Genomic DNA, 57671 nt, shown 5'->3' with positions numbered 1-57671 from the left:
GCAGCCTATTTTTGCCAATACCGCGCACGTCGAGGACGTGATCGCCGTCGCCGCAACCGAACAGCGAGAGCTACGGCATCTGGTACTGATCTGCAGCGCGGTCAACGCCATCGATCACAGCGCCATGGAGAGTCTCCAACAGCTCGCCGAGAGCCTAAAGGAGGCAGGCATTATCTTACATTTAGCCGAGGTGAAAGGACCGGTAATGGATCGGTTACGGCAGAGCGACCTGCTCAAGCACCTGGCGCCAGGGCAAATCTTCCTTAGTACCGAGGAAGCGGTGGAAACGCTCGCGGGCAAAACGTTACTCTAGCCAATACCCGAGAGGGTATATACGCTATTTGCTAGTAGGGCCCGCACCCGTACAGGCAAAGCCCCGATGATCTTTCGCCAGCTATTGGCTAGAAAGCCCGCCACCTACCGTTACCTGACGAAAACATCGATTGGACCGGCGCGGCGACAACGACAAAGGTTAACGATTCAATACAACAACGATGGAGTCCACGGCTATGCAAGGCTTTCCCCACCAATACCAAGCACGCGCCCTCGCTCGTCTCGATGGAAGCGTTCCCGTCGAATCGACCGACCTCGACACGCTGGAGACGACAGCACCGCCGGAATTCGACGGTCCGGCAGGCTACTGGTCACCCGAAACCATGCTCACCGGCGCCGTCGCCAGCTGTTTTGTACTATCCTTTCGCGCGGTCGCGCAGGCGTCGAAATTTCACTGGGAGCAGCTGACGGTGGAGGTCGAAGCCGTGCTTGACCAGGTCGACAAAGTCACCCGCTTCACGCACTTCACGGTCAAACCCTGCCTGACCGTCGCCGACGGCACCGACACCGAGCGGGCCAAAGTGCTGCTCGAAAAAGCCGAGCGTGTCTGCTTGGTCAATAATTCCCTATCGGCCGAGATCACGCTCGTGCCGAACGTTGTTATTGCCTGACGCTCGGCAGACCGCAGCGCCAACCGGCTCCGCTCAGGGGCGAATGCTTACCGACAGCCCCTGAGCAAGTCCGACATTCCATCCTAACGGTACGGCGTCGTACGCCTCATTAAACTCCACACCCGGTTAGCGTCCCTCTTGAGGCCGTACACGCAAACCGTTCGGCTACAGACGAACGATCCCAACCCTCTTAGCCAAGGCGGTATAGGCTCGCACCTTCAAGGCGGTACGCGGGTCCGGCTCGCGCCGCGCTGGACGCTTCGTGACAAAAGCTGATCACGGTGCGCTCAGCCAACCAGGGCTGCAAGCGTTCACGCACCCGCTCCGCAGTTGCAGCGTCTAGGCCGCTGAAAGGCTCGTCCAGCAGCACAATATCCGGGCTGCTTATCAGTAGGCGCGCCAACGCAAGCCGTCTCGCCTGGCCGCCCGAGAGACGCGAACCGGCCTCGCCGGTCCACTCCTGCAAACCTCGCGGCAGAGCGGCGACGAAGTCCGCCAGATCGACCATCTCCAGCGCCTGCCAGAGCACGGCCTCCTCCCCCCCGGCGCTCCCAAGCGCAGGTTATCGGCAAGGGTATCGGCGAACAGCTCGCTGTATTGCGCCAAATACCCGATACGCGCATAACGCTCCGCCTCGGCCAAGACGGAGACCTCCACCCCACCCAGCAGCACCCGTCCCTGCTGCGGCCGGCGCAGCCCTGCCAGCAGCTCGGCCAGCGTCGATTTACCACTACCGGAAGCGCCGGTGATAATCGCCGCCTCGCCGGCCGTCACTTCCAAATCTATCGCGCTGAGCACCGGCTCGGCATAGCGATGATGACGAAAGCTCGCCTGTTGCAGACAAAGCGTATTATCGGCCGGCGCCTGCCGACTTCCCACCGCTATCGGCTCGTCGCCCAACTCCAGCAGGCGACTAGCGGCGGCACGGGTTCGGCCAAGATGCTGCCAAGCTTGGGGCAGCGGTGCCACCGCCTCGGCGGCGGCCAGGGCTGCCAGCGCCAACAACACCAATACCGGGCCGGAGACGGCTTCTTGCTGATACAAGCCAATTCCCAACACCAGCGCGACCAGCAGCGCCAGATGACCAGCTAGTCCCACCGCGGCCTCGCCCACGGCCGTTAGCCGACCGGCAGCGCGACGGGCGTTGGTAAGAGCCGACTCCTCGGCGGCCAGTTTAGCCCCGTGGCGGTCGACAGCAGCATAGGCGCGTAGCTCGGCCAAGCCATCGACGGTTTCGGTGGCTGCCGCACGCAGCTTAGGCAAATAACGGCCTTCTCGCTCACCGAACGGCCGGCCCAGCCGCATGGCCGCTGCCGGCACCAAAATGCCGGCAGCGGCCAGGGTCGCACACACCGCGATCGCCACACTCGGTGCAAATGCGGCCAGAAACAGCGCCGTCAGGGCCAGTGTCGCCACCGCCGCAAGCGAGGGGCCGATCACTCGCAGATAGAGATTATCGAGGGCGTCGATATCGGCGGTAATGCGGTTCAGCAAGTCGCTGCTGCGCAATCTCCCAAGTTCGGCCAACGGTAATACCGACAGCCGCCGGAACAGCCAACCGCGCAGGTCCGCAAGCAGGCGTAACACCGCATCGTGATTGACCAAGCGCTCGAAGTAGCGGCTTATCGCGCGCCCCAATGCAAAAAGCGAATACCGGCACTGGGGGTGAAGATATCCAAAGCCGCGCCGGTCAGCCCGGCGAGTGCGGTAGCCGTGATAAACCAGCCTGACAGGCCCAGCAAACCGATGCCCATTGCCAACGTGACAAGTAACAGCAAGGTACCCAGCAGCAGCTGATAGCGTCGCCGCAGCAACTGGCGCAGAAACGGTCGCAACTCCTTCATGCCGAAACCTCCGCCACCGCGCCGTCGACCACTCTCACCACCCGATCGGCCCAGTCCTGCACGGCCGTATCGTGAGTAGCGACGAGCACCGTACGGCGACCGTCGGCAAGACGCGCCAGCGCCTGCAACAGTCGATCCGCCGAAGCGCGATCCAGCCCCTCGGTGGGCTCGTCGAGTAGCAGCACCGGTGCTCCCGAGAGCAGAGCCCGTGCCAATGCGAGCCGTCTTGCCTGCCCGCCGGAGAGGCCGAAGCCGCGCTCACCCAATGGCGTTTCCAACCCTTGCGGCAAGGAGGCCAATAATGGCCCCAGGTCTGCCGCCTCGACCGCGGCGCGCAAGCGCGCCTCGCTCGCCTGTGGGTCAGCCAACCGCAGGTTGTCGGCCAATGTGCCGTAGAACAGCCACGGCCGCTGCCCACCCAAGCCACCGCACCCTCGGCGGCCGGCGGCGCGTCACCGATCAGTATCTGCCCGCTGGCAGGAAGTAGGAAACCGGCGGCCAGATGCAACAGCGTAGATTTACCTACCCCGCTCGCGCCGGCAATGGCAACGCGCTCGCCGGGTGCCACCGTCAGATTTACCCCTTGCAACACCGGCCGAGTGCGGGCGGCAAAGGCAAACGCGACCTCTTGATAGTGCAGCGCCACCGGTTGGGGCAGTGGCAGGTCGTCCCGATCGCGCGCCGCCGATGCCGCCTGCCGAGCGGCCACCAACGGCGGCGCCGGCTGATTGAGCAGATCGATAATCTCCTCGGCGGCGCCGACGGCGTCGGCGCGGTCGTGATAATGCAACGCCAATCGCCGCAGCGGTAGGAAAACCTCGGGCGCGAGCAGCAACACGAACAGACCGCTGAACAGGGTCAACTCCTGACCGGGACCGAAGTCGAACAAGCCGAGCAACGACATGCCAACGTAAACCGCTACCACCGCGATGGAGATAGCGGCGATCAGGTCCATCACGGTCGACGAGAGAAAAGCCACTCGTAGTACTTTGAGCGTACTCTGCCGATAGGCATCGGCGGCGGCCTCGACATCTGCGGCGGCACGCTCGCCGGCGCGTAGCAGGCGGAGGGTGATAATGCCGCGCAGGCGATCCAGGTAATGAGCGCTGATCCGTGCCAGCAAACGCTGCTGGCGCCGCGCCAGACGCTCGGCTCCCATCCCGATCAATGCCATGAACAGCGGCACCAGGGGCGCGGCGAACAACAGCAGCAGGCCCGCCAACCAATCCACGTAGGCGGCAGCAGCGATAATCAGTAGCGGCACCAGCACCGCTACCAGTGCCTGCGGTAAAAAGCGGGCGTAATAAGCTTCCAACGCCTCGACCTGCTCGACGTAGGTGCTGGCCACGGCGCCGCTGTGCCGCCTTCCAAGCCGTGCCGGCCCCAGCGCGATAAGCTGACGATAAAGCGCCTGGCGCACACCCGCCACCACACCCGCTCCCGCTTCGGTGCCGGCAACACCGGCAGCCCACGTGCAAAGGGCGCGGCCGGCAAACACTGCTAACAGCACAATCAGCGGTAAGCCAAGCTCGCCCACACTACTACCGTCGATGGCGGCCTGGACAACCCAGGCGATCAGAGCCGCCTGCGCGATCACCAACACGCCGTCGAACACGCCAGCGCCGACGGCAACCGCCAACGCCCCTTTAACCTCGGTCGCCCGCGCCGCCAACCAACGGTTGACGGGCGGACGGGTTGCTTCAGCCTTGTCTATCACGATCCCTCAGTGGTAGGCGGCCCCGGCCTTGACTTTGCCACGGAACACCCAGTAGGTCCACGCCGTGTAGCCGAGCACGATCGGCAACGCGAAGAGCACGCCGAACAACGGATATCTCTCTTTTCGTTGCTGCACAGACCGCCACAGCAGTGCCGCAGAAGCTAACCCCAACAGCGGCAACGGCCAAAGCATAGGCATAATGAACTTGAGGGAGGCTAGCGTTCTAGCAGGCGACTACAGCACAAGCTCGGCGAGGCGTTCGTCCATCCGGCGAAAGTCCGCCTCTTCGACCAGCGGCATCAAGGAATCCGGCCTGCTTCCATAGCTGGCCAAGATGTAGCGACGGAAGGAAGCGGAACATTTAATGCGGGTAGCTTGGCTCCGCCCGCGCCCCTAAAGCGTACGGCGGCGCGATGAGATTGCCCTGGACGTGGTCTACCCCAAGTGTCTGCAACTCGCGTAGATCTTCGCGCTCCCGCGGCCACTTGGCGACGGTCTGCGCCGAAGCCGCGTGGCCGACGGTTACGATCGACTGGATTAAGGCGCGCGCGATCGCATCTTCGATAAACTGTTCGATCAAATGGCTGCGGATCTTGATAAAATCCGGTTGCAACTGGCTCAGTTGCTGCATCATGGGCAGGCCGTCGGCAAAATCGTCCAGCGATATCCCGCACCCCAACCCTTTCACCTCCTGAGCGAACGCCACCGCTTCCGGAAAACTGTTCAAAGCCGCCGTTTCGCCGATCTCCAATACCAACCGCGCCGGATCCACCGCTTGCCGGTGTAAGCGGTCGGCCACAACGCTCGGCAGAACACCCTCTCGCAAACTCGCCTCGGATACATTGACGAAGTAGACGGTATTTGCCGCCTCCGCTGCCATATGGTCGATAGCGTGCGTAACCACCCAGTGATCGAGGCTGGGTCCGAGCCGAAAGCGCTCGGCCGCCGGCATGAAACGCGTCGCCGGTAACAACCCCTCCACCGCGGCGAAGCGCAGCAGCAACTCGAAATGCGGTTGGTATGGTTGCTCTCCCAGGTGAGCGATAGGTTGCTGAAACAAACGCAGACCTTCCTCGCGCGCTAGAGCCTCGATCAAGCGCCGCTGCCACGGGTCGCTGACGGCGGCATCGGCGGCCACATCGCGCTCATAGATTTTTATCCGACCACGGCCGGCGGCTTTGGCCGCATACAAGGCGCGGTCGGCCTGCTGAACCACCTCGGGCACGCTCGGACTGGCGCCATCGACGGCGACGATGCCCACACTGGCGCCGACTCGGTAGGTGCGCCCCTGCCAATACAGACTGTGGTTTTTCACAACCTCCAACAGCTCTGCCGCTAACCCAACCCCCTGCTTTAACGAGCAGTGCTCGAACACGCAGGCAAATTCGTCCCCGCCCAGGCGGGCCAGAGTATCTCGCTGACGAACGTGACGGCTGAGCTGACGGCCGAGCTGGCGCAGCAGCTCGTCGCCCGCAGCATGACCACCGGTATCATTCACCGGTTTGAAGCCGTCAAGATCGATCAAACACAACACATGTTGCTGCCCGTCTATCTGCTCTAGTAGCCGACCTAGACGGTGTTCGAACTCGGCACGGTTGACCAACCCGGTTAACGCATCGTGTCGCGCCTGATGCGATAAGCGCCGAGCCTGCGCGCGCTCCTCGGTGACATCTCGCAGGCCGATCACGTGTCCGGCCGCCTGACCGCTTGCATCGCGGACAACAGCCGCGGTAATCGCGACCGTCAATTCGCCTCCGGCACGCAGCCGGAGCCGACAGCAGTAGGCACCCTCCTCTTCTTCGGCGAACGCGGCAAGCTCGTCCAAGCCGAACGACCGCTCCTCCTCTTCGTGCAAAAAGGTCAGACATGCCTGTAGCGGCTCGCCCTGCATACCGCCCTGGGCGCAGTTAAGCAGACGCTCGGCGGCAGGATTGACGTAATCCACCCTACCGTCGGCGCCCAGCGTAATAACGGCATCCCCGATCGCCTGCAAAGTAACTTCCGCCCGCCGTTTTTCCCGAAACAGGGCGTCTTCTACCTGCCTGCGGTACGCAAGGTCGCGCTGTAGCCGCTGATTCAACTGATTGAGCGCCGCCGTCCGCTCGTCGACCAACTCCTCTAAGCGTTCGCGATGCGCCTGCAACTCCGCCTGCACCGCGTGACTCTCGGTGATGTCGGTAAGAATCCCCTGGACGAAAGCATGCCCTTCCGCCCGCACCAAACGGGCCTGCGCTCGCAACCAAACCTCATTCCCGTCCGGTCGGACGAACGGAAATTCCTCGTCCAGCGGTTCGCCGTGATCTCGGGTGGCCACCCAGGCATGCCGCACCTGTGCTCGGTGCGAGGCAGGCACTCTTTTCCAGAACAGCTCCGGTTGGCGCCGCCAAGCCTCAGGGTCGATACCAAGCTCGCGAATTTGGGGGCTGGTAAAATAGGCTCGCCGGGGCCGCGCAGGGTCATGGTGAAAGTAATCGCCGGGATCTGCTCGATCAGGCTGCGGTAACGACTCTCCGCCGCCCTCAGCTCGGCCTCGGCTCGCCGCGCCTCCTGGCGCAGCCGCTCGCCGCTGCGCACCCGACGCACGACCGCCGGCATCATGTCGCGGTAATGTCCCTCGACATCCTTGATTAGGTAATCGCGGGCACCTAGGCGCATAGCCTTTACGGCCGTCGCGACGTCGTCCTGCCCCGTGAGCATCACAACCGGTACCGGCTCGTCGGTCCCTACGTTTTCCAGTCGCCCCAAAAGCTCCAGACCATTGACGTCGGGTAGCCACAAATCGAGCAGCACACAGTCGAAACGCGACTCGGCCAGTCGCTGCAGGGCTTCTTCCCCAGTCTCCGCTTCGATAATCTCGTAGTGAATGTCGTCACCCGCCCGGGTAAGCCCGCGGCGGACAATTCGCCGGTCCACCGCATCGTCATCCACCAGCAGAATGCGCATCTTGGAATTCGACAAAGTCTCTTCCCGCGATCTCCAACCAGATTCGAACTCAGCTTCGCCGAGGCCCTTCCTCCCGCATTCCGGCACCTCGGCTAGCCAAGCGAGGTAACAGTTATTTGTCTGAGGCCCCCATCTCGTTGAACCAAGTACACTCCGTTGCAGGCCTATACCGGCGGCGAGGCACTCAAGCTCCAGTAGGCGTCGATCACCCGCATGATCTCGACAAACTGCCGGTAGTCCACCGGCTTGACCATGTAGCCGGCGATGCTGAAATCAAAACTGCGGCATTTGTCCTGTTCTTCCCGCGAAGTGGTAAGTACCACCACCGGAATCCGCTTAAGCAGCGGCTGCTCCTTGATGCGCTGCAAAAACTCGATGCCGTTCATCACCGGCATGTTCAGATCGAGCAGGATGATGCAGGGGCGATCGTTAGCGGAGTCGCTTAGAAAGCCCAGCGCTTCCTCACCGTTATCGAAGTGCACCAACGGGTTTTTTACGCCCACCTCTTTGAGGGCACGACGCACGGTCATGGCATCGACCTGGTCGTCCTCCACCAACAGAATAGGGCAATCGCTTCGCTTCATAGTTCGGACTCTCGCGCTTGCTTGGGCCAGGTGAAGTAAAAGGTAGCGCCTTCCCCAAGCGTGGACTTCAGCCATACGCGGCCGCCATAGAGTTCGACGATCTTTTTTACCAGGGAAAGACCAATACCGGTGCTCTCCGTCCGGTCCCTCGGCGCCAAGGTTTGAAACAGCTGAAAGATCCGCTCGCGATGCTGCTGCCCGATACCGGGCCCGTTATCGGCAACGCTAAAACGCCACATCGCGCCCTCATCGGCACAGCCGACATGCACCCTACCCTGGGGCTTGTCCATATAACGGATGGCATTGCTCAGCAGGTTCTGAAACACCTGATGGATGCGAGCAGGCTCGCCCCACACCGTAGGCAAGGGATCTACTTGCACTTGGATATGCGGCGGCGGCTGTAGCAAGTCGAGGATGTCGTCCAGCACCTCATTGAGTTCCACTCGGGCCTGATCTTCGCTCATTCGGCCAATTCGGGAGTACTGTAGGATGCCGTCGATCAGACGATCCATCCGCCGGACGCGCCCGATCAGCAGCTGCATCTGCTCGCGGCCTTCGTCGTCGAACTTGTCAGCGTAGTCCGTGCGGATCCAGTCGGCTAATGAGCCGATGGCACGCAGCGGAGCCTTTAGATCGTGGGAGGCGACGTAAGCAAAGTTGGAGAGATTCTCGTTGGCCGCCTCCAGTTCCCGCATCAGCTTGAGTCGGCGCCGCTCGGCTAGCTTCCGCTCGCTGATGTCGCGGACGATACCGCTAAAGCGTCGATCGCCATCGGCACGGAACTCGGCGACCGATAGCTCCGCAGCGAACACCTCTCCGCTCTTGCGCTGCGCCTGCACCTCCCGGCCGCTCCGATAATGCGCTTCTCGTCAGTGCGCAGATAATGGTCCATATATTCGTCATGCCGCTCGAAATCCAACGACGGCATAAGCATCGACACGTTACGGCCGATCACCTCCTGCTGGGCATAGCCGAAGACACGCTCTGCCGCCCGATTGAAACTCTCCATAATGCCGCGCTTGTCGATCACGATGATGGGGTCGACCGCAGTATCCACGACCGCCTTGAGACGAGCCTGACTGGCTTCCAAGGCAGCCGTCGACTGGCGTAACTTCTGTAGTGCGCGCCGGATCAACAGCATAAGAATAATGAACAGCAGCACGATAAAAGCCAGACTGACCAGGAGGCTGGCGGTCACCGCGCGGCTGCCGGCCTCGGTTGCCACCGCACTGTCCTCAAGCAACCGCTGGCGCACCCTGATCGCGCGCTCGGCCTGTTCGCGCAGCGCTTGCATCTGCGGCTGCCCCACTCCGGCGCTAAGCAGCTCCTGGGCCGCTGCCAACCCTTCGTCTGCGTAAGCCGCCAGCGCTTGGTCGAGCAGCTCTAAACGCTCCTCCGCCAACTCCGCCACCGGATCGAATTCCGGCGCCTGTCTGGCCGCCGCCTGACGCAATTCGGCGACCGCCATCTGCGCAAGCTCGACCGCCGTGTTCCGCTCGTCAAGCATCGCCTCGTCCCCCGTCAGCAAGTAGCCGCGCTGGGCGGACTCCGCCTGATAAGTGGCAAGAGAGACGCGTTCCACCGCCGCTAATAGCTCGGCATCGGCTACCGCGCTACGCGAGGCACCAACCAAACCGCTGGTTGTCAGGTAGACGGCACCGACCGCTCCCACTAACCCGCCAACGGCAGCGATAAAGCCAGCGAGAATCTGTTTTTCCAGTCGCGACAAACGCCCCATCGCTCGCTCGTTCTCCTCGGACATCGAGAGCTAGTCGCACACTGGGCCACACGCATAGCGACTACCTTGGCGGAGGTAATCGCCCTCCTGCTTGAGGCCAGCATTTATGGGTAGTGGGATCTTTGCTAGTGGAATGGAAGGGAGAGGGCGCACGGAACGGCGGCACACACAGAACGCCGGCTCCGCCCTCCTCTTTCAAGGTACGCCGGAACCGGCTTCGCTTCAAACCTCGATCTCAGGTAAACGCGCAGGCGAGGCTACCGGATTAGCAACAGGCGCAGCCCCGTGCCACGGCAATACCTCGTCCGCCGAGTAGAACACTCCATTTGGCGACCCAGGCAAGCTATCTTCTCGATAACCGAGTTCGCTCAGGAAATGGCGCGTCTGCGAAGAGCTGACTTCGACGATCAACAGCGGCCGGTCGCGCTCCAGCAGCCGGCGCATTCCGCGTAGCACCGAATAGTCGTGACCCTCAACGTCTAGCTTCACCAAGCGCACTCGCTGGGCCAGCGCCAAGCTATCTACCGGCAAACAGGTAACCTGAAACTCCGGAATGTCGCCTTCAAGGTGCGCGGTATAGTAGTTCTTCAAACCGCTCGCGCTATCCGGCACGGCCATACCATGTAGGGCCGGGCGGTCGGAAGCCGCCACGTTCAACAGCGTAACATTGGTACAAGCCGCACGCTGCACGTTCGCGCTCAGCAGGCTAAAGGTAGCCGGCACCGGCTCTAGAGCGAATACCCGCCCGGTAGGCCCCACTAGGCTGGCACAGCGCAAGGTGTACATCCCAATGTTGCTGCCAATATCCAACACCCAGTCGCCGGGACGTAATAAGGCGTCTAGCCATGCGAACTCGGGCTCGTCCGTGACGAAGATGTTCCGGTCGATCTGGCGGCCGCAGCGGTAGACCTGCAGCCGCTGCTGCCAGCGGCTAGGTAAACGGGCGGCGAAGCGTTTTGCATAGAATCTGCCTGTACTTCCCATCAAAAGCGATCCTCCTAGGTGTGGAACACGTCGTTGTTGTAAGCGCCTACAGCGCCTTGCACGTACGACATAGACAGCGAGGCATTAGCAAGAAGCGGGCCGGCATCAGTGCGCAGCCAATTAAAGAGCCCCGGCGGATTCCACCGGACCCAACAACACCGCACAGCGCTCAGCAGCAGCGCGGGGTAAGTCGGCATTTCTACATGCAGGGCAATAAAGCAGAACATCAAGATCTTCTACTTTATTAATAAAGAAGAGGGAGCGGCTTAATCGCGCCGGTTTTTTGCGTTTCGCGCCCGGAAGGATTTGAAGGCCAAGTCGATAAGGCTTGGTCGACAACCGCTTCCAGGACATCGCGACTGCAGCCGGCCTTGGCCTGTACGGCCATGCCATGGAGAACGGCCATCACATAGGCGGCAAGCGCAGCGCTGTTGGCCGAATCTGGCAGATCCCCCTCCTCTTTGGCTCGTTCGAGCCGGTCGCGGAGCATGGCCTCTCCGCGAGCACGCGCGTCGATCAAGGCCTGGCGAATAGGCTCGGCATCGTCAGAGCCCGCTAGGGCACCATGGATGCCAAGGCACCCCGGGCGGTCGGGGTGGCGGGTATGCAGCTCTGCCGCCCCACGAAAGATCTGCTCCACCACCTCTCGTGAGGTCGGCTGCTCCAGCGCCGTCGGGAAATAGTCCAGGTAGTGTGAGTAGTAGCGTTCAAGCGCTTGGCGAAACAGCGCCTCTTTGTTGCCGAACGCCGAGTAGAGCCCGGGGCGTTCGACCCCCGTGGCCTGCGTCAGGTCAGTGTAGGAAGTCCCCTCGTAACCCTTGCGCCAGAACACACAGAGTGCAGCGTCCAAAGCCTGCTCCACATCGAATTCGCGCTGACGTCCCATCGGATTGCCTCCTCTTTTCCATACCGGTCGATACTAAATTTCTTGACGCCCCCAGTCCAGTTCAGTACCGTGCGTTACAGTAACGGTCGTTACTGTTCCTGATTCCCTTTGCACGGAATCGTTCCTCCATGTTGAGAGAGGTAGTTATGCAGAAGGAGTTGATAGGTAAGGTTGCTCTCGTCACCGGCGGATCGCGCGGGCTTGGAGCAGCCATTGCGGAAGCGCTTGCCGAAAACGGGGCTGATGTTGCGATCAGCTATGTGGCATCTAGAGAAAAGGCTGAGGCAGTCGTCGAGAAACTAAGGGCCAAGGGCGCTCGTGCCATCGCGATCAGAAGCGACCAGGCCGACCTTTCAGCCGCCAGGCCTCTGATCGAGTCGGTGATGGCCGAGTTCGGCAGGCTCGACATACTCGTCAATAACGCAGCCATCGCGGTTCAGGGCAAGCTCGTCGACGATTATGAACTCAACGCCGACGAGCTCGACCATCAATGGCACGTCAACGTGCTCGGCGCTGTGGCAACCACGCGGGCCGCCGCACGCAGACTCTCGGACGGTGGACGCATCATCTTCATCGGCTCGGGTATTGCCAGCCGTGTCGCCATCCCCGGCGTGGCGGACTACGCGGGCACCAAGGCCGCCATCGCGGGCTATGCGAAAGGTGTCGGGCGTGATCTCGGCCCCCGCAATATCACGGTCAATATCGTGCAGCCGGGCATCATGCCGACGGACATGGCGGCGGAGGTAGCGCACAACGTACCGGAAACGATGATGGATCTGCATGCCATCCGGCGGATCGCTACCCTCGAGGAGGTGGCGGCGACGGTCTGTTTCCTCGCGGGGCCGAACGCGAGTTACCTCAGCGGCACCGTGCTGGACGTAGCCGGTGGGTACCAGATCTGAGGCTCAAGAATTGGAGCGATGAAGTTTCACCCAAGCACACGATAGAGGAAAGGAAATGACTAAGACGTTTGGTGCAAAGACGACCGCCCAAGAGGTGCTTGGCGGTATCGATCTCACGGGAAAGCGGTTTCTCATAACGGGCGTATCGTCGGGCATCGGGCTCGAAACGGCCCGTGCGCTGGTCGCCAAGGGCGCCAGTGTTGTCGGTACGGTGAGAGACGTTCCTCGTGCCGAAGCGGCCACGGCATCGGTGCGGGACGCAGCGGCGCAAGGCGGGGGCAACCTGAATCTGATCGGGTTGGATCTGGCATCCCTGCAGAGCGTTCGGGCTTGCGCGGACAGGCTACTGGCTGGCGGAGAGCCGTTCGATGCCATCATCGCCAACGCTGGAGTGATGGCTACTCCGTTCCGACACACGGTGGATGGCTTCGAAAACCAGCTAGCCACCAACCACCTCGGTCACTTTGCCTTGCTCACCAGGATCGAGCCGCTGCTCGCCGATAACGGACGTGCGGTGGTTCTCTCATCCCAGGCGCACCGTGCCGCCGATGTCGACCTGGATGATCCCAACTTCAAGCGACAAGCGTACGACCCCTTTGTCGCCTATGGCAGATCGAAAACAGCCAATGCTCTGTTCGCCGTCGAGTTCGACAGGCGATATCGCGATCGCGGTATCCGCGCCGCCTCGGTGATGCCCGGTAACAGCATGACAGATCTTGCCCGTCATTTTTCACCGGAGGAGTTGCAGGGCCTGTTCGAGACGGTGGGCAAAGCACGCACTGAAGCGGGGCTTCCCCCCACAGAGCTGAAACAGGTCTCGCAGGCAGCCGCCACGTCGGTCTGGGCCGCCGTCGTGGCGGACAAGGACGCAATTGGCGGGCGCTATCTTGAAGATTGCGCGATAGCGCCAATCGACGATACACCCAACCCGTTTGCCGAGGGCGTTAGATCGTATGCACTCGATGCCGACAAGGCCAGACAGCTATGGGCGAAAAGCGAGGAGTGGATAGCGCCGCGTAGCTCAGCAGGTAGGAACGGTCATCAAAACCGAGAGCCGGCACCACCCGCCGGTTCTCGGTGTCTTGTGCTCGCTTCGAGCAGGTTCGCTGCGGTGATGTCGTCGGCGTGGATGTTGGTGCCGCGGGCGAAGAGCGCCAGCTTAATGTGCGTCACCATGGGCTGACCGGTGTTGTTGGTGATTACGACGGTGCGATCATGAGAGCTTCAGTGTGGCAGCGGCGAAAGCCGCATATTCAGTTTCGGTAGTCCTCGCTGCCGCTTTCGGCACGAAGGCTTCAGCAACGTTTCCAGTTTACCGAAGACATGTCTCCGATGGTTTCTTGACCTGTCAACAGCTGTGCGGTGACCATGTCCATACTGCTGATGCTAACGCACCTCACCCACCTCTACCGCAATTCCATCGTGTTGCACTTCGTCGTTGAATCCGGGGTTCATAAAAGACACCCCGTATTGACGGCTTGTTTTCTCTCTCTCCCCGGGCGAGCTGTGATACAGCCGCGACAGCCAGGGTCTACACTCCTGGAGAGTGGCGGCGAGTCCAGGCTGCCGAGTCTTGGCTTCGCTACTCAAGAAGCTTTGTCAGCTTCCAGGTATCGAGAAATGCTGTGACCTCTGTGATCTCTCCCTCTTCCATGACCATATGCCACGCATAGTTATTGTCATAGCGGTTTCCATCTAGCGTAGTGGCGCTTCCATCCCAAAACACTACTACGATGTTTTCTTCCGCAATGATCTTTCGTACATAGGGCGTGATTGGCGTGGCCAAGCGAGCGTTAATTGGTTTGATAGAGTGATCGATCAACTCTTGCCTGGAGCGATAGGTCTCCGAAATCGGGCTGGAGCCAATGATCGTCCACTTGGCATTCTCTGATAATAGGTCGAAAAATCCCCTGCCCCCTGCTGCCAGTTATCGAAGGCCTGTTCAATGAGTGCTTTATTGAAGACCTCTTGTGAACCGGCGCCGTGATATTTCTCAGCGTGCACAAAAGGATTCAAGGACATGAGAATAAGAGGTGCACCGATTGTTAGAACGTAGTTTTTTTAATGTTCAATATGCAACCCCTGCGGCTATGTGTGTGAAGGTTTTTTAATCCTGCGAATACTACTCTTTCCGCCGTAGCACCATACCAGCGTGGTAGAGCACGCCATCGATGAACTCACCGTCAGCGGTGAAACCGGTGTCGTCCCAGTATTCGATGTAATTGCCGGTCACACGGTAGCGGCCCTGGTAGGCACTCTCGCGCTCGCCGCGGGCTTCGTCGTAGCGATTGTTAGGCAGCAGTTCGTGGCGAATGTAACCATCGTCGGTGACCCACATCCCGACATAAGGGTGGTCTGCCATGGGGAGATCTCCTTGTAAGTTTTCCGCCTGTACGCCGCCGTGCATCAAGACAGTGGTAAGAACGACGTACAGTAGCGCTCTCGGTTGAAGGCCGTGTCTGGTGGACATCATCAATTACTCGACAACGCTTGAGCGTCGCTCCGAGAACAGCTCGGAAAGCGCTTGCGAGGCGGCAATGGCACGCGGAAACCCGGCTGGTACGGTGATCATGTAAACGATCTCCTTCAACTCCTCTTCCGTAACGCCGACATTGAGCGCGTAGCCGGCATGAACGCGCATGAGGCCGGTTTCACCCAGGGCCGCCATAGCGGCGACAGCTGCCAGCTGTCGCGTGCGATTGTCGAGCACATCCCGCCCCCAGACGTCGCCCAAGGCATAGGCCTCCGTCGCTTCGGCGAGGAAGGGAAACTCCTCGCGCATGGCCTCGAGGTTCGGCTGCGCTTCGCCGTTGTTGAGATGACGGATCATCTCGGCGCCTCGTGCGCTGCGCGCTTCGGTCGTTGTCGCCTGCACCGTGAAGGGCAGGAGCGCGGAGGCAATGAGGGCGCCCCCGGTGAGCACGGATTTGCGCCGTGTGGAAAATGAGAGCATTGGAGTTTTCCTCGAAGCGGCTGGGCTCATGCCGGGCTTGCGGTGGGACGAACCACGATATCGCTGGTGTCCACCTCGTCGGGCTGGGCGATGACGTGAGCGATGGCTGCGGCGATCGCGTCGGGCTTGAGGGCGATCTGGCGGAAACTCTTCATCGCCTCGGCGGCGCCGGCATCGGTGATGGTGTCGGCCAGCTCCGACTCCACCACGCCGGGATAGACGCAGGTGACGCGCAGCTTGTCGTTCTCTTGGCGCAGCCCGTCGGAAATGGCCCGCACGGCGAACTTGGTCGCACAGTAGACGGCGCCGGTGGGCACCACGTAGAGCCCGCCGATGGAGGAGATGTTGATCACCTGCCCGCCGCCCTGGGCCTGCATGGTGGGCAGTACGGCGGCGATTCCGTGCAGCACGCCGCGAATGTTGACGTCGATCATGCGATCCCACTCCTCGACCTTGAGCGAGGCCAGGGGCGAGAGCGGCATGACGCCGGCATTGTTGATGATCACGTCGATGCGACCATGCATCTCCAGCGCGGCATCGGCGAAGGCTTGCACGTCTTCGCGCTGGGTGACGTCCAGCAAACGATACTCCACGTTGCCGCCTTCGGCACGCATGGCCTGGGCCAGCGCTCCCAGGCGCTCAGTACGGCGTGCGCCGATGACCAGCCGATGGCCTTGTTTGGCCAGCAACCGCGCGGTGGCCTCGCCAATGCCGCTGCTGGCGCCGGTGAGAAGAATGACTTTGCTCATCAGAATAACTCCGTATGGGTGGCTTGGGATGACTCTCTCGCGGGGCTCGGATAATCGATCCACGAGCAAGAGCGTCGTTGTTGTGGTAAGCCTACGGAGGCGCACTGCAAGCCGACAGAGCCATTTCTATTGCAACATTGCCTAATCCTATTGACGAGGTGCTTTTAAGGTGTCTTTTGCGAGAAAAATTTGCCTAAATGCCTAAGTGAGGCGAAAAGCGAGGACTACCACGTGGTGACACGACCTACTTTCGATTCCCAAGAGCGAATGATCGAACTGCTGTATCGGCTAGCGCCGCAAGAGGGGTATACCCAGTCGCTGCTGAACGAGGTGCGCTTCATGCGCTCGGACCGCCCGCTGAAGCTCACCCCGGTGTTGTACGAGCCGAGCATCGTGATCGTGTGCCAAGGGCGCAAACGAGGTTACCTGGGCGATGAAGTGTATCTCTACGATGCCCTGCACTATCTCGTGCTGTCGGTGCCGCTGCCCTTTACCTCGGATACCGAGGCTAGTCCCGAGGAGCCGCTGCTGGCCATTTCAATTCGGCTGAACATGTCCGTGGTGGCGGAGCTGGCCTTCATGTTGGACCAGCCGGACGCATGCTCGGCGGCACCGCCGCGGGGCATGCTCTCCACGCCGCTCGATGCGCCGATGTCAGATGCCACGCTCAGGCTGCTCGAGGCACTTGGCTCGCCAACGGAGGCACAGGTGCTGGCGCCCAGTATCGTGCGGGAGATCTGCTACCGGGTGCTGGTCGGTGAGCAGGGCGGCAGCGTGCGCGCGGCGCTGGCCCAGCAGGGCCAGTTCGGCAGAATCGCCAAGGCGTTGCACCGCATCCACGAGGATTACGCCGAGCCGTTGGAGGTGGGGTACCTGGCCAGCGAAGTCGGCATGAGCACAGCGGTCTTTCATGTGCACTTCAAGGCGGTGACGCAAACCACCCCTCTGCAGTACATCAAATCGACGCGACTGCATCAGGCGCGAATGCTGATGATCCGGGATGGCTTGCCTGCAGCGGCGGCGGCCGCTCGGGTGGGCTACGAGAGCCCTTCGCAGTTCAGCCGTGAGTTCAAGCGCTTCTTCGGCCGGCCGCCCGGCGAGGAGGTGCGTGAGATGAAAGCCTTGCTGACGCTGTTACCCCCTGAACGGGTGGCAGGCCTGGCAGTGCCGCATTGAGAGTTGTCACGTGGGGTAGGACGCCACACAGGCGGGAGTCCTGCCTGTTTGATCGACTCCGGCGACGTAGCGGGTTATTGCAGATCGCCAGGCGTTGGCTGGCCGCCGGGGTGCCGCAGGAGACGCGCCAGGTGTTGCTCGGGCACACTAACCGGGACATCAACGGCGCCCTACTCGCCTGGGAAGCTTCAGGAGCTTGTGGACGCGGTGGACAGACTGACGGAAGCGACGACGAGGAAGGTCACGTTACTGCGGGTGGTAGGAGAACTCCCGCAAAATTCCCGCAAGGCTGCGGGAAATAAAACAGCCGGCTAGAGCAGTCACTCTAACCGGCTGTTTTTTACTTTCTTAAATGCCGCGCAGGGAAGAATTACCGACCTGCGGTCGGCCCTACGGGCCGGCTCCGCTATGCTCCGCCGTTCGGCACGACTACGTCGCGCCCGTCGAACCCACTTGTTCATTGGAGGTTCGAACCCTTCCGGGCGCGAAACGCAAAAAAAAACCGATGCATTTGCATCGGTTTTCTTAAATGGCGCGCCCGGAAGGATTCGAACCTCCGACCGCCTGGTTCGTAGCCAGGTACTCTATCCAGCTGAGCTACGGGCGCGTTGTTGGGTGCGAATTATGTCGATTATTAGCGTCTTCGTCAATCCCTAATAACCAACTAAATTATTTGGCGGAGAGAGAGGGATTCGAACCCTCGATGGGCGTTTTATACCCATACTCCCTTAGCAGGGGAGCGCCTTCAGCCACTCGGCCATCTCTCCGTATAGTTGTTGGCAAGAGCTTTTAGCTGCTCACCAACAACGGGCGCCTAGGATACGGTAAAACATCGCCTTCGTAAAGGCCGTGTTTATTCCGTTGTGGAAGTATCGCGATTAGCTGCTTCCGCTCCACCCTCACGCTCTCTTTGAATGCGCTCGTAGATTTCTTCCCGATGCACGGAAACATTCTTCGGCGCATTAACCCCTATACGTACTTGGTTGCCTTTGACGCCTAGCACGGTGACCGTTACTTCGTCACCAATCATCAGCGTCTCGCCAACCCGTCTCGTGAGAATCAGCATCTCCCTCTCCTCATTACTCCTGCCAGCCCGGGAACCCCCACACCAGCCAAGACAACCGGCTTATCGTCCGAGGTAGCGCGCAGACGGGCCGCCACTATTCCTCTCTCGGCGCGAAAGCGCTTCGGTCGCATTTTAACAACTGTGCTTATACGTGCTCTGACCCGACCTATGTATAACCAAACCGATGCCGTATTCGACATATACAAGTACCCGTATTCCTAAATCGGCATAACCGGTCCATGTAATCGCTTGGCTAGAACAAGTCGCCAGAGCCCCGGACACTGCCTCAGCTGCCTTCTACTGTCGCAGTACCGTTTTCGTCATCGAGATCGAAAGCGGTATGCAGTGCACGCACGCCTAATTCTAAGTACTTTTCGTCCACCACAACCGAGATCTTTATCTCAGAGGTGGAAATCATTTGGATATTTATCCCCTCGTCGGCCAGGGAGCGGAACATAAGAGAGGCTACGCCGGCGTGCGAGCGCATACCGACACCCACTAAGGAGAGCTTGATGATCTTGGTATCACCATATACTTCCCGGGCACCCATGTCTTTTGCGGTCCTTTCCAGAATTTCCAGCGCCCGATCGTAGTCGTTACGATGTACGGTAAAAGTAAAATCGGTCAGGCCGTCATTACTAATGTTCTGAACGATCATATCGACTTCGATATTCGCTTCGGAAATCGGGCCGAGAATACTCCAAGCGATACCGGGCTTATCCGGGCAACCGAGCACGGTCAATTTAGCTTCGTCGCGGCTGAATGCAATGCCGGATATGAGCGGTTCTTCCATATCGTCGTCCTCAAAGGTAATCAGGGTGCCGGGGCCTTCTTTGAAGCTGGAGAGTACCCGCAGCGGCACCTTATATTTGCCGGCGAATTCCACCGCCCTAATCTGCAACACCTTAGAGCCCAAGCTGGCCATCTCGAGCATTTCCTCGAAGGTGATGCGTTCAAGACGCCGCGCTTTGCTCACGACCCGCGGATCGGTGGTATATACGCCATCGACGTCGGTAAAAATCTGGCACTCATCCGCGCCCAGGGCAGCCGCCAAGGCGACAGCCGTCGTATCCGAGCCACCGCGCCCCAGCGTGGTAATCGCGCCGGTCTCGTCGACCCCTTGGAAGCCGGCAACCACCACTACCCGCCCCTGCTTGAGATCGTTGCCGATCACTTCGGCGTCGATATCCTGAATTCGCGCTTTACTGTGCGCGCTATCGGTCAGAATTCGCACCTGAGCGCCGGTATAACAGCGAGCCGGACAACCCAACTGCTCCAACGCCATGGTAAGCAGCGCGATGGTAACCTGCTCGCCGGTGGATAGAAGAACGTCCAACTCGCGCGCCGGCGTTTTCGGATTCACATCCTTTGCCAAGCCGATCAAACGGTTGGTCTCGCCGCTCATAGCAGAGACGACGACCACGACGTCGTTACCGGCTTCACGGCTGGCGCAAACCTTGGACGCTACGTTCTTGATACGTTCCGTAGTGCCAACGGAGGTACCGCCATATTTCTGTACGATTAGAGCCATAAATTTTGCACTTGCCTGAAACGGGCCATATTAAACAATAAATAATCCAGTAGTTGAACGTTTACCCGCACTTCGCGTTCACCCACTCCACGACGCTTTCCAACGCCTGCGGCAACTTGCTCGGCTCGGAGCCGCCCGCCTGCGCAAAATCGGGACGTCCACCGCCTTTGCCGCCTACTTGCGCGGCGACGTGGTTGACTAACTCACCGGCCTTCACCCGATCGGTGCAATCTTTGGTAACCCCGGCCACCAACCGCACCTTCTCATCCTTTACCGCGGCCAACAAAACGACTGCGCTACCCAAGCTGTTCTTGAGCTGATCGACGGTTTCGCGCATAGCATTGGCCTGCCCGGCATCGAGCTGCGCCGCCAATACTTTGATTCCGCCGACATCCACCGCTTGCGAGGCCAAATCAGCTCCAGCCTTGCTCGCCAGTTTTTGTTGTAACCGCTCCAGTTCTTTCTCCAACTGGCGACTCCGGTCAAGCAGTTGATTCAACTTGACCTCCGCCGTGTCCGGACTGGCCTTCAGCGCTTTGGCCAACCGGTCGAGGCGCCGCTCGCTATCCTCGGCCCAAGCGACAGCCTCGTCCCCGGTGATTGCCTCGATACGACGAATACCCGCAGCAACGCCGCTTTCGCCGATAATCTTGAAGAAACCGATATCCCCCGTGCGACCGACATGCGTTCCGCCGCAAAGCTCGGTGGAAAAATCGCCGAAGCGCAATACTCGCACTTCATCGCCATACTTCTCGCCGAACAGCGCGATAGCACCATAGTCAATAGCTTCGTCGTAGCCCATACGACGAATATCCGCCGCTGCGTTGGCACGAATCCAGGCGTTCACCAAGCGCTCAAGCTCAACCAGCTGGTCGTCGCTCACCGCTTCGAAATGGGAAAAATCGAAGCGTAAACGGTCAGGGGCAACCAACGAGCCCTTTTGTACGACATGCTCCCCAAGGACTTGCCTAAGTGCTGCGTGCAGCAAATGGGTGGCGGAATGATTTAGCATGGTCGCTTGGCGATTAGCTCCGTCGACACGCGCCACGACTTCGGCGCCCAGCGCTAACGAACCTGCTCGCACCCGTCCAAGATGGCCATGACCGTCGCCAAATTTCACTGTATCGGTAACGTCGAACTCGACGCCCGGCGCCAATAACACACCTTTGTCGCCGACTTGCCCGCCGGACTCGGCATAAAAGGGCGTCCGGTCCAGAATAACCATCCCCTCCTCGCCCGCAGCCAGTTCCTTTGCCGTCTTACCTTCGCGATACAGCGCAAGCACTTTGCCGCCACCCTCGCAACTGTCGTAGCCGGTAAACTCCGAACGACCTTCGAACGCCGCGGCGGCGCTATAGTCTGCCTTGAACTGGCTGGCCGATCTGGCGCGCTCTCGCTGCGCTTCCATGTGCGCTTCGAAGCCGACCTCGTCGAGTTCGTAACCCCGCTCCCGCGCCACATCGTTTGTCAAATCGACGGGAAAGCCATAGGTGTCATACAAACGGAATATGGTCTCGCCGGGAATCCGCTTTTCCGTCAGGTTCGCCAACGTTTCGTCGAGCAGTTTCATGCCCTGCTCCAGCGTTTCCCGGAAACGCTCCTCTTCCTGCTGCAACACCCGCTCGACTTGCTCGCGTGCCGCAGTCAGCTCCGGATAGGCGGCCCCCATCTCGTCCACTAACGGGCTTACCAAACGATAGAAGAATACTTTATCGATCCCGAGCTTGTAGCCATGTCTAATAGCCCGGCGCACGATCCGACGCAGGACATAACCCCGCCCTTCGTTGCTCGGGTACACGCCGTCGGCGATCAAAAACGCGCAGGCACGGATGTGATCGGCGATAACCCGCAGCGAGCTATTGTCCTCGCCCGACCGCCCTGCCAACTCCGCAGCCGCCCCGATAAGGCGACGGAACAAATCGATCTCGTAGTTGCTATGAACGCCCTGCACAACTGCCGCCAGACGCTCTAAGCCCATGCCGGTATCGACCGAAGGCGCCGGCAATGGCGTCATGCTGCCGTCCGCACTGCGGTCGTACTGCATGAACACGAGATTCCAGATCTCGATGTAACGATCGCCGTCTTCTTCGGGCGTTCCTGGAGGGCCGCCGGCAACCTCCGACCCGTGGTCGTAAAAGATCTCGGTGCACGGACCACAAGGCCCGGTATCGCCCATAGACCAAAAATTATCCTTTGCACCGATTCGCGAAAAGCGGTTCGGATCGACGCCCACATCTTTCAGCCAGATATCGGCAGCCTCGTCGTCCTCTTCGTAAACCGTTACCCATAAACGCTCCGGCGGCAGTTTCACGACCTCGGTGAGAAACTCCCAGGCGTAGCGGATCGCATCGTGCTTGAAGTAGTCGCCGAAGCTGAAATTGCCCAGCATCTCGAAGAAAGTATGGTGGCGCGCGGTATAACCGACGTTTTCCAGATCGTTATGCTTGCCGCCGGCACGCACGCACCGCTGAGAACTGGTCGCTCGCGTATAGGGGCGTTTCTCGCGACCGGTAAAAACATCCTTGAACTGCACCATACCGGCGTTGGTGAAGAGCAAGGTTGGATCGTTGCCGGGTACAAGCGAACTACTGGACACGACCTGATGGCCGCGTTCCGAAAAGAAATTCAGAAAGGCTTGGCGAATATCTGCGCTGCTCTTCATGGGCAAAGCTTCACTATTCGTTAAAGTTAACATCCTCGCCGGATGCGGCCGCCGTAAAGGCCTGGCGGATCTGCTCAGCGGTGAACCCCCGATTACTGAGAAAACGAAACTGCCGATTCCGCTCCCTTATAGTCTCAGGCGCACCTGGCCCGAAACGCTTGAGCCGGGCGGCAGCCGCCAACCCGGCCCAAACTTCCTCATCCGTTTCCGTCAATTCTGATGGCTTTTTCTCGACCCCGCGCTCGCGCAATTCCGCAACGATACGCACAGGCCCGTAACCTTGACTGCGTCGACTCCGGGCGAATTCTTCCGCGAAACGCTCGTCGCTGAGCAAGCGTTCCGCTTGTAGTTGCGCCAAGGCTTCCTCGATCACAGCGTCAGGAAGCTCCCGCGCACGCATTTTCCGCCGCAACTCGCGAACGGAGTGCTCGCGCCGGGCAAGTAATCGGATGCCCAGCTCGCGAGCCTCCGTCAAGGTCGGCTCAACCAAGGTTAAGCTTCCGCTTCAGATTCCTTTTCCTCGGCATCCGGCGCTGGTTTGCCAAGCAGACGCTCACGCAACTGCCGCTCGATCTGCTCGGCAATTTGCGGGTTGTCCTTCAGGAAATTGCGGACGTTATCCTTGCCTTGGCCGATCCGATCGCCATTGTAGCTATACCAGGCACCGGCTTTATCGACGAACCCTTCTTTGACGCCAAGGTCGATCAGCTCGCCTTCGTGGGAAATCCCCTCGCCATAGAGAATCTCAAACTCGGCTTGCTTAAACGGCGGCGCCATTTTGTTCTTGACGACTTTTACGCGCGTTTCGTTGCCGATTACTTCGTCGCCTTTCTTCAAGGCGCCGAGGCGACGAATATCGAGTCGAACCGAGGAGTAAAACTTAAGCGCGTTGCCGCCCGTCGTGGTTTCCGGGCTACCGAACATCACGCCGATTTTCATACGAATCTGGTTAATGAAAATAACCAGCGTGTTGGAGCGTTTAATATTGGCGGTGAGCTTACGCAGCGCCTGCGACATCAGCCGTGCCTGCAAGCCGACATGAGAGTCGCCCATTTCGCCTTCGATCTCCGCTTTCGGCGTCAATGCCGCCACGGAGTCGACAATAACGACATCGACAGCCCCAGAGCGCACCAGCATATCGGCGATTTCCAGCGCCTGCTCGCCGGTATCGGGCTGCGATACCAATAACTCATCGACGTTAACGCCCAGTTTTTCCGCATAATCCGGGTCCAGCGCGTGCTCGGCATCGACAAACGCCGCCGTGCCGCCCATTTTCTGAGCTTCAGCGACAACTTGCAGCGTTAGGGTGGTTTTCCCGGAAGACTCCGGCCCATAGATTTCCACCACACGACCGCGCGGCAAGCCTCCGATGCCTAGTGCCAGATCCAGTGTCAGCGAACCGGTTGGAATTACTGCCACATCTCGCACCGCACGGGCATCGCCCATGCGCATCACGGCCCCTTTGCCGAACTGCTTTTCAATCTGTCCGAGCGCTACGCCCAGGGCCTTTTTGCGATTCTCGTCCATTCCGCTCTCCGGCTAAATCGCCCAATTAAAACAAGCGCGATATTATCCCACATTCGTAGGAACTCTCCTACCCCTGCTCATTCCTCGCAGCACGAAAAGCGCTGCTAGCGGCCGATCGCCTATCCAGTTGCGGGGGCAGAGTAGCCTCCCGTGCCTTCCGGGAGTTCATGCGCACGGCCGCGAACGACCATGCCCGCAAATAGATAGACGAGTAACCGCTCGAACAGAGAATGAGTTCAATCCGCGAACACGACGCGCCACTTTCTAGCACACATTCAACTACGCACAGCGGCCAGCGAGTCTCCCACGGCTTCTCGCAGCGGCCACTCCCGTAGCGTGTGGTACTGCACGCCGCTGGGGTCCGACTGCGAGCGCACCAGACTAAACCGGCGTACGCGCCATTCGATCGGCTCGATCATCACCGGCCTATGCGGCCGCGCTCTTCGCGCTAACGTCAGGTGCGGCCGAAACGGCCGCTGCTCGAGCTCTATCCCCAGCGCCTCGCAACCTGCCACCACCTGCCGGTATAGCTCTCGCAGGGGGGCGGGAATTTCTCGCACCGCCAACCAAGCAATGCCGCGTCGCGTTACTTCACGTCTGCTCAGACAGATATCGAAGCTGTCGGTTTCCACCGCGGCCATCTGCGCTTCGATTTCTGTGACTCGCTCCGCGTCGACACCGCCGAGAAATAACAACGTTACGTGTAAGTTCTGCGGTTGGACTCGACGTCCGCCCACAGACTGTGCCTCTAGAGCCGCTCGCTCTTGAGCTCGCTCGTCCGGCCAGAGTGCGAAAAACAACCGCCACTTTTCTTCGACCTTGTCTTCCTCCATGAAGTACTCTCCATTGACCATGGTTCCTTGCTTACCCCGGCCCTGAATAGCCCTCCCACCTTCGCAGACATCCGCTGCACCAAAAACGGCCAGCCGTCGTCCGCCTTACGCTAGAGCAGGTCGGCATTCATTGCCGGGCCCTCGCCGGACAAGGCCTGCAGAATGCCCCGCAAAGCACATTCCGCAGCTTGTTGACGCACCGCCTTACGGTCACCCTCAAACAGACGCCGCGCTACCACTTCCTGCCCACCCCAAGCCCATGCAAACCACACAGTACCGACGGGTTTATGCTCGCTCCCGCCTCCTGGACCTGCGACACCGCTGACGGCGACGCTGATATCGGCACCGCTGTTACGAAGGGCGCCCAATGCCATTTCCCTCACCACGCTATCGCTAACGGCACCCTGTACTGCCAGCGTCTCCGCTTGCACGCCTAATAGTGCCTGCTTCGCCTCGTTGCTGTAGGTCACGTAGCCATACCCAAACCATTCGGAGCTGCCGGGGACATCGGTAACCAGCTTTGCAATCCAACCGCCGGTACACGACTCGGCAGCCGTCAGCCGCCAACCGCGGCGTTTAAGTTCGCCGCCAACAGCTTGAGCCAATTCTTCTAGGGTCGCATCGACGTTATTCGGCATGTCTCTTCTCTCTGTCGCACCCGAAACAACCCAGAGTAGACGATTCTTATCAACAACAGGAAAATCCAGGCGATCCGGTAAAGTACTTGCGGCACCGTTCGCCTATATCTACGGCAATCGGCCCGAGGCGATGGCCGAGCATATAAACGCGAAATGCCGTGGCCGAACCGCCTAGCGGCAAGCTCGGGTATGGCTATTCGACCGTAAGGCAGGAAGTTAGGTACCCCTTGCGGAGTGCGGCGGAGGAAGGAGAGTTCCTCCCTCCGCCGCACTCCGCCAGACCCATTCGCTCCCCATTCGATATGGCAACTATGCAGCAAGCGAACAAGCAGGAATTTCAGCAAAGTGCGAATTTAAAGGGACACGCACCCGTTGTAATGGTCAGCTAATTTCGGACAGGTTGCCCGCTCGTACGCTTCAGGCGGCAGGTAGCCCAGTTTTGAGTGCAGACGCACGCTGTTGTAGGACCCTACAATGTAGTCGGCAACATCGCGTACGGCTTTTCGTGGTTTGCGTAGTTAGGGTTAGAAAGAAGCACTCCATCACGGCGGTCAGATACAGCCAACCGCCGCGAGTACGTTCGTAGGTGATGTCGCTCGCATTTTCTGCGCCGGATTCTCAGAAGCCCGGTAATCCCGCATGGTCGGTGCGGAGAAACTGTTCCCTCATCTCCTGGCGCAGATCGGCGGGCAGTTCCCGTTCCAGGTGTTCCAGCAGATCGGTGCTGTCAATCAGGACACCAGTACCCGCAAAGCGCGCGACGAAGCTCGCCAGCGCGCGGCCGAGAGCCCCCTGCCCCGCACGTTCATCCAGATATGCGAACACGATGGGCCCCTTGTCCGCCTCCACGTAGTCCGCCCCGTCGCTGTACAGCAGCGCGGGTTCGGTATTGGGTTCGCGCCCCCGGCCGCGCCGGTAGTCGTCCGCCTTTGCGGTGAGCGCGTCGGCATGCACGGCATCGCCGAAGCGCTTGCGCACCAGTTCCAGTGCGTAGTGTTCGGGAAGCGTGCGGGTGAACAGTCCCGCACCCTGCACATCGGCGATGTCCAGATGATGGGCCAGCACTTGTGCGGCCAACGCCCGTGCGACGATGTAGTACACGTAGGCTGCGCCGGCGGGCTCGCGGACGGCGGCAAACCAGCCGTGGTTCTCCGGAATCGCGATCACGTTCGGATAGGCGTGGCTGGTCTCGGCGTAGAACGGAATCTGCGCGATGCGCAGTTGCTGGTAGGGATAGGGGCCCAGTTCGCTTTCGATATGGGCGAGCGCCGCATCGGCGGCGGCACGGATGTGATCGAGGTTCCAGGCATGGCCGGGGTGATGAAGAACCTCCAGCGCCACGGGGCGTTCCGGCCGGCCGATGCTGAACGCCGCCACCTCATAGGCGGCACTGCCAATATGCCAGTTGAGCGGCGCCGCCTCGGTAAGCCTGAAGCTGGAGATGGCGCGGTCTCCTTGGACCCGACGCGCGATGAGCGCACCGGGTCCGAATGCAGTCTGGGATGCCGGCGTGCTCACGGTGATGTCGGCCGTTGCCCGCGGCGAAAGCCCGGAGAAGACCGAACGCCGGCGATGGACGGGATCGTCCTGCGGCGCTTTGCGGGACGCAAGCCTGGGCAGTCCTCGCGCGATCCGCTCTCGGTTTTCGACCAGTTCCCGGCCGTTGTCGTAGCCGAGTCGGGGCAGCAGCTCTGTACCCAGGAAGCTGCCGTTGAAGGTGATCTTGGCCTGCGGGTCTTCCTCGTCCTGCGTGAAGCCCAGATACTGTAGCCGGCCGCGCGCGCGCAGGCGGAGCCGCTCTCCGGGCGGCAGCGGCGTTGATAACCGGTACACCGCGTGCCGGAAACGCGCGTCGCGGGAGACGGGAGTCAAGGCGACCTGGCCCCCTGCCCCGTCCCGCCGCGCTTCCAGGATCTCCAGGCTGGCGAACTCGGGATATTCAAAATGCAAGGTCTCGACGGGGGCGTCGCTGTCATTTTCGAGCAGCAGCTCCACGGCCATGTCGACCCGCCGCTCGTCCGGGTAAAGATCCAGGCGAAGGTCGATATGCGTGGCGACTGGTTGCGGTATCGATCGCACCCATTGGTAGGCGGTTTCGTAGGCGGCCGCTTCGTCGTCCTTTTGGGAGGATGATTTGTAGTCCGCGAGCTCATAGACGTTGTGATGGACGTGGGACCAGGCATAGCCAAAGGCCGCGAACGCTGCGACCACGCCGGCAATACCGACATAAGATAATCGGCCCGGCAGCAGGCGGAGCCTCGCGACCAGTGGCCGGGCGCACCCCGGTTCCACAGCCCGAACGCCAGCAGGATCAGCGCAGCCGCCAGGAAGGACCACATGAGCCCGTACCAGAAGCCCGACACCGCGAATATGCCGTAGCCATTCATCTCGGAGTATTCTTCGACGCCCGGCACGTAGGCGTACAGGTAGCGGTACTCCTCGATCATGCCGGAGATCAGTGCGATGAAGACGAACAGCAGGATGCCTATCGTGACGGCATGTGCCAGGTAGCGGTTGTTCAACACGGCTCCCACGAACAGGGCCAGCGCGATGACGTGCAGGTAGGTTAGCCACCCCAGGCGGTAGAGCAGCAGGTCGTGCAGGTAGAGCGCCCAGTCGATATCGGTGAAGCCGCGCCCGAGCTGGACCAGCAGGCCGACCGCGAGCAGCACGCCGACGAAAACCAGGCTGACGGCCGCCATCGCGATGAATCGCGACAGGAAGAGGACCCAGGTGGGAACCGGCAGGCTCTCGGTGACTTCCCAGATGCGTACCGTGCGGTCCTTGAACAGGGTTTCGATCGTCCAGATCGCGAACAGCACGAAGAGGTATACGCTCATGGGCTCCCGCGCGATCGCCATCTCATAGGTGAGCGGCAGCTTGGCCATTCCGAGGAAGTCGATTTCCTGCCAGAGCACGTGATAGAAGAGCGCCAGGACGGCTAGCACGGCAACCACGACCCGGAAGCCGACCGGCCGCGTGACCGTGGCGAAGTCGCGCCAGGCCAGGCGCAGCAGTCGCCCCAACAGCGTGCCGGCGGAGAAGTTGAGCACCACCGCAGAAGGGCGGGCAGGTTCGCTTCGATCGCCGGCCTGGTCGGTAACCCGGCTCCCGCCGCCCGCATCGGCGGCAATGAAGCGCTTGAAGCTGAAGTAACGCCAAGCCAGCAGGAAACAGGCGCAGGATACGGACAGCCATAGCAGGCGGTTGTAGATCAGAATGGGTGTCAGCGGGAAATAGGCGGTGTTTTTTCAGCCACTCCCATGGCAATCACCGTCTCCATGCTGATGCCGTATCCGAGCGGATCGAGCAACAGCACCAGATTGAGGTAGGGGGTATGCTCGCGCACGAATTCGGTGAGCAGTAGCAGGACCATCAGCACCGCCATGCCGATGTAACTGGCCGTGACTTGGCGAAAGATCACCACTAGCGCCAAGCTCAGCGCGGTTAGCAAGAAAAGGTTCGGCAGCATGAACAGTGCGAAATTCCATGCCATCTGGCCCAGCGGAGCCGGCCCAACGGGCGCACCCGATGACCCGGGCAACCACGGCATCAGGAGCATGCCCGCGATATAGCCCAGGCCGAGGAGCACGTTGATGGCGAATGCGGCCGCGAACCGCTCCAGGAAGAAGCGTTTCTCATTCACCGGACAGGTGTAGAGGAGCGCGGCGGTTCTGTGCTCCAGATCGCGGTGCAGCGCCGAGCCCGTGATGATCGCGATCACGATGAAGAGCAGAAATCCGATGCCGGCCTGGTTGATGTGCGCGACGGCGGCGGCGTTGAGCCAGACGCCTTCGTTGATAATCCGGTCGTAGGTGGCGGTGGAATAGACGATACCCTGGTAGATCATCAACAGCAGCACGAACCAGGTGAGCGGCCGCTGCAGGCGATAGAGGACTTCGCGCGAGAAGATGCTGGTGATCACGCGGCCACCTCCTCGCGCGGGGTGGTGATCCAGAAATAGACATCCTGCAGGGTGGCGGTCTTTGGTGCGAAACCAGCGCCCGGCGGCGACGGGGCGAAGACCGTGATAAACATCCGCCCGGCGCGCAGATGGTACGAGATGACGTGGTGGCGCCGACGATAGTGATCGAGCTCGTCCTTGTCGATGGCACGCTCCCACAACTTCCCGGCGAGCCAATCCTCAAGCGCGGACGGCGTATCCTTGGCGAGCAGTTTGCCGTCGCCGATGATGGCCATCTCGCTGCACAAGGCCCTCACGTCATCCACGATGTGGGTGGACAGCAGTACGGTGACGTGTTCGCCGATCTCCGCCAGCAGATTGTAGAACCGGTTCCTTTCCAGCGGATCGAGCCCGGCGGTCGGTTCGTCCACAACGATCAGCCGGGGGGCGCCAAGCAGGGCCTGGGCGATCCCAAGGCGCTGCTTCATGCCGCCGGAATAGCCGCCGAGCCGCTTTTTCCGGACCTCGTACAGATTGACCTTATCGAGTAGGTAGGCCACGGTTTCCCGGCGCACGGCCCGGTTGGCGATACCCTTCAGGTCAGCGATCTGATCGAGCATCTCCTCCGCCGTGAGCGCCGGGTGGGCGCCGAATTCCTGCGGCAGATAGCCCAATACTTTGCGCAGCTCGTTCGGCTGCTTCAGCACATCGATGTCGCCAAAACGAATGGATCCGCTGTCGGGGTCCTGCAAGGTGGCGATGGTGCGTATCAGGGTGGACTTGCCGGCACCGTTCTGTCCGAGCAGGCCAAACATGCCCTTGCCGATCTCCAGGTTGATGTGCTTTAGCGCCTGTGTGCCGTTGGGATAGGTTTTCGAAAGGTTCTCGATGACAAGTTTCATCATTCAGCCCGGTTTGTTTTCAGGTTCAGAATTGCGCTGTAAGGCCGACGCCCACAGTCCTTCCCCGGCCAAGCGACAACGCCTGGACGCCGGCCACCTCGGTGCCCGCCTTTTCCGGCCGCTTGTCGCGCAGGTTGCGGCCATAGGCGTAGATCGATAGGTCATTCCGTTGCCAGCCGAGCCGGGCGTTGATCGTGGTGTAGGACTTCAGATCGAAACTGTTGCGGATATCCGCCGCACGCGACCCGACATACTGAAGATCGATGGCGGATACGATTTGGCCGCCGGCACCGAAGGCCGGGGGGTTAAAACGGTTCTCCAGCCCGAAGGTTCCGGTCCATTCCGGAACGCCCGGTACGCGATTGCCGTCGCGGGCGCCGGCCGGCTCGTCGGACGGCACATTCTTAAGCTCGGCCCGCGTGTAGCCGAGGCCACTGAACAAGCTCCAACCATCGGCGAACTGCGCGCGGGCATCGGTCTCGAAGCCGTAGGTTTCGTAGTCGATGGGCACGACGACTCTGTGGTAGGTCAGCAGATCGTATGACTGCAAGTGGCCCTTTCGCACATCATTGAAGAAGGCGGCCGCCGAAACGGCGACAGCACCGTCCATGAGCGCGGCTCTGGTGCCGAGTTCGTAGGTCCAGGACGTGGAGGCCTCGTAGGGTTGCAGCGGAACCCCGAAGCCGGCATTTTCATTGACCGATGAGAACCCGCCTGAGGAATGACCGCGCTTGACCGAGCCGTAAACCAGCACGTCTTCAAGCAGCCGATAATCGACCCCCGCGCCGCCGGTGATCCAGGTTTCGGACCAGGTATCGTGCTCCTCGAACTCGGGCACCAGGCCCGGAGCGCCCTGGGAATCGAAGCGGTTGGCGTAGCGGATCCTGTCGCGGCCGATGCGAAGCCCCGGTGTGAAGGTGAAACGATCAGTAAACGGAATGCCGATTTCGCCGAATGCGGAAAACGTCGTCAGCTCGAGGCTACCGTCATGGAGGCCGTTGCCGGTGGCGGCCAAGGAGCTGCGCTGCACGCCGTAGCGGTCCACCTCGGAGGTGTAGGCACTCAAGCCCGTCGCCCAGCGCCATGCCGACGCCTCGGGAGCAGTCAGCCGGATTTCGCCGGACCAGGCGCGCTCGTGCGTTTCGTTTCCGCCCAATTGGTCGAGGACAGGCCCACGAGCGCGCTCGCCGGCACTCCCAGCACCTGGGAATAAATATGTGCGTCGATGGTGGGCGTGGACTGCTCCAGCCGGATGTCCTGAAAACCCAGCGACGCGGTGAGATCGAACGCCCGGAAGGCATGCTTGAGTTCAAGCCCGCCGATGCGCAGCCGGCGGGTCGCGTCCGGATCTTTGTCCAGCCAGCTTTCGTGGGGACCTTCGCGGAGCACCCAGGTTGCCCCGCGCATACGGTCCCGCTCGACATAGCCCGTGGCCGTCAGTGTCGTCCAGTAGCCCAGATCGAATGTCACACTGCCGCGCGCCGCACCCAGACGATTCCGCCCCAGCTCGTTTCCGGTACCGACATTGTCCATGTACCCATCTGCCCCGGCGAAGCGCACCGCAGCGCGGGCCGCCACCCCGTCCGTGATCGCGTCGCCAACGATCAGGTCGGTCAGGTACTGGCCGTCGCTGCCAAGCTGAGCGGCTACCCGGCGCTCCCGTTGCCAGTCGGGTAGGTTCGGCACGATATTGATCGTTCCACCCTGTGAGCTACGGCCGAAGAGGATATTCTGCGGTCCACGCAGCACTTCGATACGCTCGATATCGAGAGACTGGGTGAAGCCCGCATCGCCTGAGAGCGGCTGACCGTTCAAGGCAAAGCTGACCGTGCCGTCAAAGGGGCTGACCGGATGCCCCATGAGTCCGATACCGCGGATCAGTCCGAATCGGCGCCGGGCCCGGTGTCGCTCAGTGCCAGATTGGGCGCTTTTCTTGCAGCCTCGGTGGCCGCGTCGATAGCGCCGTTCTTGTCCGCATCCGGCTCGATGACCGCCACACTCGCCGGCACGTGATGCAGCGGCTCAAGAACCCGGCGGGCCGTCACTGTGATGGCATCGAGTACGTATGCGGAGTCGTCGCGACGGCCTGCATCGGAGCTCTCCAACGTGATAGCTTCGCCTCTTGCCGACGACCCGGCGCTCAGGAGTAACAATACCAACACATAGCCACAAATAGAACGATATAACATAACATTGACTGACGGACAGTCATTAACTTTCATGCCGATAGTCTCCTCAAGAAAACTGAAATCCGTTCAGCCGGTGCGGTGAGTGTCTGGAGGAACTGAAACGACCCGTCGGAAAAACAAGCGAAGCTGCTCGATCAGCGTCTCCCGGTTTGGCTTGCGGCCTTTGGTCAAGGTAGCGTGATCGAGTGCGCCGTGGAAAGCATGATAGATCAAGACAGCCGTCATCTCGGGGTCATCGACCTGCCAGACACCCGCCTCGGTGCCTTCGCTCAGCCGCACCGCCAGAGCGCGCACGATGAGTCCGTCGCCTTCCGAGACCCTGCGCTCCGGATGGTGAACAACGCTGTGGAATAGCATGTCGTGCAGCTCGATGCTATCCAGATAGACGGACACGACGGCCCCGATCCACCGGTCCATACGACCGAGCCAATCATCATCGTCAGCCAGGAACTCCTGCTCTTCGATGCGCTGCTGGAAATTCTCCACGTAACGCTCGCACAGTGCCGCAACGAGATCGTCTTTGGATTGAAAGTAAAGGTAGAATGTACCCTTGGCGACGTTGGCTGCCTTCGCGATGTCGTCGATACTGGTGGCAACGATGCCCTGCTCCAGAAAGAGCCCTTCTCCAGCATCCATCAGCTCTTGGGCACGCACTTCCGCCGGCTTCGTGCGGGGACGACCGGGCGATGCTCTTCTCTTGGACTGGATGCCTGAACGGGTCACCCATTCGCCTCCTCTGATATTTTCGAAGAAATATTTCGCCACAGAATAGACAGCATGCCCCCTCCTGACCGGTGGCCGGTCATATTATCGCCCGAGCCCACAACCTCTTGCAGCCATACCAGCGGACATCCTGTGCTGACCACCGTTAGCAGGCAGCGGCAGTCATGATGATGGCGCGCTCGCGGTAGCTCAGCGGAAAGCGGCAATTGGGACGGTCGGCGTCGAGCGCCATCCGGCGCTGGCGGTACTCTGTCTGCGCCTGCTTGAAGGCAGAGTGGATGTCGGTCCCTAATATCTGCGTCAAACCCGTTCATCGAGCCACAAAGAACCAGATGTATGGCGTGCGACAGATAATGACTGACCAACAGTCACATATCAACTGTTGCGAACGATTCCCATTGGCTCCTGGTCTCGTACTCGACCAGGGTCAGTCCCAAGGCTCTGTCACGAAACCGAGCTTGAGCAACCCGTCAACAACAGGAAAAATCCAGGCGATCCAGTAAAGTACTTGCGGCACCGTTCGCCTATACCAACGGCAACCGGCCCGAGGCGGTGGCCGAGCATATGAACGCGAAATGCCGTGGCCGAACCGCCTAGCGGCAAGCTCGGGTATGGCTATTCGACCGTAAAGCAGGAAATTCTGAGCGACAACGCCTACAATAGGTGCCCCTCGCGGAGGATGGCGAAGGGAGGAATACTCCTCCCTTCGCCATCCTCCGCCAGACCCATTCGCTCCCCAATCGATATGACAACTATGCAGCAAGCGAACAAGCAGGAAATTCAGCAAAGTGCGAATTTAAAGGGACACACGCCCATGATGCAGCAGTTTTTGCGCATCAAGGCGGAGCATCCGGACATTCTCCTGTTCTATCGAATGGGAGACTTTTACGAGCTGTTCTTCGACGATGCAACGCGCGCAGCTAAGCTGCTGGATATCACCCTAACCACCCGTGGCCAGTCGGCCGGACGGCCGATCCCCATGGCCGGCGTGCCTGTACATGCCGTCGAGTCCTATCTTGCGAAACTGGTGCGCAAAGGCGAGTCGGTGGCCATTTGCGAGCAGATCGGCGATCCTGCCGCGAGCAAAGGCCCGGTCGAACGCCAGGTCGTACGGATCGTTACTCCCGGCACCTTGACCGAAGAGGCCTTGTTGGAAGAGCGCCGCAGCAATTTGCTGGTCACCGTGGCGCAAGACAAAGAGCGTTTCGGCATTGCCGCAGTGGAAGTGTCCAGCGGCCGATTCAGCGTACTGGAGGTTGAGGATCGAGACGCGTTGTTGGCCGAGCTGGAACGCTTGCGCCCGGCCGAACTGCTTGTCGACGACAACGCCAACACGCCCGCGGCGTTGCTGGACTTTCCAGGCGTTAGCCGGCGTCCGCCATGGCACTTTGAGTACGACACCTGCCTTCGCTTGTTGAACCAACAATTCGGAACCCGCGATTTAAGCGGCTTTGGCTGCGCCGACATGCCGTTAGCGATTCGCGCCGCCGGTTGTTTGTTGCAATATGTCGAAGAAACTCAGCGCAACAGCCTGCCGCATCTGCAAGGCATCCAGGTCGAACGGCGCGAGGACGGCATCATTATCGACGCCGCCAGTCGCCGTAATCTTGAACTGGAGTACAACCTCGGCGGCAGCCAGGACCATACGGTGGCCGCGGTGCTTGACCGGACCGTGAGCGCGATGGGGAGTCGCTTATTGCGGCGGTGGCTCAACCGCCCCTTAAGAGACCATAGCGTCCTCGCCAAACGCCACGGCGCCATCGCGCTGTTACTGGAGACTCACGCTCACGAAGGCCTGCACGCATCGCTGAACGGGCTTGGCGACATCGAACGCATTCTCGGCCGAGTCGCTTTGAAATCCGCGCGCCCACGCGACCTCAGCACACTCCGCGACGCGCTGGCGCGGCTGCCGGAGATTCAAACCCAACTGGCGCCACTCGACGCACCGCGGTTACAGGAGCTTCGCGACGGCATCGCCGAGCACCCTGAGACGCTCGAACTGCTCACCAGCGCTGTCATCGACAATCCGCCCGTGCTAATCCGCGACGGCGGCGTTATTCGGGACGATTTCGACGCCGAACTCGACGAGCTACGCAATCTCAGCAGAAACGCCGACCAATTCCTGCTCGATCTGGAGCGCCGCGAACAAGAAACCACCGGCATCGGCAACCTCAAAGTCGGCTACAACCGGGTCCACGGCTACTATATCGAGCTTAGCCGCAGTCAATCGGACAAAGTGCCGGGACACTACATTCGCCGCCAAACCCTTAAAGGCGTCGAGCGCTATATAACCCCTGAACTGAAAGGCTTCGAGGATAAGGTACTAAGCGCCCGAGAACGCGCGCTAGCGAGAGAGAAAGCCATCTACGAGGACCTCCTCGAACGCTTGGGGCATTATTTGACGCCGCTGCAAGCCTGCGCGGCAGGGCTCGCCGAACTCGATACGCTCTGCACGCTCGCCGAGCGCGCCGAGACCCTAAACTACAGCCGCCCTGAGCTCAGCAACGAGCCGGGCGTGATCATTGAAGGCGGTCGTCATCCCGTCGTCGAGCAAGTTCTCGACACCCCCTTCGTGCCCAACGACGTGTCGCTCGACAGTAAGCAGCGAATGCTAATTATTACCGGTCCTAACATGGGCGGTAAATCGACGTTCATGCGCCAAGTCGCGCTGATTACTCTGCTGGCGCATATCGGTAGTTACGTGCCCGCCGCGCATGCCCGGCTTGGCCCGGTCGATCGGATTTTCACTCGCATCGGGGCCTCGGACGATCTTGCCGGCGGCCGCTCGACGTTCATGGTCGAGATGACGGAAACGGCCAATATTCTTAATAATGCGACACGAGACAGCTTAGTCCTGCTGGACGAAATCGGCCGCGGCACCAGCACGTTCGACGGTTTATCGTTAGCGTGGGCCGCGGCCGCCCACCTAGCCGAACGCATTGGCGCCTATACCTTATTCGCTACCCACTACTTCGAGCTAACCAGTCTGCCGGAGCAGATGCCGGGGGTTGCGAATGTGCATCTCGATGCCGTCGAGCACGGCGATCGTATTGTCTTTCTGCACGCGCTCAAAGCCGGGCCGGCCAACCAAAGCTATGGATTGCAGGTCGCCTCGCTCGCTGGGGTGCCGGAATCTGTTATTAGCGCGGCCAAGCGCAAGCTTCGGGAACTGGAGGAAGACAGCCGCACCCAATCGGCCGATCAACTATCGCTTTTCCTGGAGCAACCCGCGACCGATCCGGCTTTGGAGTGCTTAGACGAACTGGAGCCGGACGACATGACGCCCCGACAAGCGCTCGATGCGCTTTATGAACTGAAAAACGGCGGCGGCAATAACCCGGCCATCGATTGCCGAGCTTTCTACAGCGGAGCGTGAAACGCTGTCGTAAGACACGAAACTGTTTTAGAATAACGCTCGATTTAAAGCGGCCACCGGTGGGCGCTTGAAAACGAACAAGCAGCGGAGCATGCCATGACCTTTGTCGTCACGGAAAATTGTATCAAGTGCAAATACACGGACTGTGTGGAAGTCTGCCCGGTCGACTGCTTCCATGAAGGCCCCAATTTCCTCGTTATCGACCCCGACGAGTGCATCGACTGCACCCTCTGCGAACCCGAGTGCCCTGCCGAGGCAATCTATTCGGAAGATGACTTGCCGGAAGACCAGGCCCACTTCCTGGAACTCAACGCTGAGCTATCTCAGGCATGGCCTGTTATCACCGAGCAGAAAGATCCCCCGGCCGACGCCGAGGAGTGGGACGGTAAACCGGATAAGCTAAAGCTCTTAGAACGATAAAAAAGCGGCCAAAAGGCCGCTTTTTTATTTGCAACATTTGCTTCGCATCAACGCTGCTCTAAGCGACGTAACAGCGCCTCCGCTTCCATGTAGCCCGGTATCACCGCGCCATCTTCGGTTACCGTGGTCGGCGTGGCATTAATGCCCAGTTGCGCAGTCAATTCCATGTGGGAACGCACGGGATTTTCGCAGTTGTTGTTGGCCACCGAGCCACCGGCCTTCGCGCGATCCATGGCTTCTTGCGGATTATCCGCGCAGTAGACGGAAACGGCTTTGCGGTACGACTCGCTGCCAACACCGGCGCGCGGCATTTGCAAGTAGCTGACTTCAATGCCAAGCGCATTGATATCGTCCATATAGGCATGCATTCGCCGGCAATACGGACAATCGATATCGGTCACCACGATTACCCGATGCTTCGTCTCGCCCTGCGCGGGGTAAGTAATAAGCTCAGCCGGGTCGATACGGCTCAGATGCGCTTGCCGTTGTAAGGTTCGACTAGCCTCCGTCAGGGAGCGCTGTTCGCGAATATCGACCAACTCGCCCTGGACCATATAACGGCCGTCGGCGGAAAAGTAGACGATCTGCCCCCCGACCACAACTTCGAACAGTCCGGGTACCGGGGTCGAGCTAACCTCGCTAACGCTTAAGCTTGGGTTCAAACGTTCCAGCGTTTCGACCACCCGCTCCTTAACCTTATCCGTTTCGCTCGCGTATACAGCGGCGGTAGCGAAGGCGCCCAATATAAGCGCAACCAGCGCGCGTTTAATCATGATGACTCCTGAATCCCTATTCTTTAACAGGTCCGTTACCTACCGCTACGGCAGGTGCGTCCATCGGCACCAGGAAGTATGCACAGAAGCTGCTACCGGCGTCTACGCATTAGTACCATTCGGGGAAAGCAAAGCATGAAACCACTGGCAACTTCCGCCGAATACGCCTAACCGCGAGGGTGATGAGTCGCGTGCAAGTCCTTCAAGCGTTGGCTCGCAACATGCGTATAAATTTGAGTAGTCGATAGGTCTGTGTGCCCTAGAAGTAGTTGGACGACGCGCAGGTCGGCACCGTTATTGAGCAGGTGGGTGGCAAAGGAATGGCGCAGCGTGTGGGGCGATAACTGTTTTGCGATGCCAGCAACTTGGGCGTAATGCTTGATTCGGTACCAAAACGCCTGCCTGGTCAGGCCACCGCCGCGCCCCGTCACAAAGACGAACTCCGAAACTTTTCCTGCCAATAAGGCGGACCGCCCGGCCTTAACGTAACGCGCCAACCAGTCGAGCGCTTCCTCGCCAAGCGGCACCAGCCGCTCTTTATCCCCTTTTCCGATCGCTCGTACCACCCCTTGGCGAACATTGACATCGCCCAAACCCAAACTAACCAGCTCCGAGACACGTAAACCGGTCGCATACAATAGTTCCAGCATCGCGCGATCGCGCAGCCCCACAGGGTCTTCGACATTCGGCGCGGCCAGCAGGCGCTCGACCTCCTGCTCGTTCAATGCCGCCGGCAATGGCCGCCCTAGCTTTGGCGATTCCACCCGTGCGGTGGGGTCTTCCTTGATGCGCCCTTCCCTTAACTGCCAGCGGTAAAAACGGCGTAGGCTGGACAACAAACGAGCGGTTGTACGCGCTTTGGCACCGGCCTGTACCTTATAGGCAAGAAAATCCAGGACCCGATCCCGCCCGGCTGCCAACAAGCCGACACCGCTTACCGATAGCCAATGCGCGTAACCTTCCAAATCCGACCGATAAGCGGACAAGGTCCGTTCGCTCAACCCCCGTTCCAACCATAATCCGTCGAGGAACTGCTCGATATGCTGCAGTTCCTCGACCGGGATCGGCGATCCAGTATCACTCATTCGACTCTTTCTTTTCGCCGGCTAACTTATCCGATAACCCTTTAAGCGTATTAACCATATCCATCGGTATGGGGAATACGATAGTCGAGTTCTTATCGGCACCGATATGAGTCAAGGTCTGCAAGTAGCGCAGCTGAATAGCCTGCGAATTACGCGACAGGATTTCGGCTGCTTGATACATTTTCTCCGAGGCCTGCAACTCGCCTTCCGCATGAATGATCTTCGCCCGCCGCTCGCGCTCGGCTTCCGCCTGCCGCGCAATTGCGCGAATCATGCTCTCGTCGATATCGACGTGCTTAATCTCGACATTCGAGACTTTAATGCCCCAAGCGTCGGTTTGATCGTCCAGAATCGCTTGAATATCGGTGTTCAATTTCTCCCGCTCGGCCAGCATCTCGTCCAATTCGTGTTGGCCGAGCACCGAGCGTAGCGTGGTCTGAGCAAGCTGACTGGTTGCCATGAAATAATCTTCGACTTGGATAACCGCTCGCTCGGGATCAACCACCCTGAAGTACAAAACGGCATTTACCTTCACCGAAACGTTATCTTTGGAAATAACATCCTGGCTGGGCACGTCCATGACGATGGTTCGCAAGTCGACCCGAACCATCTGCTGCACAATCGGAATCACGAGAATCAAGCCAGGGCCTTTCACACGCCAAAATCGCCCAAGCTGAAAAATCACGCCGCGTTCGTACTCTCGCAAGATGCGAACTGCCGAAAACAGCAACGCGACGATAAAACCGAGAATAATGAGAAGAACGGTTTCCATGAGCCCTCCTTAAGGCCTCTTTCCGCCATGCCCTATCAATCGGAGTATAGCGGGAAGAAGCCCTGATCTGTCGCCGCTGTCTACCATGACATACGGGGACTATTAAGTGCATCTCTATGCGCTACAATGCGCCACCCCAGTTAAGAAACGCTGGCAGATTCCTCTGCGCCCCTTAAAATCAACGAGCCGGATGAGCATCATGCTACCAGCATACCCTTACCAAGCGCTGCTTCTCCAATGCCGCGGCGGCTTCGAGAACGATTGCGCAGCGGAAATCACCGATATAAGCGCTCGCTTTGGCGCTACCGGCTACTGCCGAACACGACCTGGCAGCGGCTACGTCGAGTTCGTACCGATCGCGGGCGGCGACTTAGCGGAGATGCTTGCGGAACTGCCGTTTTCAAATCTTATCTTCGCCCGCCAGTGGGGTGCCTGCCTGCGCACATTAGCGGATCTGCCGGTCAACGACAGAATCTCCCCTATATTGGCCGAGTTGAAAGGCATCGGCGAGTTGCATGAGGTGTTCATCGAACACCCCGATACGAACGAAGGGAAAGAACTCGCGGGCTTTTGCCGCAAATTCTTCCACCCCTTGCGACAAGCCTTGGAGCGGGAAGGCATTCGAATCGGCGCAAACCGGCACGCCCCACGTCTGCAATTATTCTTTCCACGGTCGACAGAGGTTTTCGTTTGCCTTGCCGACCCCGGCAACAGCAGCCCTTGGCCGCTCGGTATTCCACGACTACGTATGCCCCGTCAGGCACCAAGCCGTTCAACATTAAAGTTAGACGAAGCCTTGCTCAGTTTTCTGACGGCAAAAGAACGCGAGGCGCGCTTAAAACCGGGACAAACCGCAGTCGATCTTGGCGCCGCACCGGGAGGTTGGACGTGGCAACTGACACGGCGCGGGCTAAAAGTGACAGCCGTGGACAACGGCCCAATGGCACTGGAGGCGATGGGAAGCGGACTCGTCGATCACCTGCGGACGGACGGCTTTAAATATCGCCCGCCGCATCCGGTCGAGTGGCTTGTTTGCGACATGGTTGAGAACCCATTGCGGGTCACGGCGCTAATCGCGGGCTGGCTATGCCGCGGCGATTGCCGAGAAGCCATTTTCAACTTAAAGCTACCGATGAAAAAGCGCTATGCCATGGTGCAAGAATGCTTAAGCCTGATTCAACAACATTGCGCCGACGCCGAAGTGGACTACACCCTCGCATGCAAACAGCTATACCATGACCGAGAAGAGGTCACCGTGTATATTCGCCGGCGCTAATTCACCCTTAACTCAAAAGCCTGTGACAAAGCCGAACCGGGCGAGGCGCTCGCCCGTTCAGACTTTCCCGCCCAAGCGCATCAAAACCCGCACATGCTCCATCACGCTCCGCGCCAACGCTCCTAAGGCATAGCCGCCTTCCAGCATCGATACGATTCGGCCTTTGGCATACTTATCGGCCACCTCCTGTATCTGCTCGGTCACCCACGCATAATCGCGCTGATTCAACATCAAATGCGCCATATCGTCTTCTAGGTGGGCATCGAAGCCGGCCGAGATAAAAATCATCTGCGGCTTGAACTTACGCAGGCTTGGCAGCCAAATCTCGCTGATCGCCTCACGAAACTCGTAGCCTTTCGACCCGGCGTACAACGGGGCATTAATCAAGCGATTGGATGCCGTCGCGAATGGGGAAAACGGATACAGATTATCCTCAAAGGTAGAACACACCATGACCCGTTCGTCTCGGCGAAAATCGCCTCCGTGCCGTTCCCGAAATGCACGTCGAAATCGACGATAGCGACCCGTTTAAGGCCGTGCACCTCCATAGCGTGTGCAGCAGCAACCGCCACATTATTGAAGAAGCAAAACCCCATCGCCTTATCGCGCTCGGCATGGTGTCCAGGAGGACGAACGTTGCAAAACGCATTTTCCACTTCTTGCGCCATAACGAGATCGGTTGCCAGCACACCGGCACCGGCACTGCGCAACGCGGCGGGGAGCGTACCCGGCCCCATGCTGGTATCCGGGTCGATCCGAACCAAACCGCTACTCGGCGCCATAGCGAAGATCTCCTCGATATGGAGTCGTGTATGCACACGGTCGAGTTGCTCGACAGTTACCTCGGGCGCTTCATGCTGACTCAGGTAATCGAATAAACCGGCAGCGATCAACTGATCCTGTATCACGCGAACGCGGCCGGGCTCTTCCGGATGGCCCGGGTCCATCTCGTGATGGAGACAAGCCTCATGAGTGATATAAGCCGTAGTCACAGCAGGTGTCCGTCGTTTAAGCCATTTTAATAATTGGGACATCAGAGAAAAATTACGCGTAAAACATTAGGGAAACACCGAACGACTTCCTGACTCCTCCAAGCATAGCGGCCGACCGCAAGGTTCAGTGCTTCCTTAAGCTTATCACAAGCGCGATCATTCTATCGCTTTCCTAGCGAGTGCCTACAGTTCGTTGAAGATGATGACTTAGCCCGCATCTTCTCGCCAGAGAATCTGCGAGTTATGACGAGGCTGTCTATGGATGTCGATCGTGCCGCGCCTTACATTCGAATCGTGTCGACCGATGCCGGCACGCAGGTTTCCGGCGACAGCGTCGAGCATCTCGGGCATACGATTGCGCTCGATACCGCACGCCCACCCGACGGCGTCTTCGCCCACTGGGAGTGGGACGGCACGACGCTAACCGCTCGCAACGACCGGCTCGGCTTCTATCCGCTTTACTACTACCAAGATACAACCGGTATCGCATTGTCCCCTTCCATTCCGCGCTTGCTCCAACTTGGCGCGGACGACAGGCTCGACTACAAGGGACTCGCGGTATTCCTACGCCTGGGCTATTTCATAGCCGAAGATACCCCTTTTGCACACATCCGCGCGCTGCCGCCGAACGCACAGCTACGTTGGCATGCGGGGCACCTTGAAATCGCACATGCTATGCCGAAACCTACGGAGCAAACTCTGAGCCGCGACCAGGCGATAGATGCCTACATCGACTTGTTTCGCCAGGCAATTGCCCGCCGCCCCCCGCTAGGCCCGACCGCCGTCCCGCTAAGCGGTGGCCGCGATTCGCGCCATATCCTATTCGAGCTATACCGCCAAGGGCACCGACCGGAGTGTATTAGTGCCGCGATCATACCGCCGTATGCGGTCGACGAAGGCCAGCTAGCAAAGCAGATAGCCGATCGCCTCGGACTTCGACACCGTACCGCCCCGCAAGCAAGTTCGCGCGTTCAGCTCGATCTCGCCAAAAATAACTTAACCGGCTTTTGTACCGACGAACACGAGTGGTACCTTCCTGTCGCCGAGCAACTCAGCAGAACCTTCACGACGGTTTACGACGGCATCGGCGGCGATGTGTTATCTGCCTCCCGCTCGCTTACGCCGGAGAGCCTGAAACGTTATCGAACCACGGCTCCCGCCACGCTGGCCGAGCAATTGTTGCTACGAGAGAACACCCTCGCGCACATTTTGCCGCGCGCTATTTATCGCGCCTGCCACCGCGGCCTTGCCGTCGAACACCTCGCCAACGAGCTGGCACGCCACCAAACGGGGCTCAATCCGGTCGCATCCTTTCAACTGTTCAATCGCACCCGGCGCGAGATCGCCTTAGCCCCATATGGGCTGCTGCGCAACGTCCCTCGAGTCTATAGCCCTTTTCTCGATCGGGATCTTTACGATTTTCTCGCCGGGCTCCCCCCGAAATGCTGTTCGAACGCCGTTTTCATACCGACACCTTGCACCGGGCCTATCCAGAATACGCCGATATTCCATTCGCCCAAGCACAACACACAAAAAACCGACCCGCACTCAGGCGGCCAAGTACGCACTGGAGTTAGGCTGGCTGACCTATCGAAGCCGCCCGTCACACCTTCTCAACGGTGGCTTCATCTGGCCGCGGCTTGCCCGTAGCCTACTCGACCGCCGTTACGCTATAGACTTTTCGACCGCGATAGGCCCGTTGGCAACCTATCTCATCCAACTTGAACGAAAACTTCAGCAACCTGCTTGAGAGAGATGCGACAAAGCAACCGCCCCTTCCCTGCGAAGGCCGTAATGCTCGTCTATAGTTTGTTAGAGAAATCGCAACTGTCGTCGAGCCGGCACTACCGGCCCTTCGACCTTAGCGTTTCGCGACATACGCATAACAAACACGGAAGACGCAGCGAGCCAGCGACCGGGCTTGAAGGGCTCCTGCCGCGCCTTTAGTTTCTCGTAATAAAGATAGATGCCCACGCTACTACGGCAGCTATCGAGGCTAGGGTCTGTTGGCAGGCATCTTCTCAGCCGCAGAGGCGTCTGCCTGACAATCCAGTTAGGTGTGCGCCGCGTAAAGCGAGCGGTCGCCTGCTGCCTGGCAACGGAGCCTAGCGTTTAGGACCGAGTCTCCCGCCTCGTTTCGAGCGCTTTGGTGGCGCTCGCAGCCAGGCTACAGCCGGTTCGCGTTCTATCCGTCTTCCACCAGCGTTTAATTTTCGAGGGAGCAACGAATGACGAGCAACCGGAAGCTACTCGCCTGGGTCGAGGAGATCACTGCCCTCTGCGAACCCGCCGCCGTTCACTGGTGCGACGGAACGGAACGAGAGCACCAGGCCTTATGCGACCTGATGGTGCAAAACGGCACGGCGCGAAAACTTAACGAACAACGACGCCCCAATAGTTACCTGATCCACTCTGACCCGGCAGACGTTGCGCGCGTCGAAAACCGTACCTTCATTTGCTCGGAACATCCGGACGATGTCGGGCCCACTAACAACTGGCGCGATCCGGACGAGATGCGCGCTACGCTCAGAGGCTTGTTTCAAGGCTGCATGCGCGGCCGCACCCTGTACGTTATTCCCTTCAGTATGGGGCCTATCGGTTCGCCCATCGCCCACATTGGCGTCCAGATCACCGATTCGCCCTACGTCGTTTGCAGCATGCGCATCATGACCCGTGTAGGCACTCAGGTACTGGAAACGCTCGGCGATAACGGGAAGTTCGTACCCTGCCTGCACTCGGTGGGTGCCCCGTTGCAAGACGAGCAAACCGATGTCCCCTGGCCTTGCAACGCCGACAACAAATACATCGTTCACTTTCCGCAAACGCGGGAAATTTGGTCCTTCGGCTCCGGTTACGGTGGCAATGCACTGCTCGGGAAAAAATGCTTTGCGCTTCGCATTGCCTCGGCCATGGCACGGGACGAAGGCTGGCTTGCCGAACACATGCTGATTCTCAAGCTAACCTCCCCGCGACAAGAAGTGAAGTACGTTTGCGCGGCCTTTCCCAGCGCCTGCGGCAAAACCAACCTGGCCATGCTGGAACCCAGCCTGGAAGGTTGGAAGGTTGAGACCATCGGCGACGATATTGCCTGGATGAAGTTCGGCGAAGACGGACAACTTTATGCCATTAATCCGGAAGCAGGTTTCTTCGGCGTCGCGCCGGGCACCGGTATGGAATCCAACCCCAACGCCATGCGTGCCTTACACGGCAACGTTTTCTTCACCAACTGCGCCCTGACCGATGACGGCGACGTTTGGTGGGAAGGCATGACCGAGCGACCTCCCGCCCATTTAATCGACTGGACAGGGCGCGACTGGACGCCCGCGTCCGATCGCCCGGCAGCCCACCCGAATGCCCGATTTACCGCTCCCGCCGACCAATGTCCGGTCATCGCCAAAGAGTGGAACGACCCGAAAGGCGTACCGATCAGCGCTATTCTTTTCGGGGGTCGGCGCGCTACGGTCGTCCCCCTTGTCAACGAAGCACGCGATTGGCGCCAAGGCACATTCTTCGGCTCAATCGTTAGCTCCGAAAAAACGGCGGCGGCTAACGGGCGGATCGGCGAGCTGCGTCGCGACCCAATGGCCATGCTCCCCTTCTGCGGTTACAACATGGCCGATTATTGGAACCATTGGTTAAGTATCGGCGAGCGGAAGAACGCCCGTTTGCCGAAGATCTTTTACGTAAACTGGTTCCGCAAGGGTCAAGACGGCCGTTTCTTATGGCCGGGCTTTAGCGACAACAGCCGCGTGCTAAAGTGGATCTTCGAACGCTGCAACGAAGAGGTCGACGCCGTCGACACCCCTATCGGCCGGCTACCCGAGCAAGCCGATCTCGATCTCTCCGGGCTACCGCTAAACAGCGCCGATCTGGACACCTTACTAGGCGTAGATATCGAAGGCTGGCTCGCCGAGATTCCTCTGATCCAAGACTATTACGCCCAATTTGGGAAACACATGCCGGCTGCATTGCTAAACGAACTCGATCAGCTGCGCGAGCGTCTGCTAGCCGAGCGCGATAGTCCGCGCAAAGTTCGAACGGCGTGAGATCGGCGGCCGACACCGCAGCAATGCGGTGTCGGCAAAGCAATGTGCGCGTATAATAGGCGCTTCATCCGTCACGCTCTTGCGAGCAGGATAAAGGTGCGGCGAATCACCGCGTTTACCCACAAAAATAAGCTGAGCCAGCCCCATGAGCGCGCGCCAAAGCATCTATTTTGCCCATGCCAACGGCTTTCCCTCGCCCTGCTACCGACGCTTCTTTACCACGCTTGAAGCAAACTATCGGCTTGAGTGTCTAGAAATGGGCGGGCATAACCCCGCATTCCCGGTCGACAACAACTGGGATGCTCTATGCGACGAGCTCATCGACGACTTGGAGCGCAAAGCCAATGAACCAGTCATCGGGCTCGGTCACTCAATGGGCGGAATCCTGACCCTCTTGGCCAGTATCCGCCGCCCGGACCTGTTTCAAGCCTTCATCATGCTAGACCCGCCCATCATCATGGGACCCTCGGCCTGGCTGACAGGGCTTGCGAAACGAGGCGGTTTAATGGATAGGATCACGCCAGCCGCGATAAGCGAACGCCGGCGCACCGAATGGCCCGACCTGGAAACGGCCATTGACTCGCTAAAGAAGAAACGATTGTTCCGCAACTTCGAGCCGGCTTGCCTGGCAGATTACCTCCGGTACGGCACGGCGCCCTCTAAGAAAGGAATTCGCTTACGCTTTTCGCCGCGAACCGAAGCGGCTATTTTCCGCACCATTCCCCATAATCTACCCAACCTGCCGCGCACTCGGGTGCCGGGAGCCCTAATCTACGGCGAGCAAAGTCACGTTATCCGTTTTCGCGACCTACAACGACTTACCAAACATCAAGGCTTACTACTGCATAGCAGCCCGGGCGGTCATATGTTTCCCTTTGAGCATCCGCAATCGACCGGGCAAGCGGTCATAAAAGCGCTCGATGCGCTACAGAGCCACTACGCATTGGCGCAATGAGCGGCGGAAATCAGGCTTCTTCGATAGCAATCGAGCGCTATCGACACGCAAACGCTTGACCTGCGACGAGCAGTCAGCACAATGGGCACCGGACTTAGCCAGGCTTAACATTATGCAGTTAGACGACTTACTCGATACGTTTTCTTTCATTACCGACTGGGAAGAGCGCTATCGCTTACTGATAGACCTCGGCCGTAAAATGCCGGGGGTAGACGAATCGGAAAAAACCGATACCAATCGCGTCGAAGGGTGCACCAGCCAAGTGTGGCTCATTCCGGAAGTGGGCGAAGGCGATCCGCCGGTTATCACGTTTCGTGCCGATAGCGACTCGTTTATCGTAAAAGGCTTGCTTGCCATTATCTTGATGACGTACTCCGGTAAAACCGCGGACGAAATCAACCGCACCGATATCGAAGATATTTTTACCCGCCTTGGCTTAGAACAAAACTTAAGCCCCAACCGCCGCAGCGGCTTCTACGCCACTGTAGAGCGCATCAAAGAGCTGGCCCGCGCCGCACACCCCTAATAGGCCAAAGACAAGCGGCCCGCTGCCGAACGCAGGATGCCACTGCCTATAGCGTCCTGCACAGCTCATCGAATGCTCTCTCCGCCGCCCCTATCTCCTCAGAAATGAACACTTCCCTTAAAGGAGTCGGGCGCCGTTGCGGGACCCTTTTGTTCACCGAGTGTTGGTGGCCGTAGGTATCACCACGGCCAGTCTGTTGCTCGTCATCATCGTGTGGCGTGCCATCACCGTGCTGCTGCTGGTTTTCGCCGGCATCATCTTCGCCATTCTGCTCGCTTGGCTACGCGAACAGTTAAGCCACTACTTGCGTTTATCTCGCGGGTTTGCGCTAGCCATTGTGGTGCTTGTCGTTCTGCTGCTGTTCTCGTTACTGGTGACTCTCATCACACCCTTAATTGTCGACCAAATCCAAGCGCTTGCGGACGAGCTTCCAGGTTATATCGAAAGCGTCGAAGACTATTTGAGGCGATTCAACTGGGGGCGGGCCTTACTCGCACAAGCGCCGGAAGTAAACCATGCCTTCGGCAACTTCGAAAACTTCAACGGCGACCTGATCGCACGCATGGTCGGTATTTTCTCGACCACCTTCGGCTTTATCGCCGGGGTCGTCCTGATCTTATTCATCGCCATTTATCTCGCTGCCGAACCGTCCTTGTACGTACACGGCGTGCTACGCCTGATTCCGCTCGCGCACCGAGCGCGCGGCAAAGAAGTCCTCGCTCAGCTTGGCTACACCATCCGCTGGTGGATGCTCGGCCAAATGTTATCCATGTCCATCCTCGGCACGCTGACCGCCATCGGCTTAGCCGTGCTAGGCATCCCTTATGCCTTAGCGCTCGGCCTGCTCGCTGCCGTCATGACATTCATTCCCAACCTCGGCCCGATCCTTGCCTTTATACCAACCATACTAGTGGCCTTGGCCGTCAGCCCCGAACATGCACTCTACGTACTCGTGCTTTACGTCATCATCCAAAACGTCGAAGGCTACTTCATCACGCCCCTGGTTCACCGACGCATTATTGCCATGCCGCCGGTGATCATTCTCACCGTACAGATTCTGCTACTAACCATGGTCGGCTTCATCGGCGTTTTGCTCGCGCTGCCGTTGGTTGCTTGCGCGATGGTGTTAATCCGCATGCTGTACATCGAAGACGTTCTCGGCGACGACCTTAACCGGCCAGTGTGATCGACTTTGCAGTACGGTCAATCTACCGGAACTTTAACCACCGCTTAAGGCTCATTCCCTTACCGGTAGCCGCGCGCAGAGCCGTCGCGACTCGTCTCAAACGGAATGAACAAAGCGAGTGCATGACGCATGGAACAACAACGCCGTTCTCAAGTCGCCCTACTTGTTGCCTTACTGTTTTGCCTTTTCACCGTCAGCTTGCCGCCGCCCGCGCACGCCGACAGCGACGACACCGGTACCGAATACTCGCCCAACCGAAGTCAGGACATTCCCAGCCAGGGAAGTATCCGCGAGCGCATCAAAGCGCTAGAAGAAAACGAGTCGCTAGAAGAGAGCGCACGTAACCGCTTGCTCTCGATCTACCGTAGTATCGATGAACGGCTCGCCACCGCCGAAGCGCATCGCGCTAACAGCAACCGCTACAGACAGGCTATCGAATCCGCCCCCGCCCAGACCCAACGCCTGCAGGAACGGCTTAAACAAGCTCGCGAACAGCAAAGAAACGCTGACGAGCTGATACAAGAAAACGAATCGCAGCGGGATCTTAAACAACAATTTAACCGCCAGCGGGCGGAACACTCCGCCCTCCAGAACCGACAACGCAATCTCGAAGATCAACTGCGAGCGCAACAGTCGCGCCCTTTGGCCGCCCGCGAAGAATTAGCTGCTGCTAAACTCCGTCACGAAGAAATCGAGCTTCAGCTCGAAGCTGCCCGCACCGATACCAATAGCAACGAGCGCTTACAAGAAGCCCGTCTGATCCTGCTAAAAGCGCAAGAATACGAGCTTAGCGCACACATCGACATGTTGGAGCAAGAGCTAATCAGCCACGAAGCCCGTGTCGCGCTAATCGGTGCCCAACGTGACCTCGTCGCCTTTCAGGTGCAACAGCATGCAGACGCGCTAAGGCAACTACAGGAACTCGCTAACCTGCAAACCCGCGCCGAAGCCGCCCAAGCGGCCGAATCTGCCGCGCGTGCCAAACGCGAGGCTTGGGGCGCACACTCGGTACTGATGGATGTCGCCCAGCTCAACGCCAACCTTAGCGAACAACTATCGGACCTGGTCGCTCGCATCGAACGCAGCAGCACCGAACAGGACCGTATTAGCACTCAGCTGGAACACATCACCAAGGGTTATCGAAGCACCAAACAACAGTTGGATATTGCCGGCCTCAACGACACGCTCGGCGCCGCCTTGCGCCGAGAACGGCGCGCGCTGCCGGATGTTAACCAACATCACCAAATGGCACGGCAGCACCAGCAAACGATGACCGATGCGCGCCTGGCCCAGTTCCAGCTTGAACAACGACAGCGTGAACTCGAAGCGGCCCCGCGCCAGATCCAGCGAATCATGGACGAACGGGTCGATCCTGACTTACCGGCCGCCGAACGCGCACAGATCGAGCACGAACTCAACCGCTTATTGCAGGATCGAGACTCCCTAATGAGCGAGTTGACGCGCAACTACACACGCTACATCGAGATGCTGACTGAGCTGCACCGAAACCATGAACAGCTGGTCAGCCAAACCGAACGCTACGCGACACTGCTCGATGAAAGCTTGTTCTGGATCGCCAGCTCAAATCCGGTAGGTTTCGCCTGGCTACAAGATCTTGCTTTATCCGCCGCATGGCTGCTCGACAGCGGCCAATGGCGCAATACGCTGAACGCAGCACAGAAAACGCTAGGCGAGCGTCCCGTCGTAGCCGCCCTCGGCTTACTGCTATTCATCCTTCTACTGCGTGTTCGTCGAGATATCCGACGACGCTTGGAAATTATCGCCCGTCGCGTCGGAAAACCCCATAGCGACCGCTTTGCGCTGACGCTGAATGTCGTTCTGGTCACTCCGTTGCTGGCGCTGCCATGGCCCCTCGTCATCTACCTGGCAGGGTGGCTGCTTGGGCAAGCACCCGACACTCCACCGTTCGCGGGTGCCGTCGGCCATGCTCTACAAGCCACCACCATTGTCGCCTTTGTGGTCGATCTATTCAGGCAGTTGTGCCGCCCCAACGGCTTGGCCCAGGCACACTTCCACTGGACCGAACAATCGCGCCAAGTGCTCCGGCATAACTTAAGCTGGCTACTCGCGGCGAGCCTGCCGATCACCTTCATTATTACCTTAACGGAATGGCAACCGGACGAGCAGCATCGGGACGCTTTGGGCCGCCTAGCCTTCATGTTCGGCTCGATAGCCATAAGCCTCTTTGCCGCTCGCATACTACACCCCGAGCGCGGGGCCTTGGCGCTGTTACGAAAGGAAGCGCAACTGCAAGGTGGCTGGTGGTGGCTACGCTTTATCGGCTACCCCGTCATTATCGCTTTGCCGCTCGTACTCGGCGCCATGGCTTTGTACGGCTACTACTACACAGCATTGCAACTGCTAAGCCGCCTCTTCACCACCGCCTGGCTACTGATTGGCGTCGGCATTATATTCAACCTCGTCGTGCGCTGGTTAAAGCTCATGGAAAAACGGCTTTCGCTCGCACGCGCCAAGACGCGTCGCGAAGCGGCGCTGGCCGAACGCGAGGCAGCCAAGGACAGCGACCAACTTCCCGGAGAAGTATGGCAGGAACCGGAAGAACCTGAACTCGACTTGGAAACCATCGACGAGCAAAACCGCGGACTGCTCAATCTCGCAGTCGGCATCGCCATTGTCAGTGGACTTTGGCTGATATGGACCGACCTACTCCCGGCCCTGAACATTTTTCAGGAAGTTGTATTGTGGGAGCAATCGACAGCCGATGGCGAAGGCAAACTGCCACTAACCCTAGTCGACGTCATTCTCGCCCTGACCGTCGGCGCATTCACCCTCATGGCGGCGCGCAACATACCCGGTATTCTTGAGATAAGCATACTGCCCCGTTTATCGATCGATGCGGGAACGCGCTATGCCATTACCGCGATCGCCCGTTATATCATCGTAACGGCCGGGCTCATCGCAGTGGTTAATATGCTCGGCATCAGCTGGAGTAAAGCGCAGTGGCTAGTGGCCGCTCTCGGTCTCGGGCTTGGTTTCGGCTTGCAAGAGATCTTCGCCAACTTCGTATCCGGCCTGATCATACTGTTTGAACGTCCGGTTCGAGTCGGCGACACAGTAACCGTTGGCGAACTCAGCGGGACAGTAACGCGAATTCGGATTCGCGCGACCACCATCACCGATTGGGACCGGCGCGAAATCATCATTCCCAACAAGACATTTATCACCGAACGCCTGGTGAACTGGACGTTATCGGACCCCATTACCCGGGTTTTGATCCCGATTAGCGTCTCCTACGACACGGACCCCGAACACGCGCGAGAGCTGATTCTCCAAGTCGCTCGCGATAATCCGCGGGTACTGGAGGATCCCGAGCCTTCGGTATACCTCACCGGCTTGGGCGATAATGCGTTAAGTTTCGAGTTGCGCGCCTTTGTTCAGGAAATGGCCGACCGGCTACCGCTCGCGCATGAGTTACACCTTGGCGTCGTCCGTACGCTGCGCGAACACGGCATCGAGATTCCCTATCCGCAACGCGACTTGCACATTCGCACGATCGACGGCAAGCCGCCACTAGCGGGAACGCCAGCAACCACCCTAGCGTCCGGCGCTTCCTTAGCAAGATCCCCTTTTTCTGAGCAGCAACAGCAGCCATAACAGAATAAGGGAAAACGTTGAGGGTGTATCGCTATGAAGCTTCGCCGGATTTGGTCGGCCTTCGATCATATTTTGATCGCTTGTTGCCTATTCCTAGGCGGCCTCTTGCTTGGAATGTTCTTTCACGCCACCGTGCGGGAATACTTTTGGTTTCTGCTCGTCGTGCTGATTGTGTTACTGATAAAACCGATCTACAGCTACTGGAGCCACTACGAGCGTCGCCAAGGCGCCAAAGAGGCGTTGACCATTCGCGACCGCGAAGACGATATTTGAGCGCTGCCTAATCGCCCCTGCAAGGGAAACCGTACAATGAGCAGCGCTCTGCTTGCCGCCCCTCTTTCGCCATAGCCGATTAGAAAAGATCGATGCTAATCGCAACCCCGATCTGCCGGGTCTGGTTATGCGGCTCTACCGCCTGAGCGATCACATGGCCGGCTTCGACAATATCCTCAACCGACGATTCCTCGATGTCCCAGTAATCAAAGTATGGCTCGATCAGCAAACGGCGGTTATCCCTACCGTCCAACACCCGAACGGCACGTAAATAAAGGCGAGTCCCCATCCCCCCGCCTAACTTAAAGCTGACATCCTCGTAATCGGAACGCACATCGCTCAGGCGGGAGTCGTTCCAGCCCCTGACGAAAAACCGATACTCGGCGCCGCCGCCAAACCGCCAGCTATCGCCATAGCTTTCATAACTAAAGCCTAACGGGAGGTAGACATAATGGGTTTCCCGACGATATCCGCCCGCGCCTCGTAGAGCGTTATCCCAATAGCGATAACCGACGCCGACGTAACCGGCGACTTCGCCCATATCGATGTTGCGGTACTCCCCGATTCGAGCCTCCAGCGACAGGATACTGTCGTTGGATTTTGCCCGATGCGGCTCAATCGCACCGCTATGAAGGTCTTGTAATGCCCCGTCGTAGTCGAGCCGGCCTGCCTCGTAACTGACATTACCCTGGAAAAAATAGGCTTCCCCGCGGTAATCGTATTGAAAACGGAGCCCCAAAAGAGGGCCGCCGATTTCCATTAAGTTTGGCTCTTCGTACAGGAAACTCGATACCAGCAGCCCGCCGGTAACGCGGTGTTCCGGCTCTACTCTCCAGCCGGCCTCTACCCTAGCCACGCCCCCCAAAGCCAGCACGGCAATACACCCAACTACAACACTCCGCTTGAACATTGTTGCTCCCTGCTCAACCAGTGCCGCAAAAATCGTCGAAGAAAGAAAATATTAGGCACTGCGGAGCCGCCTACCGACGGCCGGTTTTTTATCGTCACAGCTATTGATAATAGGGAAATTATTATTTTCTATTTAACCAGGGGAATTTCCCTGCTTGGAGAATACTGAATCTCGTGTAGTTACGGTAGAGGTTGCACATACTAAACGTGCGCTACTTCACGGTTTCGTTACGGCAAAGGTCGTAGCGCGGGCGAGGCCAATTTGGCGGTACGAAGGCTCATTTACCGGCCACAAAAGCAGTGTGTCTAGCGACCCGAAATCCGAAGATCGGCAAAGGCCAAGCGGCAAAGAGCCGATATAAGACGCGCCCCGCCAACGACGAAGCGCGCTCAGTCTAGGACACCGAACTTATCCGCCTAACATGCCCCGTTTCAAGCGCTCGTCGGCAGGCTTGTCGCCCAGCCAGATCAACAGCAAAGCCCTATACAGCTCTTCGCTTGCAATCGTCCCTCGTTCGCGGCCGGCAGCGGAAACGCGAACGCCTTCGCCCGGAATATAATCGAGAAAAATATCGTCGCCTTGATTGCCGCTGTCGACCAGACTGTTTAGCTGCTCGATATAAGGGGCCAAGGCAGCGATCTCTTCTGCCGAGAGGTTATTGTTGATCCCCTCGTTCATCGCCTCATCCAGGGTCTCCGGATCAACGTCGCGTAGTAAGCTAAGCCGTATCCGCTTCGGTCCTTGCATACCGAGAACGGTTTGTGCAGCGCTCGCCGACTCAGGCAAATAGAGCGCACCGACATAAACCCGCACCATAAAGCGGGAACGGATTCCGTGTCCGTTCAACACCAGTTCCTCGCCTCCAAGCTCTATGCGAGCAGGTAGCTCGACGCCTCGTACGGTCACCGTCTCGGCTTGGGCCGAAAAGCTCACCAAGAGACCTAACGCGCAAGCGAATGCTAGACGTCTCAACATGCCATTCCTCCTAGTTATCGTTGTTTTGTTTTTGTATCGAGCTCGATTCTTTAGTGTACCCAAAAAGTAAGCAAGGCGTACGGCTACCGCACGCCTTGCTCCTACACTTAGTTACGCAGCGGCTTATTCGTTTTCAGCATGTGTAGGATCCGCTGCTGGGTCTTCTCCTCCCGCAATAAATCAACGAAGAAGGTGCGCTCCATATCCAGCAGGACGCCCTCGTCGACGCAATCGCCAGCCTGACGGTCGCCGCCGGACAGCACCTGCGCCACGTAAGCGCCGATCTTAAAATCATGATCGGAAATCCGCCCCGCCGCCAGCTGCCCGTTCAACTCGGCCATCAAGACGTCATACCCTTCTCGCCCGACAACCGGAATAGGTCTCTTCATCGGTGCCCGGTAAGCGGCTGCCGCCAGCGCTTTGGCTTGTTCGAGGGCGACGTAGAGCAGCTCGTGCTCATTCATCAACACAATATCGGAGGAACGCAAGAACCCGAGTTGCTTCGCTTCCAAGGCGTTGCTAGCAACCCGCGCGCTCACGATAGGCCAAAACGCACGTTTGAGAAAAGAAATCGGACTATCACTCGCCCCTTGCTCGGAGGCCCGCAAGGCGAACTCCTTGCAGGCGCCGGCAGCCGGCAACAGACCCACACCCGCCTCAACCAGACCGATCCGCGTTTCGAAAGCGGCAACCACCCGATCGCTGTGTAGCAGGAACTCGCAACCGCCACCTAGCGCCAAACCGCACGCCGCTGCCACAGTTGGGATTCGAGCATCGCGCATGCGGGTCGTTGCGGCCTGAAAACTCGCAACCATGCCGTCGAGCCCCTCGAAGTCGCCCCGCTCCAAGGCGTCCGCCACCTGCCGCAAGTTAGCACCTGCACTAAACGGCGGCTCCGGATGCCAAACAACCAATGCCCGACACCGCTGCTCGGCGACATCGAATGCTTGCAAGACACCCTCCAACACGTCAGCCCCAACGACGTGCATCTTGCTGCGGAACGAGAGAATGCCTACCTCGCCGTCAATCGTCCACAAACGAACCGCAGCCGATTCGAACAGCGTCTCCCCCTGCTCGGGGTTTGCCTCGCCAAGCACTTGCTCGGGAAATAGCTGCCGCCGATAGACCCGCAACTCCGAACGGGGGCGATAAGCGGCGTCATGCGGCGCATAGGAACCTGCCGAGGTATGCACAGCACCCACGTTGTCGACCCAAGCTGGCAGCTTTGCCGTGGCCATAGTCTGCCCGGCAGCGATATCCTCTTTGATCCAGTTCGCGACCTGCTCCCACCCGGCCGCTTGCCAAGTCTCGAACGGACCGGCCTGCCAACCAAAACCCCAGCGCAACGCGAAGTCTAAATCCCGGGCGTTATCGGCAATGCTCTCCAGCAGATACGCGGCGTAATGGAAGATATCGCGATGGATTGCCCATAAGAACTGCGCTTGCGGATGCTCGGACGTCCGCCATGCGGCAAGGCGAACCGCCGGATCTTTTTCCCGCAGCAACGCCAACACCTCGGGAGCCGCCTTGCCATCGGCCAACCGATACTCACCGCTCGCCGGCTCAAGCACTTGAATACCCGATTTATCTTTCCGATAAACACCGGCGCCTGTTTTCGGACCTAAATCGCCTTTCTCGATCAAGCGTTCCATCCAAACCGGCAGCTTGAGATAAGACTGCCAGGGGTCGTCGTCAAGGAGCGGCGCCGAGCCGTTCACCACATGACCGAACGTATCCAGGCCGACGACATCGGCGGTTCGGAAGGTGGCACTTTTCGGCCTTCCGATAGCCGGCCCGGTGAGCTGATCGACCACATCGAACGGAATACCCAGCCGCTCGGCGTGGTACATCGACACCAGCAGGGAGAAAACACCGACTCGATTAGCGATAAAGTTCGGAGTGTCTTTGGCCCGAACGACCCCTTTCCCTAGCGTCGTGACTAAAAAGGCTTCCAGTTGATTGAGGATTTCCGAGCGGGTCTCGCGCCCGGGAATAAGCTCTACCAGCGGCATATACCGCGGCGGATTAAAGAAATGCACGCCACAGAAGTTAGGCCTTAGTGCCTCCGGCAGAACCTCCGCCAGCCGATTGATCGACAGCCCGGAAGTATTCGATGCCAAGACCGCGTCGGCACGCACATAAGGGGCTACCTTCGCGTACAGATCGCGTTTCCAATCCATACGTTCGGCAATCGCTTCGACGATCAAATCGCAGGTCTGCAACTTATCGAGGTCGGTGTCGTAATTTGCCGGCACAATCTGCTCGCCCAGCGTTGGCAAGCCTAGCGGACGCGGTTGTATTTTATGCAGCCGCTCAATTGCCTGTTTGGCATTGGCGTTAAAATCCTCCCCGTCGGCCGGCAATTCGAACAGTAGGGTTTCAACACCGGCGTTCACCAAGTGCGCCGCAATTTGCGCACCCATCACCCCGGCGCCCAGCACGGCCGCACGGCGCACGTATAAACTCTCACTCATCTGCTTTTCTCCGTTTTTTCTACACGTTTCCCTACCCTGCCGCGGTTCATTGTCGCTTAGAGATCGGGAAATTCATCGAATTTAGGGGTGCGCTGCGCGCGGCTTATTTAGAAGGCGGAGTTCCGCCCTCGCACGGCGTCTGGGGCCTGCGCTGCGCTTCTCGGGGCTTTCGGGGTTCGCCCGACAGGCCTTTGTCGCTGCGCTATCCTGCTTCGCGCCAAAGCCCAGGGCGCACATCCGTGTGCGCCCGCTCGGCGGGACAGGCGTCCACCGGACGCCTGTCGCTTTCCGCCTCGCCCCTGGCCTGACGGTCGAATGGCCGCCATCCTTGGCGGCCACCCCTACGGGGCCTTTGCCGAAAGCCCCTGCGATGCTCGGCAGCGCCAACGGGCAAGAGCAAGACCCTTCGATCCACGTCTTCCCAAAGAAGTAAGACTAAGCCGGTTAACAGGGTGCGGTAGTTGGGAGAAACAAGAAGCGGTGAACGAAGCCGCTCTTACTTCGCCCTTTGGCTCGCCGAGCATCGCAGGCTTCGAGCGACAAGGCCCTTGGGGAGCGATACGCCTTGGGTTAAGGCCTCTGCGGCTCAGAGACACGTTGT

General features: G+C 59.3%; 48 protein-coding genes, 2 tRNA genes and 6 pseudogenes (1 of these 56 running past the window's edge). 16 read left to right on the top strand and 40 right to left on the bottom strand.

Annotation, left to right across the window (positions count from 1 at the left end; translation table 11 throughout):
* The 3 genes from CAI21_RS17210 to CAI21_RS17205 form a co-directional block, all read left to right on the top strand.
* A protein-coding gene (locus CAI21_RS17210) for a SulP family inorganic anion transporter (RefSeq protein ID WP_220348652.1) crosses the window boundary here: on the top strand, nucleotides 1-41 show its end. 1426 nt of this gene lie to the left of the window's left edge; 41 of the gene's 1467 nt are visible here — the last part of the coding sequence; its start codon lies beyond the left edge, outside the window; the stop codon is at nucleotides 39-41.
* A complete protein-coding gene (locus tag CAI21_RS24155) occupies nucleotides 38-313 on the top strand; it encodes an STAS domain-containing protein (protein WP_220348650.1) in 276 nt (91 codons plus the stop codon). The genes CAI21_RS17210 and CAI21_RS24155 overlap by 4 nt, the downstream gene beginning before the upstream one ends.
* A gap of 196 nt (nucleotides 314-509) precedes the next feature.
* Complete coding sequence (locus CAI21_RS17205) at nucleotides 510-944, top strand: OsmC family protein (protein WP_116303424.1); 435 nt, start codon at nucleotides 510-512, stop codon at nucleotides 942-944.
* A gap of 190 nt (nucleotides 945-1134) precedes the next feature.
* Here CAI21_RS17205 and CAI21_RS17200 read toward each other — a convergent pair whose 3' ends face one another.
* The 13 genes and pseudogenes from CAI21_RS17200 to CAI21_RS17145 form a co-directional block, all read right to left on the bottom strand.
* Nucleotides 1135-1410, bottom strand: a complete 276-nt coding sequence (locus CAI21_RS17200) for an ATP-binding cassette domain-containing protein (RefSeq protein WP_181919493.1) — start codon at nucleotides 1408-1410, stop codon at nucleotides 1135-1137.
* The gene (locus CAI21_RS17195) at nucleotides 1332-2582 is read right to left on the bottom strand and encodes an amino acid ABC transporter ATP-binding/permease protein (protein ID WP_116303422.1); all 1251 of its coding nucleotides are present in this window, start codon (nucleotides 2580-2582) and stop codon (nucleotides 1332-1334) included. The genes CAI21_RS17200 and CAI21_RS17195 overlap by 79 nt, the downstream gene beginning before the upstream one ends.
* A complete protein-coding gene (locus CAI21_RS17190; RefSeq protein WP_116303421.1) occupies nucleotides 2567-2788 on the bottom strand; it encodes a hypothetical protein in 222 nt (73 codons plus the stop codon). The genes CAI21_RS17195 and CAI21_RS17190 overlap by 16 nt, the downstream gene beginning before the upstream one ends.
* On the bottom strand, nucleotides 2785-3126 hold the full coding sequence (locus CAI21_RS25175) for an ATP-binding cassette domain-containing protein (RefSeq protein ID WP_404840891.1): 342 nt from the start codon (nucleotides 3124-3126) through the stop codon (nucleotides 2785-2787). Before CAI21_RS25175 ends, CAI21_RS17190 begins: the two co-directional genes overlap by 4 nt.
* Before the next feature lie 164 nt (nucleotides 3127-3290).
* A pseudogene (locus CAI21_RS25170) lies at nucleotides 3291-4385 on the bottom strand (ABC transporter ATP-binding protein/permease); the annotation flags it as partial.
* A 126-nt stretch (nucleotides 4386-4511) separates the two neighbouring features.
* Nucleotides 4512-4694, bottom strand: a pseudogene (locus tag CAI21_RS25165) (ubiquinol oxidase subunit II); the annotation flags it as partial.
* A 172-nt stretch (nucleotides 4695-4866) separates the two neighbouring features.
* On the bottom strand, nucleotides 4867-6873 hold the full coding sequence (locus CAI21_RS23305) for an EAL domain-containing protein (RefSeq protein ID WP_258868984.1): 2007 nt from the start codon (nucleotides 6871-6873) through the stop codon (nucleotides 4867-4869).
* A gap of 257 nt (nucleotides 6874-7130) precedes the next feature.
* A pseudogene (locus CAI21_RS25160) lies at nucleotides 7131-7448 on the bottom strand (response regulator); the annotation flags it as partial.
* Between the two features lie 164 nt (nucleotides 7449-7612).
* Nucleotides 7613-8032, bottom strand: a complete 420-nt coding sequence (locus CAI21_RS17165) for a response regulator (protein ID WP_116303418.1) — start codon at nucleotides 8030-8032, stop codon at nucleotides 7613-7615.
* Complete coding sequence (locus CAI21_RS26110) at nucleotides 8029-8769, bottom strand: sensor histidine kinase (RefSeq protein ID WP_404840890.1); 741 nt, start codon at nucleotides 8767-8769, stop codon at nucleotides 8029-8031. Before CAI21_RS26110 ends, CAI21_RS17165 begins: the two co-directional genes overlap by 4 nt.
* Before the next feature lie 30 nt (nucleotides 8770-8799).
* Nucleotides 8800-9770 (bottom strand): annotated as a pseudogene (locus tag CAI21_RS24145) (PAS domain S-box protein); the annotation flags it as partial.
* Between the two features lie 222 nt (nucleotides 9771-9992).
* Nucleotides 9993-10754, bottom strand: coding sequence for an FkbM family methyltransferase (locus tag CAI21_RS17155; protein WP_116303417.1), 762 nt, complete (start codon nucleotides 10752-10754; stop codon nucleotides 9993-9995).
* A 244-nt stretch (nucleotides 10755-10998) separates the two neighbouring features.
* Nucleotides 10999-11640 (bottom strand): TetR/AcrR family transcriptional regulator, encoded by a 642-nt coding sequence (locus CAI21_RS17145; RefSeq protein WP_116303415.1) that lies wholly within the window; start codon nucleotides 11638-11640, stop codon nucleotides 10999-11001.
* 146 nt (nucleotides 11641-11786) lie between these two features.
* On the opposite strand from CAI21_RS17145, the gene CAI21_RS17140 reads away from it, so the two are divergent.
* Both CAI21_RS17140 and CAI21_RS17135 read left to right on the top strand, forming a co-directional pair.
* On the top strand, nucleotides 11787-12542 hold the full coding sequence (locus CAI21_RS17140) for an SDR family NAD(P)-dependent oxidoreductase (RefSeq protein WP_116303441.1): 756 nt from the start codon (nucleotides 11787-11789) through the stop codon (nucleotides 12540-12542).
* Nucleotides 12543-12597: 55 nt separating this feature from the next.
* Nucleotides 12598-13725: an SDR family NAD(P)-dependent oxidoreductase gene (locus CAI21_RS17135; RefSeq protein WP_116303414.1), complete on the top strand. Its 1128-nt coding sequence runs from the start codon at nucleotides 12598-12600 to the stop codon at nucleotides 13723-13725.
* Between the two features lie 939 nt (nucleotides 13726-14664).
* Here the strand turns inward: CAI21_RS17135 and CAI21_RS17125 are convergent.
* The 3 genes from CAI21_RS17125 to CAI21_RS17115 all read right to left on the bottom strand — a co-directional run bounded on the left by CAI21_RS17125 (nucleotide 14665) and on the right by CAI21_RS17115 (nucleotide 16244).
* On the bottom strand, nucleotides 14665-14904 hold the full coding sequence (locus CAI21_RS17125) for an Atu4866 domain-containing protein (RefSeq protein ID WP_220348643.1): 240 nt from the start codon (nucleotides 14902-14904) through the stop codon (nucleotides 14665-14667).
* A gap of 114 nt (nucleotides 14905-15018) precedes the next feature.
* Entirely contained in the window at nucleotides 15019-15495 is a 477-nt protein-coding gene (locus CAI21_RS17120) for a carboxymuconolactone decarboxylase family protein (RefSeq protein ID WP_116303411.1), read from the bottom strand.
* Between the two features lie 26 nt (nucleotides 15496-15521).
* The gene (locus CAI21_RS17115) at nucleotides 15522-16244 is read right to left on the bottom strand and encodes an SDR family oxidoreductase (protein WP_116303410.1); all 723 of its coding nucleotides are present in this window, start codon (nucleotides 16242-16244) and stop codon (nucleotides 15522-15524) included.
* Nucleotides 16245-16511: 267 nt separating this feature from the next.
* Here CAI21_RS17115 and CAI21_RS17110 point away from each other — a divergent pair, with 267 nt between their 5' ends.
* On the top strand, nucleotides 16512-17420 hold the full coding sequence (locus tag CAI21_RS17110) for an AraC family transcriptional regulator (RefSeq protein ID WP_116303409.1): 909 nt from the start codon (nucleotides 16512-16514) through the stop codon (nucleotides 17418-17420).
* A gap of 530 nt (nucleotides 17421-17950) precedes the next feature.
* Here CAI21_RS17110 and CAI21_RS17105 read toward each other — a convergent pair.
* The 17 genes and pseudogenes from CAI21_RS17105 to CAI21_RS23300 form a co-directional block, all read right to left on the bottom strand.
* Nucleotides 17951-18027, bottom strand: a tRNA-Arg gene (locus tag CAI21_RS17105).
* Between the two features lie 67 nt (nucleotides 18028-18094).
* Nucleotides 18095-18187 (bottom strand) — tRNA-Ser (locus CAI21_RS17100).
* An 86-nt stretch (nucleotides 18188-18273) separates the two neighbouring features.
* Entirely contained in the window at nucleotides 18274-18486 is a 213-nt protein-coding gene (gene csrA / locus CAI21_RS17095; protein ID WP_116303408.1) for a carbon storage regulator CsrA, read from the bottom strand.
* Nucleotides 18487-18772: 286 nt separating this feature from the next.
* Nucleotides 18773-20017, bottom strand: a complete 1245-nt coding sequence (locus CAI21_RS17090) for an aspartate kinase (protein WP_116303407.1) — start codon at nucleotides 20015-20017, stop codon at nucleotides 18773-18775.
* Between the two features lie 61 nt (nucleotides 20018-20078).
* A complete protein-coding gene (gene alaS / locus CAI21_RS17085) occupies nucleotides 20079-22679 on the bottom strand; it encodes an alanine--tRNA ligase (protein WP_116303406.1) in 2601 nt (866 codons plus the stop codon).
* Nucleotides 22680-22692: 13 nt separating this feature from the next.
* Nucleotides 22693-23169, bottom strand: coding sequence for a regulatory protein RecX (locus tag CAI21_RS17080; RefSeq protein WP_116303405.1), 477 nt, complete (start codon nucleotides 23167-23169; stop codon nucleotides 22693-22695).
* Between the two features lie 2 nt (nucleotides 23170-23171).
* Nucleotides 23172-24206 carry a recombinase RecA gene (gene recA / locus CAI21_RS17075; RefSeq protein ID WP_116303404.1) on the bottom strand — a complete coding sequence of 345 codons (1035 nt, stop codon included), beginning with the start codon at nucleotides 24204-24206 and terminating at the stop codon, nucleotides 23172-23174.
* Nucleotides 24207-24481: 275 nt separating this feature from the next.
* A complete protein-coding gene (gene thpR, locus CAI21_RS17070) occupies nucleotides 24482-25039 on the bottom strand; it encodes an RNA 2',3'-cyclic phosphodiesterase (RefSeq protein ID WP_181919492.1) in 558 nt (185 codons plus the stop codon).
* Between the two features lie 110 nt (nucleotides 25040-25149).
* The gene (gene pncC / locus CAI21_RS17065) at nucleotides 25150-25677 is read right to left on the bottom strand and encodes a nicotinamide-nucleotide amidase (protein WP_116303402.1); all 528 of its coding nucleotides are present in this window, start codon (nucleotides 25675-25677) and stop codon (nucleotides 25150-25152) included.
* A 618-nt stretch (nucleotides 25678-26295) separates the two neighbouring features.
* Nucleotides 26296-27678 (bottom strand): gluzincin family metallopeptidase, encoded by a 1383-nt coding sequence (locus CAI21_RS17060; protein ID WP_147305152.1) that lies wholly within the window; start codon nucleotides 27676-27678, stop codon nucleotides 26296-26298.
* Nucleotides 27679-28903: 1225 nt separating this feature from the next.
* Nucleotides 28904-29602, bottom strand: a complete 699-nt coding sequence (locus CAI21_RS17050; RefSeq protein ID WP_116303399.1) for an ABC transporter permease — start codon at nucleotides 29600-29602, stop codon at nucleotides 28904-28906.
* Nucleotides 29599-30486: an ABC transporter ATP-binding protein gene (locus CAI21_RS17045; protein WP_220348641.1), complete on the bottom strand. Its 888-nt coding sequence runs from the start codon at nucleotides 30484-30486 to the stop codon at nucleotides 29599-29601. The genes CAI21_RS17050 and CAI21_RS17045 overlap by 4 nt, the downstream gene beginning before the upstream one ends.
* A 22-nt stretch (nucleotides 30487-30508) precedes the next feature.
* Nucleotides 30509-31642 (bottom strand): annotated as a pseudogene (locus CAI21_RS17040) (TonB-dependent receptor); the annotation flags it as partial.
* Entirely contained in the window at nucleotides 31588-32343 is a 756-nt protein-coding gene (locus CAI21_RS17035) for a TonB-dependent receptor plug domain-containing protein (RefSeq protein WP_116303396.1), read from the bottom strand. The pseudogene CAI21_RS17040 and the gene CAI21_RS17035, both read right to left, overlap by 55 nt.
* A 17-nt stretch (nucleotides 32344-32360) precedes the next feature.
* Nucleotides 32361-32705 (bottom strand): hypothetical protein, encoded by a 345-nt coding sequence (locus tag CAI21_RS17030; protein WP_116303395.1) that lies wholly within the window; start codon nucleotides 32703-32705, stop codon nucleotides 32361-32363.
* A 33-nt stretch (nucleotides 32706-32738) separates the two neighbouring features.
* Nucleotides 32739-33395, bottom strand: coding sequence for a TetR/AcrR family transcriptional regulator (locus CAI21_RS17025; RefSeq protein ID WP_147305547.1), 657 nt, complete (start codon nucleotides 33393-33395; stop codon nucleotides 32739-32741).
* Nucleotides 33396-33540: 145 nt separating this feature from the next.
* The gene (locus tag CAI21_RS23300; protein WP_181919490.1) at nucleotides 33541-33699 is read right to left on the bottom strand and encodes a hypothetical protein; all 159 of its coding nucleotides are present in this window, start codon (nucleotides 33697-33699) and stop codon (nucleotides 33541-33543) included.
* A 450-nt stretch (nucleotides 33700-34149) separates the two neighbouring features.
* Here CAI21_RS23300 and mutS point away from each other — a divergent pair, with 450 nt between their 5' ends.
* Nucleotides 34150-36771: a DNA mismatch repair protein MutS gene (gene mutS, locus CAI21_RS17020; RefSeq protein ID WP_116303393.1), complete on the top strand. Its 2622-nt coding sequence runs from the start codon at nucleotides 34150-34152 to the stop codon at nucleotides 36769-36771.
* Between the two features lie 96 nt (nucleotides 36772-36867).
* Entirely contained in the window at nucleotides 36868-37191 is a 324-nt protein-coding gene (gene fdxA / locus CAI21_RS17015; RefSeq protein WP_116303392.1) for a ferredoxin FdxA, read from the top strand.
* A 47-nt stretch (nucleotides 37192-37238) separates the two neighbouring features.
* Here fdxA and CAI21_RS17010 read toward each other — a convergent pair whose 3' ends face one another.
* From CAI21_RS17010 to CAI21_RS17000, 3 genes are all read right to left on the bottom strand, one after another.
* Nucleotides 37239-37964 carry a DsbC family protein gene (locus CAI21_RS17010; RefSeq protein ID WP_116303391.1) on the bottom strand — a complete coding sequence of 242 codons (726 nt, stop codon included), beginning with the start codon at nucleotides 37962-37964 and terminating at the stop codon, nucleotides 37239-37241.
* Between the two features lie 167 nt (nucleotides 37965-38131).
* Nucleotides 38132-39049, bottom strand: coding sequence for a site-specific tyrosine recombinase XerD (xerD, locus tag CAI21_RS17005; protein WP_116303390.1), 918 nt, complete (start codon nucleotides 39047-39049; stop codon nucleotides 38132-38134).
* Nucleotides 39042-39821: a slipin family protein gene (locus CAI21_RS17000; protein WP_116303389.1), complete on the bottom strand. Its 780-nt coding sequence runs from the start codon at nucleotides 39819-39821 to the stop codon at nucleotides 39042-39044. Before CAI21_RS17000 ends, xerD begins: the two co-directional genes overlap by 8 nt.
* A 190-nt stretch (nucleotides 39822-40011) precedes the next feature.
* Between CAI21_RS17000 and rlmM the strand changes: the two genes are divergently transcribed.
* Nucleotides 40012-41097: a 23S rRNA (cytidine(2498)-2'-O)-methyltransferase RlmM gene (gene rlmM / locus CAI21_RS16995; RefSeq protein ID WP_258868982.1), complete on the top strand. Its 1086-nt coding sequence runs from the start codon at nucleotides 40012-40014 to the stop codon at nucleotides 41095-41097.
* A 57-nt stretch (nucleotides 41098-41154) separates the two neighbouring features.
* Here the strand turns inward: rlmM and CAI21_RS16990 are convergent.
* Nucleotides 41155-42131 (bottom strand): annotated as a pseudogene (locus CAI21_RS16990) (histone deacetylase family protein).
* Nucleotides 42132-42347: 216 nt separating this feature from the next.
* Between CAI21_RS16990 and CAI21_RS16985 the strand changes: the two are divergent.
* From CAI21_RS16985 to CAI21_RS16955, 7 genes are all read left to right on the top strand, one after another.
* Complete coding sequence (locus tag CAI21_RS16985) at nucleotides 42348-43739, top strand: asparagine synthase-related protein (protein ID WP_181919489.1); 1392 nt, start codon at nucleotides 42348-42350, stop codon at nucleotides 43737-43739.
* Between the two features lie 578 nt (nucleotides 43740-44317).
* Entirely contained in the window at nucleotides 44318-46135 is a 1818-nt protein-coding gene (locus tag CAI21_RS16980) for a phosphoenolpyruvate carboxykinase (GTP) (protein ID WP_116303387.1), read from the top strand.
* 145 nt (nucleotides 46136-46280) lie between these two features.
* A complete protein-coding gene (locus CAI21_RS16975; RefSeq protein WP_116303386.1) occupies nucleotides 46281-47090 on the top strand; it encodes an alpha/beta fold hydrolase in 810 nt (269 codons plus the stop codon).
* A 112-nt stretch (nucleotides 47091-47202) separates the two neighbouring features.
* The gene (locus CAI21_RS16970) at nucleotides 47203-47616 is read left to right on the top strand and encodes a SufE family protein (protein ID WP_116303385.1); all 414 of its coding nucleotides are present in this window, start codon (nucleotides 47203-47205) and stop codon (nucleotides 47614-47616) included.
* A gap of 136 nt (nucleotides 47617-47752) precedes the next feature.
* A complete protein-coding gene (locus tag CAI21_RS16965; protein ID WP_116303384.1) occupies nucleotides 47753-48802 on the top strand; it encodes an AI-2E family transporter in 1050 nt (349 codons plus the stop codon).
* A gap of 129 nt (nucleotides 48803-48931) precedes the next feature.
* Nucleotides 48932-52438: a mechanosensitive ion channel domain-containing protein gene (locus CAI21_RS16960; protein WP_116303383.1), complete on the top strand. Its 3507-nt coding sequence runs from the start codon at nucleotides 48932-48934 to the stop codon at nucleotides 52436-52438.
* Nucleotides 52439-52471: 33 nt separating this feature from the next.
* Nucleotides 52472-52711, top strand: a complete 240-nt coding sequence (locus tag CAI21_RS16955; RefSeq protein WP_116303382.1) for a hypothetical protein — start codon at nucleotides 52472-52474, stop codon at nucleotides 52709-52711.
* A gap of 79 nt (nucleotides 52712-52790) precedes the next feature.
* Here the strand turns inward: CAI21_RS16955 and CAI21_RS16950 are convergent, their stop codons facing one another.
* The 3 genes from CAI21_RS16950 to CAI21_RS16940 all read right to left on the bottom strand — a co-directional run bounded on the left by CAI21_RS16950 (nucleotide 52791) and on the right by CAI21_RS16940 (nucleotide 57070).
* Nucleotides 52791-53621 carry a hypothetical protein gene (locus CAI21_RS16950; protein ID WP_116303381.1) on the bottom strand — a complete coding sequence of 277 codons (831 nt, stop codon included), beginning with the start codon at nucleotides 53619-53621 and terminating at the stop codon, nucleotides 52791-52793.
* 408 nt (nucleotides 53622-54029) lie between these two features.
* The gene (locus CAI21_RS16945) at nucleotides 54030-54596 is read right to left on the bottom strand and encodes a chalcone isomerase family protein (protein ID WP_116303380.1); all 567 of its coding nucleotides are present in this window, start codon (nucleotides 54594-54596) and stop codon (nucleotides 54030-54032) included.
* Between the two features lie 107 nt (nucleotides 54597-54703).
* Nucleotides 54704-57070 carry a 3-hydroxyacyl-CoA dehydrogenase/enoyl-CoA hydratase family protein gene (locus CAI21_RS16940; RefSeq protein ID WP_116303379.1) on the bottom strand — a complete coding sequence of 789 codons (2367 nt, stop codon included), beginning with the start codon at nucleotides 57068-57070 and terminating at the stop codon, nucleotides 54704-54706.
* Nucleotides 57071-57671: the final 601 nt, after the last annotated feature.

The organism is Alkalilimnicola ehrlichii (genome assembly GCF_003399765.1).
GTDB lineage: Bacteria > Pseudomonadota > Gammaproteobacteria > Nitrococcales > AK92 > AK92.
The sequence above is the reverse complement of the archived record's forward strand: the minus strand, read 5'-3'. Positions and strand labels throughout refer to the sequence as shown.

Bases quoted from the DNA above. Each gene is read 5' to 3' on its own strand.
- CAI21_RS17205 (WP_116303424.1), top strand. From the start codon at position 510: ATGCAAGGCTTTCCCCACCAATACCAAGCACGCGCCCTCGCTCGTCTC.
- CAI21_RS17190 (WP_116303421.1), bottom strand. From the start codon at position 2,788: ATGAAGGAGTTGCGACCGTTTCTGCGCCAGTTGCTGCGGCGACGCTAT.
- CAI21_RS17165 (WP_116303418.1), bottom strand. From the start codon at position 8,032: ATGAAGCGAAGCGATTGCCCTATTCTGTTGGTGGAGGACGACCAGGTC.
- CAI21_RS17155 (WP_116303417.1), bottom strand. From the start codon at position 10,754: ATGGGAAGTACAGGCAGATTCTATGCAAAACGCTTCGCCGCCCGTTTA.
- CAI21_RS17145 (WP_116303415.1), bottom strand. From the start codon at position 11,640: ATGGGACGTCAGCGCGAATTCGATGTGGAGCAGGCTTTGGACGCTGCA.
- CAI21_RS17140 (WP_116303441.1), top strand. From the start codon at position 11,787: ATGCAGAAGGAGTTGATAGGTAAGGTTGCTCTCGTCACCGGCGGATCG.
- CAI21_RS17135 (WP_116303414.1), top strand. From the start codon at position 12,598: ATGACTAAGACGTTTGGTGCAAAGACGACCGCCCAAGAGGTGCTTGGC.
- CAI21_RS17125 (WP_220348643.1), bottom strand. From the start codon at position 14,904: ATGGCAGACCACCCTTATGTCGGGATGTGGGTCACCGACGATGGTTAC.
- CAI21_RS17120 (WP_116303411.1), bottom strand. From the start codon at position 15,495: ATGCTCTCATTTTCCACACGGCGCAAATCCGTGCTCACCGGGGGCGCC.
- CAI21_RS17115 (WP_116303410.1), bottom strand. From the start codon at position 16,244: ATGAGCAAAGTCATTCTTCTCACCGGCGCCAGCAGCGGCATTGGCGAG.
- CAI21_RS17110 (WP_116303409.1), top strand. From the start codon at position 16,512: ATGATCGAACTGCTGTATCGGCTAGCGCCGCAAGAGGGGTATACCCAG.
- csrA (WP_116303408.1), bottom strand. From the start codon at position 18,486: ATGCTGATTCTCACGAGACGGGTTGGCGAGACGCTGATGATTGGTGAC.
- CAI21_RS17090 (WP_116303407.1), bottom strand. From the start codon at position 20,017: ATGGCTCTAATCGTACAGAAATATGGCGGTACCTCCGTTGGCACTACG.
- alaS (WP_116303406.1), bottom strand. From the start codon at position 22,679: ATGAAGAGCAGCGCAGATATTCGCCAAGCCTTTCTGAATTTCTTTTCG.
- recA (WP_116303404.1), bottom strand. From the start codon at position 24,206: ATGGACGAGAATCGCAAAAAGGCCCTGGGCGTAGCGCTCGGACAGATT.
- thpR (WP_181919492.1), bottom strand. From the start codon at position 25,039: ATGGAGGAAGACAAGGTCGAAGAAAAGTGGCGGTTGTTTTTCGCACTC.
- pncC (WP_116303402.1), bottom strand. From the start codon at position 25,677: ATGCCGAATAACGTCGATGCGACCCTAGAAGAATTGGCTCAAGCTGTT.
- CAI21_RS17060 (WP_147305152.1), bottom strand. From the start codon at position 27,678: ATGGCCGTGGAGCTGCTGCTCGAAAATGACAGCGACGCCCCCGTCGAG.
- CAI21_RS17045 (WP_220348641.1), bottom strand. From the start codon at position 30,486: ATGATGAAACTTGTCATCGAGAACCTTTCGAAAACCTATCCCAACGGC.
- CAI21_RS17035 (WP_116303396.1), bottom strand. From the start codon at position 32,343: ATGGGGCATCCGGTCAGCCCCTTTGACGGCACGGTCAGCTTTGCCTTG.
- CAI21_RS17030 (WP_116303395.1), bottom strand. From the start codon at position 32,705: ATGAAAGTTAATGACTGTCCGTCAGTCAATGTTATGTTATATCGTTCT.
- mutS (WP_116303393.1), top strand. From the start codon at position 34,150: ATGCAGCAAGCGAACAAGCAGGAAATTCAGCAAAGTGCGAATTTAAAG.
- fdxA (WP_116303392.1), top strand. From the start codon at position 36,868: ATGACCTTTGTCGTCACGGAAAATTGTATCAAGTGCAAATACACGGAC.
- CAI21_RS17010 (WP_116303391.1), bottom strand. From the start codon at position 37,964: ATGATTAAACGCGCGCTGGTTGCGCTTATATTGGGCGCCTTCGCTACC.
- xerD (WP_116303390.1), bottom strand. From the start codon at position 39,049: ATGAGTGATACTGGATCGCCGATCCCGGTCGAGGAACTGCAGCATATC.
- CAI21_RS17000 (WP_116303389.1), bottom strand. From the start codon at position 39,821: ATGGAAACCGTTCTTCTCATTATTCTCGGTTTTATCGTCGCGTTGCTG.
- rlmM (WP_258868982.1), top strand. From the start codon at position 40,012: ATGAGCATCATGCTACCAGCATACCCTTACCAAGCGCTGCTTCTCCAA.
- CAI21_RS16985 (WP_181919489.1), top strand. From the start codon at position 42,348: ATGGATGTCGATCGTGCCGCGCCTTACATTCGAATCGTGTCGACCGAT.
- CAI21_RS16980 (WP_116303387.1), top strand. From the start codon at position 44,318: ATGACGAGCAACCGGAAGCTACTCGCCTGGGTCGAGGAGATCACTGCC.
- CAI21_RS16975 (WP_116303386.1), top strand. From the start codon at position 46,281: ATGAGCGCGCGCCAAAGCATCTATTTTGCCCATGCCAACGGCTTTCCC.
- CAI21_RS16970 (WP_116303385.1), top strand. From the start codon at position 47,203: ATGCAGTTAGACGACTTACTCGATACGTTTTCTTTCATTACCGACTGG.
- CAI21_RS16960 (WP_116303383.1), top strand. From the start codon at position 48,932: ATGGAACAACAACGCCGTTCTCAAGTCGCCCTACTTGTTGCCTTACTG.
- CAI21_RS16955 (WP_116303382.1), top strand. From the start codon at position 52,472: ATGAAGCTTCGCCGGATTTGGTCGGCCTTCGATCATATTTTGATCGCT.
- CAI21_RS16950 (WP_116303381.1), bottom strand. From the start codon at position 53,621: ATGTTCAAGCGGAGTGTTGTAGTTGGGTGTATTGCCGTGCTGGCTTTG.
- CAI21_RS16945 (WP_116303380.1), bottom strand. From the start codon at position 54,596: ATGTTGAGACGTCTAGCATTCGCTTGCGCGTTAGGTCTCTTGGTGAGC.
- CAI21_RS16940 (WP_116303379.1), bottom strand. From the start codon at position 57,070: ATGAGTGAGAGTTTATACGTGCGCCGTGCGGCCGTGCTGGGCGCCGGG.